The 52,986-nt window shown below is 71.1% G+C and carries 38 protein-coding genes, 1 other RNA gene and 2 pseudogenes (1 of these 41 only partly in view); 20 read left to right on the top strand and 21 right to left on the bottom strand.

All coding sequences use genetic code 11. The features are described from left to right. Window positions 1-280: pseudogene (locus AB0K60_RS01685) on the top strand (hypothetical protein); the annotation flags it as partial. Further along, complete coding sequence (locus AB0K60_RS01680; protein WP_364047412.1) at window positions 280-528, top strand: hypothetical protein; 249 nt, start codon at window positions 280-282, stop codon at window positions 526-528. The pseudogene AB0K60_RS01685 and the gene AB0K60_RS01680, both read left to right, overlap by 1 nt. A 200-nt stretch (window positions 529-728) precedes the next feature. On the opposite strand, the gene AB0K60_RS01675 is transcribed toward AB0K60_RS01680, so the two are convergent. The 6 genes from AB0K60_RS01675 to AB0K60_RS01650 all read right to left on the bottom strand — a co-directional run bounded on the left by AB0K60_RS01675 (window position 729) and on the right by AB0K60_RS01650 (window position 10,347). Continuing rightward, window positions 729-2,591 (bottom strand): hypothetical protein, encoded by a 1,863-nt coding sequence (locus AB0K60_RS01675; RefSeq protein ID WP_364047410.1) that lies wholly within the window; start codon window positions 2,589-2,591, stop codon window positions 729-731. 240 nt (window positions 2,592-2,831) lie between these two features. Continuing rightward, entirely contained in the window at window positions 2,832-3,680 is an 849-nt protein-coding gene (locus AB0K60_RS01670) for a protein phosphatase 2C domain-containing protein (RefSeq protein WP_364047408.1), read from the bottom strand. A gap of 3 nt (window positions 3,681-3,683) precedes the next feature. Further along, a complete protein-coding gene (locus AB0K60_RS01665; RefSeq protein ID WP_364047406.1) occupies window positions 3,684-4,352 on the bottom strand; it encodes a VWA domain-containing protein in 669 nt (222 codons plus the stop codon). A 196-nt stretch (window positions 4,353-4,548) separates the two neighbouring features. After that, complete coding sequence (locus AB0K60_RS01660) at window positions 4,549-5,502, bottom strand: hypothetical protein (protein WP_364047404.1); 954 nt, start codon at window positions 5,500-5,502, stop codon at window positions 4,549-4,551. Window positions 5,503-5,530: 28 nt separating this feature from the next. Further along, window positions 5,531-8,383: a hypothetical protein gene (locus AB0K60_RS01655; protein WP_364047402.1), complete on the bottom strand. Its 2,853-nt coding sequence runs from the start codon at window positions 8,381-8,383 to the stop codon at window positions 5,531-5,533. 74 nt (window positions 8,384-8,457) lie between these two features. Beyond that, window positions 8,458-10,347: a hypothetical protein gene (locus tag AB0K60_RS01650; RefSeq protein ID WP_364047400.1), complete on the bottom strand. Its 1,890-nt coding sequence runs from the start codon at window positions 10,345-10,347 to the stop codon at window positions 8,458-8,460. A 390-nt stretch (window positions 10,348-10,737) separates the two neighbouring features. Here AB0K60_RS01650 and AB0K60_RS01645 point away from each other — a divergent pair, with 390 nt between their 5' ends. Next, window positions 10,738-12,582 carry a glycoside hydrolase family 15 protein gene (locus AB0K60_RS01645; RefSeq protein WP_364047398.1) on the top strand — a complete coding sequence of 615 codons (1,845 nt, stop codon included), beginning with the start codon at window positions 10,738-10,740 and terminating at the stop codon, window positions 12,580-12,582. A gap of 392 nt (window positions 12,583-12,974) precedes the next feature. On the opposite strand, the gene AB0K60_RS01640 is transcribed toward AB0K60_RS01645, so the two are convergent. Beyond that, a complete protein-coding gene (locus AB0K60_RS01640; RefSeq protein WP_364047396.1) occupies window positions 12,975-13,412 on the bottom strand; it encodes an EVE domain-containing protein in 438 nt (145 codons plus the stop codon). Between the two features lie 498 nt (window positions 13,413-13,910). Between AB0K60_RS01640 and AB0K60_RS01635 the strand changes: the two are divergent. From AB0K60_RS01635 to AB0K60_RS01625, 3 genes and pseudogenes are all read left to right on the top strand, one after another. Next, window positions 13,911-14,542: pseudogene (locus tag AB0K60_RS01635) on the top strand (transposase family protein). Between the two features lie 355 nt (window positions 14,543-14,897). Then, entirely contained in the window at window positions 14,898-15,683 is a 786-nt protein-coding gene (locus AB0K60_RS01630; RefSeq protein ID WP_364047394.1) for a TIGR04255 family protein, read from the top strand. Then, window positions 15,664-16,314 (top strand): hypothetical protein, encoded by a 651-nt coding sequence (locus AB0K60_RS01625; RefSeq protein WP_364047392.1) that lies wholly within the window; start codon window positions 15,664-15,666, stop codon window positions 16,312-16,314. Before AB0K60_RS01630 ends, AB0K60_RS01625 begins: the two co-directional genes overlap by 20 nt. Window positions 16,315-16,927: 613 nt before the next feature. On the opposite strand, the gene rnpB is transcribed toward AB0K60_RS01625, so the two are convergent. The 7 genes from rnpB to AB0K60_RS01590 all read right to left on the bottom strand — a co-directional run bounded on the left by rnpB (window position 16,928) and on the right by AB0K60_RS01590 (window position 27,801). Continuing rightward, window positions 16,928-17,326: RNase P RNA component class A (gene rnpB / locus AB0K60_RS01620), an RNA gene on the bottom strand. Between the two features lie 267 nt (window positions 17,327-17,593). Further along, window positions 17,594-17,872: a hypothetical protein gene (locus AB0K60_RS01615; protein WP_364047390.1), complete on the bottom strand. Its 279-nt coding sequence runs from the start codon at window positions 17,870-17,872 to the stop codon at window positions 17,594-17,596. A 105-nt stretch (window positions 17,873-17,977) separates the two neighbouring features. Then, window positions 17,978-18,499, bottom strand: coding sequence for a S1 RNA-binding domain-containing protein (locus AB0K60_RS01610; protein ID WP_364047388.1), 522 nt, complete (start codon window positions 18,497-18,499; stop codon window positions 17,978-17,980). A gap of 227 nt (window positions 18,500-18,726) precedes the next feature. Then, window positions 18,727-24,354 carry a biotin carboxylase N-terminal domain-containing protein gene (locus tag AB0K60_RS01605; protein WP_364047386.1) on the bottom strand — a complete coding sequence of 1,876 codons (5,628 nt, stop codon included), beginning with the start codon at window positions 24,352-24,354 and terminating at the stop codon, window positions 18,727-18,729. A 343-nt stretch (window positions 24,355-24,697) separates the two neighbouring features. Next, a complete protein-coding gene (locus AB0K60_RS01600; protein ID WP_364047384.1) occupies window positions 24,698-26,149 on the bottom strand; it encodes a bifunctional RNase H/acid phosphatase in 1,452 nt (483 codons plus the stop codon). Then, window positions 26,149-26,889: a C4-type zinc ribbon domain-containing protein gene (locus tag AB0K60_RS01595; RefSeq protein WP_364047382.1), complete on the bottom strand. Its 741-nt coding sequence runs from the start codon at window positions 26,887-26,889 to the stop codon at window positions 26,149-26,151. The genes AB0K60_RS01600 and AB0K60_RS01595 overlap by 1 nt, the downstream gene beginning before the upstream one ends. Before the next feature lie 48 nt (window positions 26,890-26,937). Further along, a complete protein-coding gene (locus AB0K60_RS01590) occupies window positions 26,938-27,801 on the bottom strand; it encodes a Nif3-like dinuclear metal center hexameric protein (protein ID WP_364047380.1) in 864 nt (287 codons plus the stop codon). A 201-nt stretch (window positions 27,802-28,002) separates the two neighbouring features. Here AB0K60_RS01590 and AB0K60_RS01585 point away from each other — a divergent pair, with 201 nt between their 5' ends. Both AB0K60_RS01585 and AB0K60_RS01580 read left to right on the top strand, forming a co-directional pair. Next, entirely contained in the window at window positions 28,003-29,046 is a 1,044-nt protein-coding gene (locus AB0K60_RS01585; protein ID WP_364047378.1) for a membrane dipeptidase, read from the top strand. Window positions 29,047-29,122: 76 nt separating this feature from the next. Next, window positions 29,123-30,619 (top strand): ATP-binding protein, encoded by a 1,497-nt coding sequence (locus AB0K60_RS01580; RefSeq protein ID WP_364047376.1) that lies wholly within the window; start codon window positions 29,123-29,125, stop codon window positions 30,617-30,619. A gap of 128 nt (window positions 30,620-30,747) precedes the next feature. Here the strand turns inward: AB0K60_RS01580 and AB0K60_RS01575 are convergent, their stop codons facing one another. Then, window positions 30,748-31,683 (bottom strand): DMT family transporter, encoded by a 936-nt coding sequence (locus AB0K60_RS01575; protein ID WP_364047374.1) that lies wholly within the window; start codon window positions 31,681-31,683, stop codon window positions 30,748-30,750. Between the two features lie 492 nt (window positions 31,684-32,175). On the opposite strand from AB0K60_RS01575, the gene AB0K60_RS01570 reads away from it, so the two are divergent. The 9 genes from AB0K60_RS01570 to AB0K60_RS01530 all read left to right on the top strand — a co-directional run bounded on the left by AB0K60_RS01570 (window position 32,176) and on the right by AB0K60_RS01530 (window position 44,814). After that, window positions 32,176-33,192: a LacI family DNA-binding transcriptional regulator gene (locus tag AB0K60_RS01570; RefSeq protein ID WP_364047372.1), complete on the top strand. Its 1,017-nt coding sequence runs from the start codon at window positions 32,176-32,178 to the stop codon at window positions 33,190-33,192. A 204-nt stretch (window positions 33,193-33,396) separates the two neighbouring features. Continuing rightward, window positions 33,397-34,506, top strand: coding sequence for a LacI family DNA-binding transcriptional regulator (locus tag AB0K60_RS01565; RefSeq protein ID WP_364047370.1), 1,110 nt, complete (start codon window positions 33,397-33,399; stop codon window positions 34,504-34,506). Further along, window positions 34,503-35,765 (top strand): sugar ABC transporter substrate-binding protein, encoded by a 1,263-nt coding sequence (locus AB0K60_RS01560; RefSeq protein WP_364047368.1) that lies wholly within the window; start codon window positions 34,503-34,505, stop codon window positions 35,763-35,765. Before AB0K60_RS01565 ends, AB0K60_RS01560 begins: the two co-directional genes overlap by 4 nt. A gap of 1 nt (window position 35,766) precedes the next feature. Continuing rightward, complete coding sequence (locus tag AB0K60_RS01555; protein WP_364047367.1) at window positions 35,767-36,735, top strand: sugar ABC transporter permease; 969 nt, start codon at window positions 35,767-35,769, stop codon at window positions 36,733-36,735. Beyond that, window positions 36,732-37,607, top strand: a complete 876-nt coding sequence (locus AB0K60_RS01550) for a carbohydrate ABC transporter permease (RefSeq protein ID WP_364047365.1) — start codon at window positions 36,732-36,734, stop codon at window positions 37,605-37,607. The genes AB0K60_RS01555 and AB0K60_RS01550 overlap by 4 nt, the downstream gene beginning before the upstream one ends. 43 nt (window positions 37,608-37,650) lie before the next feature. Then, entirely contained in the window at window positions 37,651-39,204 is a 1,554-nt protein-coding gene (locus AB0K60_RS01545) for a glucoamylase family protein (RefSeq protein ID WP_364047363.1), read from the top strand. A gap of 152 nt (window positions 39,205-39,356) precedes the next feature. Beyond that, window positions 39,357-41,171, top strand: coding sequence for a glycosyl hydrolase (locus AB0K60_RS01540; RefSeq protein WP_364047361.1), 1,815 nt, complete (start codon window positions 39,357-39,359; stop codon window positions 41,169-41,171). Between the two features lie 92 nt (window positions 41,172-41,263). After that, window positions 41,264-43,855 (top strand): alpha/beta fold hydrolase, encoded by a 2,592-nt coding sequence (locus tag AB0K60_RS01535; protein ID WP_364047359.1) that lies wholly within the window; start codon window positions 41,264-41,266, stop codon window positions 43,853-43,855. After that, a complete protein-coding gene (locus tag AB0K60_RS01530; RefSeq protein ID WP_364047357.1) occupies window positions 43,852-44,814 on the top strand; it encodes an ABC transporter permease in 963 nt (320 codons plus the stop codon). The genes AB0K60_RS01535 and AB0K60_RS01530 overlap by 4 nt, the downstream gene beginning before the upstream one ends. A 163-nt stretch (window positions 44,815-44,977) precedes the next feature. Here AB0K60_RS01530 and AB0K60_RS01525 read toward each other — a convergent pair whose 3' ends face one another. After that, window positions 44,978-45,109 (bottom strand): hypothetical protein, encoded by a 132-nt coding sequence (locus AB0K60_RS01525; protein WP_364047355.1) that lies wholly within the window; start codon window positions 45,107-45,109, stop codon window positions 44,978-44,980. A 193-nt stretch (window positions 45,110-45,302) separates the two neighbouring features. Between AB0K60_RS01525 and AB0K60_RS01520 the strand changes: the two genes are divergently transcribed. Further along, window positions 45,303-47,432, top strand: a complete 2,130-nt coding sequence (locus AB0K60_RS01520) for an ATPase (RefSeq protein ID WP_364047353.1) — start codon at window positions 45,303-45,305, stop codon at window positions 47,430-47,432. Between the two features lie 47 nt (window positions 47,433-47,479). Here AB0K60_RS01520 and AB0K60_RS01515 read toward each other — a convergent pair whose 3' ends face one another. After that, on the bottom strand, window positions 47,480-48,451 hold the full coding sequence (locus AB0K60_RS01515) for a hypothetical protein (protein ID WP_364047351.1): 972 nt from the start codon (window positions 48,449-48,451) through the stop codon (window positions 47,480-47,482). A 3-nt stretch (window positions 48,452-48,454) separates the two neighbouring features. Next, entirely contained in the window at window positions 48,455-48,622 is a 168-nt protein-coding gene (locus AB0K60_RS01510; RefSeq protein WP_364047349.1) for a hypothetical protein, read from the bottom strand. 170 nt (window positions 48,623-48,792) lie between these two features. Here AB0K60_RS01510 and AB0K60_RS01505 point away from each other — a divergent pair, with 170 nt between their 5' ends. After that, window positions 48,793-49,710: a PAC2 family protein gene (locus AB0K60_RS01505; protein WP_364047347.1), complete on the top strand. Its 918-nt coding sequence runs from the start codon at window positions 48,793-48,795 to the stop codon at window positions 49,708-49,710. A gap of 181 nt (window positions 49,711-49,891) precedes the next feature. Here the strand turns inward: AB0K60_RS01505 and AB0K60_RS01500 are convergent, their stop codons facing one another. After that, window positions 49,892-50,704 carry a tyrosine-protein phosphatase gene (locus tag AB0K60_RS01500; protein WP_364047345.1) on the bottom strand — a complete coding sequence of 271 codons (813 nt, stop codon included), beginning with the start codon at window positions 50,702-50,704 and terminating at the stop codon, window positions 49,892-49,894. A 61-nt stretch (window positions 50,705-50,765) separates the two neighbouring features. Here AB0K60_RS01500 and AB0K60_RS01495 point away from each other — a divergent pair, with 61 nt between their 5' ends. Continuing rightward, window positions 50,766-51,965, top strand: a complete 1,200-nt coding sequence (locus AB0K60_RS01495) for a hypothetical protein (protein ID WP_364047343.1) — start codon at window positions 50,766-50,768, stop codon at window positions 51,963-51,965. Window positions 51,966-51,999: 34 nt separating this feature from the next. Here AB0K60_RS01495 and AB0K60_RS01490 read toward each other — a convergent pair whose 3' ends face one another. Continuing rightward, complete coding sequence (locus tag AB0K60_RS01490) at window positions 52,000-52,854, bottom strand: glucose 1-dehydrogenase (protein WP_364047341.1); 855 nt, start codon at window positions 52,852-52,854, stop codon at window positions 52,000-52,002. 26 nt (window positions 52,855-52,880) lie between these two features. Further along, window positions 52,881-52,986, bottom strand: partial view of an NAD(P)/FAD-dependent oxidoreductase gene (locus AB0K60_RS01485; RefSeq protein ID WP_364047339.1) — the 3' end only. Its footprint extends 1,367 nt past the window's final position; the window shows 106 of its 1,473 coding nt (coding positions 1,368-1,473); its start codon lies off the right edge, out of view; its stop codon occupies window positions 52,881-52,883.

The following is a 52,986-nucleotide window of genomic DNA, read 5'->3' as shown; positions in this document are numbered from 1 at the left end:
ACCGCACGCTGCACACCTGGCTCCGGCAGGCCGCCACCGTCGCCACCATCAACGACCTGCTCGACTGATGGAGTACCGCAGCGCCTTCGCCCGACGCTGCTACGCCGAAGGTGCAGCCAAAGGCCTGGCAGATGCGATCATCGAGGTGCTGGAGGTACGTGGCCTGACGGTGCCAGAGGAGGTTCGCGCACGCATCCTCTCCTGCCACGACCACCGCACGCTGCACACCTGGCTCCGGCAGGCCGCCACCGTCGCCACCATCAACGACCTGCTCGACTGATGGAGTACCGCAGCGCCTTCGCCCGACGCTACTACGCCGAGGGCTTTGCCACGGGGTTTGCCGAAGGCTTCGCCGAAGGCCTGGTCAAAGGCCTGACCGAAGCGATCATCGAGGTGCTGGAGGTACGTGGCCTGACAGTGCCTGAGGAGGTTAGCGAGCGCATTCTCTCCTGCCACGACCACCGCACGCTGCACACCTGGCTCCGGCGAGCTGTCACTGTCGCCACCATCAACGACCTGCTCGAGTGATCGTCTTCTGGTCATCCTCATCAAATCCGGGAGAACGGTCACGAGAGCGCTTGAGATTGTGAAGGGAGGCATGACCGCGGTTTCGGCTCGGGATTCCCGGCGATTCACCAGTCCCGGGAACGGCCGCGGGCGTTGGCGGAGGGCCTCGGGGAGCCGCCGCCGAGGCACGGCCTGTGCGCGGGGTCGGTGCCACCGCAGCGTCAGAGGAGGGCGTCTTCCAGTGCCTGGCGAAGGCGGAGCGTCGTCCTCGCGGCGGGGGCGGCGAGTGACTCCTCCGTCAGCCGCCGGACCAGCGGGGTGAACCAGGGCAGGCCGTCGGCCGGGACCGAACGCGCGTCGTAGCGGACTTCGGGGGACGCCAGGCGGGCGACCAGCAGCGCGATCCGGCGGCGGTCGCGTTCCACGGGGGTGCCCTCGACGTCCCAGTCCGGCTGGTGCAGAAGGAGCGGATTGGGGTCATCGACGGAGGTGACGCCGTCGATGTCGATGAGCTGGCCGCGGCCTCGGCCGTCCTGGACGCCGTACACGAAATTCTTCCAGCAGGTGTCGCCGTGGGCGAGGCCGAGGTCGTGCAGCAGCTCGTGGGCGCGGATGACGTCGAGCAGGAGTTGCCCGCGCTGGAGGGGGGTGACGACCTGGCAGCCGCTGTGCGCGGGGTCGTCGGCGTGCAGGTGGTCGCCGGTCTGGGCGCCGCCTCGGGTGAGCAGGAACGGCGGGGTGAGGGTGCGGTAGAGGACGCCGACGGCCCGGCCCTGATCGGCGACGATCGCGTGGGGCCACAGGGTGAGGCGGTCGAGCAGGGCGCGTTCGGCGAGGGAGAGGCCGTTGGCGCGGGACAGCAGCTCGCGGTAGGCGTCGAGGGGGCGGACGGGGTTGCGTTCGACCATCGCGCCCGGGGCGGTGAAGCGTTTGAAGACGACCTGCTCGTCCGAGCCGGGGACGGTCGCGTACAGGACGTGCTGGGTGCCTCGGCGCAGCGGCTTGCCCAGGGTGAGGGTGGACAGAAGCAGCGTGGGCAGCGGACGGGGCGGCGCGGTCGGCGGTTCGGTGAACGCTGCGCGGGGTGACGTGACCGGCCGGTCGGCTGGGGCCGTCGGGTGCTTCAGATGCTTCAGAGGTTTCGTCGGCCCGTGGGCCTGTACGGCGGGCTCGGGTGGCGACTCGGGAGGGACGGTGGGCCGCCTGAACGGTCTCGTGGGCCCGTCCGGCCGTGCGGCGTGCTCGTTCATCGTCCGTGCGGCTGGATCGTCCGGCTGTCCGGTCGGCTCGGGTGGCGGCATCGACGAATCCGGGTTCCCGGTGGTCTGGGGCCGCTTCCGGCCGGGCGGTGTCAGCGGCTGCGACGGCGCGGCCTGGCCGTCGGCGTTCCGGGCCTCGGCAGCGGGGCGGCGGGCGGGCCGTACGAGGGTCACGAGGATCCGGCGGAGGAGCGGAGACAGCGTGATCAGCAGGGCCGAGGCGGTCGTGGGCGGGGACACCTCCCCCACCACCTGCGAAGACAGAACGCCCGTCGCCCCGAGACGAACCGTGAGGTAGATGGCCAGGCCCGCCACGACCTGGTACGCCACCTGGGCGACCGCGCGGTCGAACGCCGCCTCGTCCCCCGCCCGGTCGAGCGCCCACCACAGGGCCAGCCCGCACAGCGCCATCGCCGCCGCGGCGCCGAGGAAGACCGCGTCGTGGTCGCCGAAGGGCAGCGCGGACGCGTTGACCTTCCAGTGCAGCACGGCGAACTGCGCCGCGATCCAGGTCAGGGCCAGAACCGTCCAGCCCGCCGCCCCGCGCAGCCGCGCCCGCCGCGCCTCCCCCCGGCGTTCGAGCATGTCGTCCCGCAGCTCGGTACGCTCCCGCTCGGTCAGCGGTACGGCACGCCGCCCCCGCAGTCGGCGTCGCGCCTCGATCGCGGCCCGCCGCTTCCGCCGCGCCTCCGCGAGGTTCCGCTCCACCCACCGGCGCGGCAGCTCGGCGACCAACTGCCCGGCGACGACGACGGCGATCAGCCACCAGCCGGGGCTCAGCCCCTCCAGGCCGGCCAGACCGGGCAGCGCCTGCACGGACGCCATCACCGGCTCCACGGCCCGTGCCGCCGGTCGCGACTCGCCACCGCCACCGGAGTTCCCGGCGGCGCGACACCCTGGCCGATCGGCGACAAGGGCGCGTCCCCCGCCCTCCACGCCCGGCTTTGCCTCCGCCAGGGAGCTTCCGGGAACGTTCCCGCTCTCGTGACGCAACCGCCATGCCACCCACGCGGCCTGGTCGCCGGGTTCCATGACCCGCCCCGGCCGCGGCGACGCGACGTTCCGTCAGGCATTTCTGATCTCGTAGTGCCCCAGCCATGCCACGGCCGCGGCGCGGTCGTCGTCGCGGTCGTCGCGGCGTACGCTCAGGGAGCGCAGGAAGTCCAGCGGGGTGGGCGGGGCGGCCCACATGTCGGCCAGGAACGGCGCGGCCCGTTCCTGCGCGCCGCCCGCGGCCAGGCCGTCGGTGGTGAGGGCGAGGACCTCGCCGTCCGCCATGATCAGGCTGCGGGACTCGAACAGGTGGCGGTGCCCCGGCAGGGCGGGGGTGCCCCGGCTGCGGTCCCGGGTGCCGAACAGCGGCTGCAGTTCGCCGGGACGTACGAGCCAGGCGTCGGAGTCGCCGACGCGCCCGACGGCGACCCGGACGATCCCGCCGGGGGGCACGACCGCCGGGACCGCCGCCAGCGTCACCGTGGTCCGGTAGGCGGGGTGCAGCGAGCCACCCTGCGAGCCCTGCCGGTGCAGGGACGCGTCCAGATCCCCGAAGGCGAGCTGGATGAGCGTCTCCAGGTCGCGGCTCCGGTCCTCGTCCCAGTGCGCCCGGAACGCCTGGATGGCGAGCGCGGTCGCGGCGCGGGCGGCGCGTCCCGCGCGGGCCTCCACGCCGACGCCGTCGGCGACGGCCAGCAGGCAGACCGTCTGCCCGGGGTCGGCCCACACGGTCACCGAGTCGTTGCAGTTGTCGCGGGGGCGGCGGCGTTCGGCGGCCACCCAGCCCGCCCGGACGGTGACGTTGCCGGCCTGCCCGCCGTCGTAGCCCATGAGCGGCGGGATCGGAATCGTGTCGCCCTGGTAGAGGCCGGGCTCCTGCAGGGGGCGGCTCATGATGTCGATCGAGGGAATGTCGGTCATGTCTCAGATCTCGCTGAAGGGCAGTACTCGGCTTCCGGGCGGAGGCACGGTGAGCGGCTCGCCGTACGCGACGCTGGAGGTGACCGAGCCGAAGATCAGCTCGGCGAAACGCTCGATGGCCTGGGCGGGCGTGTCGTTCTGCCCGGCCAGGTACGCCGCCGTGGGGTCGGAGGCGATCGACGCCAGCGCCTGCGCGTCGACCTTGCCGAAGCCGAACGGGATGAGCCGCACCCGGCCGACCGGCCCCGCCGCCTCCAGCAGCGCCTTGTGCTCGGCCCGCCAGCCTTTCGCGGTGTCGCGGCCGGCGTTGGTATGGCCGTCGGTGAGCATGAAGACCATGGGGGGCTGCGGCGCGTCCAGGCCGGGCAGGTCGGTCCTGATCGCCCGCGCGGTCGTCTCGAAGGCGGCGGCGAACGAGGTGCCGCCGCTCGCCCGCAGCGTGGGCGGCACGGTCGACGAGGTCAGCCGGGTCAGCGGCAGCTCCACCTCCGCCTCCTCGGAGAAGGAGATCACGCCGAGCCTGGCCCGCTTCTGCACGGTCGGGTCACGCGACAGCTCGTCGATCAGCTCGGCGATGACGGCGTTCACCGCCTCAATCGCGGTGACGTCCCCAACCGAGGCCGCCATCGACGCCGAGCGATCGGCCAGCACATAGATGGGAAACACGCTCATCACAATCCCCCAGCCCGGTACGCCACAGCATCTCGCAGGAACGGCCCCGCCGCCCTGCCAGGCACCCGCCCAACGCCAACCTCCACAACACCCCCCGCACCGGGCAACGCCGTCCCGCGCGGCGTACCCCCGCCTCTACGACGGGGCAGCCGCATCATGCGCAGCGCCCTACCGGGCACCCGCCGAACCTCGACCCTCACGACACACCCCCCGCGCCGAACAACACCGCGCCGCGCCATGTGCGGTCGCCTCTGCGGCGGGGTAGCCGGACCACCTGCAGCACCTTGCCGGGCACCGGGTGGCCGTCGAGTACGGCGCTGCGCTGCATGTCGACGATTTCGGCGAAGGCGTCGTCGCGGCGGAGGAGGTCGGCGTCGACGTTTTCGCCCAGGGCCTTGAGCGCGGCGTCGGCGTGTGCGCGGGCGGCGTCGATCAGGGATGTCCACACGCTGCCCGGTTCGGCCTCGGGCACGTGCAGGGACGCGATGGCCTCGTGCGCGTTCACCACCCATTCGCCCTGGTCGTGGCCTGGGTGGCCGAGTTCGTCGATTCTGGCCAGCAGGCGCAGGCGGGCGGCCCATCCGGGCGATCGGTCGGTACGGCCCTGGCCCACCTCGATCACCTCCGCCAGCGTTCCCGCCAGCGCGGCGGCGGCCGGGAGGAGGCGTTCCAGGGCGTCCTGCGGGGGCAGGCCGGGGGGCGGGGGGATCATGCGCAGCCCGGGGACCGGGGTGCCGCCGACGAGCAGCGACGGGACGTCGAACTCCAGGGGGCCCGCTGTCTCGGGCGAGGGCTCTTGCTGGATCGAGCCCGCCCGGATCCATTCGGCGAGGAGCCGGGAGGCTGTGCGGCGGGATCGGGGGGCGGCGACGGCGAGGGCGCCGATCAGCCGGGGCAGTGCGCCGTCGCGGCGGGCGCGGAAGTCCTTTGGGTGCACCGGACGTCCCAGGATCACGGTCAGGTCGGCCGCGAGCTGGCCGATCAGCTCGTCCGATGGGGTCTGCGCCGTCTGCGCCGCGTGGCTTGCGGTGGTCTGCATGCCGATGTCCTCAAAGGTCTCCGCGGCGGCCTGGCCGCCGATGCCCGCGCCGGTCTGCCCGGCCTCTCCGGTCCGCCCGGTTTGCTCGGTCCGCCCGTCCGTTCGCCTCATGGTCCGCCCCGCCGTTCGCGCGGTGGTCTCAGTGAACTCCACTGAACGGGTCCTTCGTCTTGTCGTAGCGGGTGCCGGAGCTGAGCCGCTGCGTGAAGACGCTGCCCACCGGCGCCTCCAGCAGGTCCATGTGGTCCCGGACCGTGAGGCGCTCGGGACGGCGGTCGTGCAGGCGCAGACCGCCCTGGGCGTCGATGGACAGCCACCGGGCGGTCGCGGGGACGTCGAGCAGCAGGTCGAAGTCCGGGCCCTGCTCGTCCTTGGGGTGACGCCAGTAGAGCCGGCGGGCCGCGACCGGCTCGACGAGCCCGGTGGGCGGGATCGGCGTGCCCGCCTGCAGAATCGGCGTGGCGGCCTGGACGCCGATGCCGGGCTGGTAGACGTCGGCGTACAGGGAGAAGGCGAGCACGGGGGCGTTCAGGTCGGGGTCCTCGCGTACCAGGCCGGGGAGGTTCGCGGGCAGCTCCCGCGTCGGCCCCTCCAGCCTCCAGCCGGGCGTGCCCTTGCACAGCAGCAGGGTGACGCGCTCGTCCTCGTCGATCTCGAACCGGATGTGCACGCCCGCCTCCCGCAGCGCGGCGGCCTGCTCGCGGCTGACCCGGGTCGAGGCGGCCCACTGGGTCTCGGGGTCGGAGTCGGCCTGCCGGCCGCCCAGGAGCGACACGTCGTACCGGTGAATCTCAATCTTCGCCGACAGCGGGAAGGGGGCGCTTTCGGCGTACGCGTGGCCGGTGCCGTCGGGGTCGAGCCGCAGCCCGCGCCGGAACACCGGCTCGCCGCGGACGGTCTTGGTGTCGTGCCGGAAGTGGAAGTCGGCCGCGAGGTTGATGCGCAGGTTGGAGGCGTCGACGTCGAAGTACGACCGGCCGAGGAGAAGCTGCTCGCGCACGAGCTCGTCGTCGGGGGAGACGGCGAAGTCGGCGACGGCGTTGAGGTACATGCCGCCGAGCGCGGTGCCGGTCTTGCAGTAGGCGGGGTCGAACACCACCTCGAACGTGGCGTCCAGCCCCTCCTCCTCGAACCTGGCCCGCAGCGACTCCTCGATCCGGCGGCGCAGGTAGCCCGACTGCAGCGAGCCGCCGGAGAACAGCACGTGGTCCACGGACTGCCGGGTCACGGCGGAGCCGTCGGACGCCCTGCGCGGGTTCACCGTCTGCAGACCGCCGTGCGCGATGCCCGCCGCGAGCGCGGCGATCTGGTGGACGGAGCCGTCCATGATCTTGGCCAGCTCGCCCCCGGTGATGACGGTCTCGGCGTGCTGCCCGCCCAGCGCCTGCGACGGGATGAGCACCTCGGGCCGCCGTCCGCCGCCGGTCCCCGGCCCGTCGTCGGCGGCGACGCGGACCAGGACGTCCCTGGGCTCCTCCTTGCGCAGGCCCACGTGCTTGACCTCCTCGGCCGCCCGCCACAGGGTGTCGAACGCGGCCCGGCGGATCTGCTCCTCCTGGCCGTCGAGGCCCTCGAACTTGGTGGCCGAGTCCGGTACGCCCAGCTTCCGCTTGAGCTCCAGGAAGATGTTGAGGGTGAGCAGGTCGCCGCCCAGGTGCATGCGCCCGCCGGAGGCGAGCACCTCCGGCAGCAGGCGGTAGAAGCGGCCGGGGGCGTCGCCGAGCTCGGGCGGGGTGGCGTCCACGACGGCGGCCTTCACCAGGGCGCAGTCGGTGGTGCCGCCGCCGACGTCGATGACGAGCAGGTTCTCGTGCCACTGCAGGGCCTTGGACCACAGCTCGGGGTCCTCCCAGGCGCGCGGGCCCTCCGGGCAGCGGGCGTGCAGCTTGAACGCCTCCACGCCGAGCCGGGTGTCGGCGCCGAACCTGCGCAGCAGGAAGAATCCGGCGGCGGCGGCCGACTCGTCGACCGTCATCTCCACCTGGGGGGCGAGTTTGCGTACCGCCTTGAGGAGCTCCTCGCGGCGGTCGGGGGGCAGCTTGGTCGGGTAGGTGATGTTGACGCGGCTGATGCGCTCCCCAGGGCCGAGGCCGAGCTCCTTGCGGACGAGCTCGATGAATCGCTCGTACATGCGGCTGAACACTTCTTTGCCCGACATGCCGGATCCGGGGATCTCGTCGTCGAGCTGCACCAGGTGGCGTTTGACTCCGCGCAGCCGTACCTGCTGGTCGCCGACGCTCTCGTCGGCGAACTCGACTCTGCCGCCGCTGATCGTCAGGTCGCTGCTGCGGATCCGGGTCGCCTGCAGGTGGTTCACCTCCAGCGGCGGGACGTTCAGCACCTCGCGCCAGGCCAGCGCGGTGTCCTCCGGGCGGCGGGCCGTACGGCGGTCGAGTTCGAGACCCGGGTCGGCGTCGGGGTCGAGCTTGACGCGGGTGAGGGCGACGGCCTGGGCGAGGCCCTCGGCCGGGAGCCTGCCGCGGTCGAGGAAGACGGCGCGGTTGTTGGCGATGGCGCACACCGCCCGGCTGGTGCCGAAGTCGAACGTCGCGGAGATGAGATCGCGCTCGTCCGCGTCGCCCGGGGACGTCGCGGACGTTGTCATGGTCCCGGTCACGGTCCCGGTCGTCGTCCCGGTCATGGGCTCGGTCATGGTGGTGTCCTTGATCTGCGACGGCTGGAGTCGGAAGGCGCTGCGCGCCAGCGGGGGCGGTACCGACACCGCGGGCTGGGGGCGGCGGAAGTACACCACCACGGTCGGTTGGACGAGGTCCTGCGACCACGGGGTGAGCGCGAGGTCGAGGGCCGCGGCCGAGCCGTCCCTGGGCGGGTTGACCGGGGTGGTGGCGACGGCGCGGGCGGCGTCGAGCAGGTCGATCCGTTCGATCAGCCCCGGGACCGTCCCCGCGGCGAGGCGAAGACGGCCGGGGAACAGTTCCAGGCCGGGGCGGTCGTCGCCGGGCTTGGCGGTGGGCACTGCGCCGGTGGGCATCGCGTTGGTGGGTACTGCGTCATCGGGCATCGCGTTGGTGGGCACTGCGTCGTTGGGCACTGTGGGCACGGGCGTCAGTCGCGGTCGGCTCTCGCGCCGGCGAGCTTGAGCAGGTCAGAGCGGATGTCGTCCAGGAGCCCGGCCATCTCCGAGTCGTCGGCCTCGGTCTTGAAGTCCTTGAAGTGCTCGATGAGGTCGTTGCGCGCCCGTACGGCGGTGTCCTCGAACAGCGCGAGCAGCAGGCGTTCCAGCAGCTTGGCCAGCTCGTCCCGGATCCTGGCCACCTTGCGGAAGGTGAGCCACCCGGTGGACATGGCCTCGTCGAAGTCGAGCACGAGCCGCCTCAGGAGCTGCCGGGCCAGCCTGTCGAACTGCTCCACCGCCGGCCCGGCCGCCGCCGGGAGCTCCTCGTCCGGCCGCCACACGGGCTCGCCGAGGCCCGGCCGCACGTACTCGCCGTACCAGTCGGACAGCGCCTCGTCGAGCTGATCCTTGGTCTCCTCGGCGGCCTCGCCGGCCAACTCGGCGAAGCTCACCGTCTCCAGGATCGCCCCGACCTCCTCGGCCGGGCCGAGCCACTGGTCCTGCCGGGGCTGGAACGTCTGGCGCACCGAGCGCCACGCCGCCGCGCCGTACACCTGGTCGACGGAGATCTGGGCGGCGATCTCGCGCAGCGCGGCGATCGGCGCGGGATCGTCGGTCGCCCGCTCCCGCTGCTTGGCGGCGAGCGCCTCCAGCTCACCGGGGTCGGGCAGCTCGCGCAGCGCCTGGTCGACCAGCTCAAGCCCGAGGTCGAGCAGCCGGTCGAGCTCCTCCTCGTCCAGACGGCCGGGGTCGTCGTTGGCGAGCTCGGCGATGACGCGCTGCAGGCGGGCCACCCCGCCGTCGTCGAGCGCCGCGAACACCGCCTCCCGGAACGGCCCGGCCTCCCCGCCCTGCCGCTGCGCCTCGCGCCACTTGTCCCGCTTGAGCTCGGCGGAGTGCCAGACGCCGACGTTCGCGGGGTCGAACCGGGCCCAGGACTCCTGGTCGCCCGCCGCCCACGGGCCGCTGATCGCGACGAGGCGGGCCGGGCGTCCGCTCGTGCCGAGGTCGCGCAGGACGCTGGCGATCACGCCCTCGTGCGTCTCCAGCTCGTTGGCATTGAGCGGGTTGTCGATGTGGTCGAGCTTGGTGGCCACCAGCACCGGGTACGCGCCCGGCGGGACCTCGGGCACCGCGAGCCTGCCGCCGCTGGCGACGGAGACGGCAAGCAGGGCGATGTGCGCGCGGTCCTGCATCTCCGCGATGATGACGTCCTCAAGCGCGCTGCCCTGCCGCCGGCCGGGAGTGTCGACCACGACGACGGTGCGATTGCCGGCCCAGCGCAGGTTCCACACCTCCGGCGGGACCGGCAGCTCGACGATCACGCGGGCGACCAGCTCGGTCCCGGTGCCCGGGTCGTCGAAGGCGAGCGCGCCGCCCTTGGCCCGGTAGTCGTCGAGCGTGTACGGCGTGCCGTACCCGAACATCCGGCCCGCCTCGATCATCGCGACCACGTGCCGCTGGTTCGGATGGCTGAGCGAGGCCAGTTCCGCCAGCGTACGGGGGTCGTCCTGGGGAAGGCCGAGCAGGGCGCGGGCCCGGCGGCGGGCCCCCTCCTCGGTCAGCGTGAGCACCCGGACCGCGGGCGGCTCGCCGGAGCCCGTCCCCTGCACAAGCCGCATCTCGGTGGCGGCCACGGTCACCGCGCCCGGCCCGACGCGCAGCGCGTCCGAGCCGAGCAGCAGGCGCAGCATCGTGGACTTCATCGAGGCGGCCTGCCCGAGCGCGACGATGCGTACCTCGCCCGCGCGCACCCGGACCATCTGCTCCAAGACGTCTCGCAACCGGGCCACGTTGTCCTGGAGCACCGGCGTCTGGCCGCTGAAGTCGAATCTCTCCAGGTCCCGGACCACCCGGGCGATCGGATCGCGTTTCTTCACGCGCCCCACACGGCACCTCGTTTCCCGCGCGCGCAAAGCGCGCAAGCCCACCCCAAACGTGTCATCCTCGCTGCGCGGGCGCTTCACTCACCCAAGGTCGCACCCAACTTCAACCTAATGAATTCAGCAGGAAACGCGCGGCGATCAACCAAGAAGTGTCACGGATTTACGCGAACGCCGTCAGCCGCGCCGAGACACCACCGCCGACCGAGCCCGCCCGCCGCGCTCCGACGACGACAACAGTCGGCGTCCTCGCCGGTAGTCCGCCCAATAACCGCCCGACGGCTCCCGCCGCCCGTCGGAGCGAGGCGCGACGCGGCCTTGACCGCGGGATGACCTCCCCCTGTCCACCCCCTCCTACGTTGAGAGGTGTCGGGAAAAGAGGACACCATGACCATCGAGGACGCCGTCCCGGGCGGCGCGCCCACACGCGCCTCCCGCTATCTGCCGATCTCCGAGCACGGGCTCATCGGCGACCTGCGCACCGCCGCGCTGGTCGGCACGGACGGCACGATCGACTGGTACTGCTGTCCCCGCTTCGACTCCCCCAGCGTGTTCGCCGCGATCCTCGACGCCGACCGGGGCGGCGCGTTCGAGCTCGCCGCCGACGTGCCCTCGCGTACCAAACAGTTCTACTTCCCCGACACCAATGTGCTGATCACCCGGTTCTTCTCCGAGCAGGGCGTCGGCGAGATCCAGGACTTCATGCCGATCCCCGACGACCCCCGGGAGTCCGCCCGGCACCGGCTGATCCGGCGCGTCATCTGCGTGCGCGGCACGCTGCCGTTCCTGGCCCGCGTCGCGCCACGCTTCGACTACGCCAGGCAGCCGCACGTGCTGCGCCAGGAGGGCGATCGCGTCTTCTTCGAGTCCCCTTCGCTCGCCCTGACGCTCACCACCAGCGTGCCGGTCGAACGCGACGGCGGCGACGTACGGGCGCGATTCAAGCTGCAGGAGGGCGAGTCCGCCGTCTTCGCCCTCGACCGCGTCGGCGACGAGGTCCCGCCGCGCGCGTGCCCGCTCGCCGAGGCCGAGCGCGAGTTCACCTCCACCGTCCGCTTCTGGCGGCACTGGCTGTCCCGCTCGCGTTACCGGGGACGCTGGCGCGAGATGGTCCACCGCTCCGCGCTGACGCTGAAGCTGCTCACCTACGCGCCGACCGGCGGCCCGGTGGCCGCGCCGACCACCAGCCTGCCCGAGCTCGTCGGCGGGGGCCGCAACTGGGACTACCGCTACGTGTGGGTCCGCGACGCCGCCTTCACCGTGTACGCGCTGCTGCGGCTCGGCTTCACCGAGGAGGCCGCCGAGTTCATGGGCTTCCTCGCCCGCCACGTCAGCCGCCCCGCGGGCACCGCGTCCGACCCACTGCAGATCATGTACGGCATCGACGGCCGCTGCGAACTCCCCGAAACCGAACTAGGCCACCTGGAGGGCTACCAGAGCTCGGCCCCCGTACGCACCGGCAACGCCGCCGCCGGCCAGCTCCAGCTCGACATCTACGGCGCCCTCATCGACTCCATCTACCTCTACGACAAATGGGGCGAGCCAATCTCCAGCGACCGCTGGGACGAGGTGTGCGCCCTGGTCGACTGGGTCTGCGCCAACTGGGACCGCCCCGACGAGGGCATCTGGGAGACCCGGGGCTGCCGCAAGCACTTCGTCTACTCCCGCCTGATGTGCTGGGTCGCCATCGAACGCGCCATCCGCATGGCCAACCGCCGCGGCCTCCCCGCCGACCTCCGCCACTGGCGCGTCACCCGCGACGCCATCTACCGCCAGATCATGGCCCGCGGCTGGTCCCCCGCCATGAACGCCTTCGTCCAGCACTTCGACGCCGACGTCCTCGACGCCTCCCTGCTCATGATGCCCCTGGCCAAGTTCGTCTCCCCCACCGACCCCAAGTGGCTCTCCACCCTCGACGCCCTGGCCCGCCACCTCGTCTCCGACTCCCTGGTCTACCGCTACGACACCGACGCCAGCCCCGACGGCCTCCGCGGCGCCGAAGGCACCTTCTCCATCTGCTCCTTCTGGTACGTCGAGGCCCTCACCCGAGCCGGCCGCCTCGACGACGCCCGCCTCGCCTTCGAAAAGATGCTCACCTACGCCAACCACCTCGGCCTCTACGCCGAAGAAATCGGCCACACCGGCGAACAACTCGGCAACTTCCCCCAGGCCTTCACCCACCTCTCCCTCATCAGCGCCGCCTTCAACCTCGACCGCGCCCTCGACCACTAAGCCCAACCGGATGGGCTGCCCACAGAGCGGCGTGGTAGCCGACAAAGTCCTTCCCACCGCCGGCCACGCCCACTTCGCCCCCCACTACGGCTTCGGCCCGAGTGTGTGCGGTCGAAACTCACGAACAACGCTGCATCGCAACACGACCGCGGTCACGCCCGACGAGCAAGCGCGGTCAGCTCCCACAAACAGAACCAGAAGGCGGACGAGTCGGCCCGTAGGCCGGGTTCCATTGCGGGACGTCCGTCACCTGCAGCAGTCGGGGTAACCCGGGGCTCAGCCTCGGCGAACGCTGTCGCCCTTTGCCGTTGTCTTCCTGGCTTGCCGACGCCATGTGCCCTTCGATGCGTCCTCGTCGCTAACAGCGCCGAGGACACCTTCAATCGTGAAGGTCATAGGTACGACATCAAGGCGCTCCAGTGAGCTTCCGAGAGAGGATGCGGATTCGATGCGCCAGGTACCTTCCGGAACGCCATCCCCTCGAACCTCATGTCGTCACGGAGTGTCTTGAACGGGATCTCGCAATCGTGCCAACTATCAACCATCAGCGGGACGAACCAAGCTCTCTCAGGTTCCTCCGCCCAGTACTCCGCCGACGGGGCGTCCTTGAACTCAGCTTCTCCCGTAATGTGTCCCACAGCAGTGATGCCACCACGGCCTGAACGCCATAGCGCGAACTTATCTCCCTCGCGCACCTCTCGCCGGAATCGGCGGATGCGCCAGTCCCGCAGTTCACCGCCGCTCCGCCTCAACTCGTCGAGGTGGAAAGTACGGGGGTTCCAGGTCAGCAGCCAGTAGCGCACTGTTTCCCCTCGATGCTGGGTGATCATCGAAATGCTCTGCCGATAGCATGCACCAATCTACATAGGCGCGCCATGCAGATTTCTGGCTTCGTGTGGCACGCAGCGCCGACGGTGGCCGGGCGCAACTCGATGTGCCGCCCCAGATCATCGCGGTCGGCGCAGGCCAGACGGGGACCGAGCTGCTCCAGGCTGGGTCTTGGACGGCGCCGCACAATCGGCTTTCAAGGTCTGATCGATCAAATGGGCGATGCTGTGGCGGGCCGGGGCGCTGCGCGGCACGCAATCTCTGAGGTCTCCAGATGGCTGGGGCACGAGTCCATCACGACGACCGTTGACCTTTACAGCCACCTCGTGCCGGCGGCGACCCAGCGGGCACGTATGGCGATGGATGGGGCGTTTTTCACTGAGGCTTATCCAACTTGATCGCGCAGGTCAGGGCGGACACGCGGGAGTCGAGTTGAGATGACAGAGGGCTCCCGGTAAGACAGCAATCGACCAAGATCAACGCCTCAACCAGGAGCCCTGGTGCTGTCTTACCGTGCCGCGATCCCCCTGTCCAACCGCCCTTTGACCCGCCTGGCCGAACCGCTGCGCGCCGGCCGCGCCGAACGCCGCAGCCGGTGGCGCCGCCCGGACGCGGGCCGGCAGGCACTGCCGGTCCTGGCCCACCTGCGCAACGGCGACACCTACACTCGCCTGGCCGCCGGGTTCGCCATCGGCACCACCACCGCCTGGCGCTACGTACACGAAGCCGTCGAACCGCTCGCGGCACTCGCCGACGAGCGCAAGACGGCGATCACCAAAGCCTCCCGCCCGCCCTACGTGATCGTCGACGGCACGCTCATCCCAATCGACCGCCTGGCCGACGACAAGCCCTTCAGGGATACTCGCCTACGCCGATAAGGGCCATCAAGGGGGCCGGTGGCATGATCCGCACGCCGTTCAGGTGGCATCGGCACCGCCCGTACCTGTCGCACAACCAGAAGATCGTCGATCAGGCGCACGCTCGTATCCGAGCGGTCGGCGAACGTGCGGTCGCAACCTCGAAAACCTGGAAGGTGCCGGCCAAGCTGCGCTGCTGCCCTCGTCGCGCCACCGCGCTGGTTCAGGCCATCTTCGTCCTGCAGACCATTGCGGAAAACCGCTACGCCGGATGAAATCATTGAATCGCGGGCTGTTCCCGACGTCAGCGGTGAGGGGCCTCGCCCGGGAGATGATCGGTGGGAGGGCGGACGAGTCGGCCTGTGGGACGTTCAAATCCCACCTCCGACAGCTCGCCCGGGGGACGGATGATGGTCAAGCCGTCTCCGTCGCCCCCACTGCTCCATCCTTAGGCCGTTTCCCGCGCCACCTCGTTAGGTCTTTCTGTGCCATTTGTCGCATTTTGCCAACGAATAGGTGGACGCGTTGTCCGGTCACGACGCACAACTTGCGGCTAACCCTACGCAACCAGGGGCGACTCTGCCATAGACTGTCAGGGAAGCCCTGAACTCGACACCAAGGATTATGCTCATGACCGGCCGATCGATTGACTTGCCCAATAAGCCGCTTGTTGAGGCCATCCTCGAGATTCGATGGGCTCTCGACCAAAACAAGGATCCCGCCCATCCTCTATACGCCGGAGTCCTCGCAGGTCGACTTTCGGAGGCATTTCCATATCAAGAAAACCTTCCCGCCGCACAGATTCCTGATGAGATTACGCCGCATATTGTGAAGTTCCGGTTCCGGGCCGCCCCGGATTCTTGGCCCCTAATTCAAGCCGGACCAGGGATTGCGACGCTGAATTTGGTCGGATCTTATCAGTGGGAAGCATTCCGGAGCCTAGCCAACTATCTGTGGGATAAACTCCACGACTCCTACGCCCCCTTCAATTCGGGAAATCCTCCTCGCATCACGCAACTTCAACTGCGTTACATCAATGCAGTCCCCATCTCAGGGCTCGACTTGCCGACATTCCTCAAGGATAAGTTGCATGTCTCGTTCGCGGTTCCTGCCGAGATCGCCAGCAAGCACACCAATGGACCCGCCAGTGAAGTCTTGCTGAATGTCGCATACCCTCTGAATTTCGAGGGCACGACGGGCCTCATACAGTTGCAGTCCGGCAAACAAAATGATGTGGACTCCATCGTCTTCAACCTCATCGCAATCACCAACCTTTCCAGCCCTGCCACCTTCGACAAGTTCGCAACCTGGATTGAATATGTGCACGGCGTTCTTGAAGAATGGTTCTTCACTCTGATCGACGGCGAACTTCTTACCGAGTTCAGGGGGGAAGCAATTGCGAACGAGCATAGCTAGCGGCAGTTCCTCCGGAATCACTCCTCATATCCCCCTCCTCGACATTCAGGAGAACGTGGCAAGCGCCGAAGGGGGCGAGTACGAAAACTGCAACAACTTTTTGAGTCGCCTCGCAGGCGCTATTCCCGCTTCCCTGGCCTCAGTTCTGATAGGCGTGGCTCCAACTCCCACCCATCAGATCGAACTACCTAAGCCGGTAATCAATTCGGCATATGGCTCAATATCGCCTACAGATAACTGGGAACGCACCAAATACACACCCGGAAGCGATCTGGTTGAGACGCTTCAAGAGCTACTCGATCGGCTGGACGAGATAGGCGGCCTCGCTGCGGGCTGGATGAACGGTGCCGGCGAACCAGTGGCTAAGCCACCCTCCGATTTCATCCGGAAGGGCGCCGCGCGACTGGCCTCCCTCGGGCAGCCACGCGTGCGCATCTACCCAACCGAGGAAGGGGGGTTGCAGCTTGAAAGAGACGTGCCAGGCAGGAGCATCAGTGTGGAGATCTCGGAAGACCTCTCGGCTTTCGCGATCTCATATGATGTCACAACTGGGGCGTCCACAGAAGTAGATCTCCCTCAAATATCCCTCGAAGAACTCATTCAACTATTGCGTGGCAAATTTGGTGAGTGAATCCCCCACATCAGACCTACACGACGACGAGTTCGTCCTAGACAACCCTGACGAGATGCTCTGGCGTCAAATTCACCCCTCATGGCTAGATAACGGCGTTCCGTCGAGCCTCGGATTTCGGCCAGGATCAAGCGATGAAGGTCAACTCTCGACGCGCAGGTCATCCCTGATGACCGCGGAAGAAGCATTTATCGATCATGGAAAGCTAGGGCTCAGTACGGCTGGCACGTGGGCCTTGAGTGTGCAGGACGTTTCCGACGCTGGGCTACGCGCTGTTGACGACCCGGCACTCCCCGATTCACCCAGAGCGCATGCTTATGTCGATTTCCGCAGCATTTCCACGAAACAGGCGAAACGGATTGCCACAGTTCTTAGCGCAGCCGCGAGGAATCGTGGTCGGATACATCCCCCCGAGGGATAGAGATCGTGCATCAGGCAGAGCGATGAGAAATGTGACGCTCGCCCATTGATCACCACTCGCGTCCTTTGCGACCGAACCGGTTGGGGGTCAACCAGGTCGAGGGCGTGAGCGTCGTCAAAGGCGCGCACGTGCCCTGATTGCGCCCTGATCATGGACGACGCCAGGCTTGTGCCTGGTCAGGCGGGGATGTGGCGGACGAGTCGGCCTGTAGGCCGGGTTCTGTGGATCCGCTGGTGCGGAACCGGCGGCCATCCATCTAGGGCCGTCGTTGCCGGCGGCCTCAAGCGGTCTACCCGCGCGGCTCGGGCGGGCCGCCCTCGAACGTCGCGCGCGGGACCCCTGGGGGTCCCTTCTTGACCTTGCTCCGGGTGGGGTTTACCTAGCCGCCCGCGTCACCGCGGGCGCTGGTGGTCTCTTACACCACCCTTTCACCCTCACCCCCGGTCCAGGGACCGGGGGCGGTCTGCTTTCTGTGGCACTTTCCCGCGGGTCACCCCGGGTCGGTGTTACCGACCACCCTGCCCTGTGGAGCCCGGACCTTCCTCGGCGGGACCTCGGGTGAGGTCCCGACGCGGCCGCCCGGCCGGCTCGTCCGCCGTCACTCCAGCCTATCCGGTTTCGCGTGATCTTTCGTCAGGGTGGCGATCACCGGGCGGAGGCGCCTGCCACCTCGCCGCCGAGCCTTCGCCCCTGGCATCGCGAATCGCCGGCGGGTCACGCCGGCCACGGAAGTGACACCGTCTGTCAACGGACACGCCGTTTTCCATGGCCGCTAGCACCGTCACACACCGTTCGAACGCTCATCGCCGCGCCGGGCCGTCCCCATGGACGGGAGGCGGGGCACCCGGGGCTTCATTGTCAGGAGACATCCTTGATCTCCAAATCGTTGCAGGATTGGAGAGCCTTGGCCACCACCGGGTCTGTCTTGTCCAATTTCAGTGGCTTGTCCAGCGGCGGCAGATCCTTCACACCATGCTGGTCCAGACATTTCCCGTACGCGGTGTCCCGGTAGGTGAACCGCCGTTCTTTCGACAGCAGGTGTGTCGGCTTGGCCAGAGGGGAGTCGCTGATCTCTTTCACGGAGATGATGCGCTCCCGCTTCGGTTCCTCGCCGGCGCACCCGCCCGCGAGCAGCACTCCTACCTGCCGTGGCGCCCGACGAGTGCGGGCAGCCGCGGCCCCGGCAACGAGCGCCGGGTGGCGATTTTTCGAGGTTCGAGCACATGACCGCCGGGTCGCCGACTATGGATTGAGCAGCCCGACCCTGCGTTTGCCGTAATTGATGGTGGCGATTCGCACGGAGACCTCGTCCCCGACCTCGGGCATCCGGTCGCGGTCACCGGTCCCACCCCTTGTCAATTCGGACGTGGGAAGCAGCCCCTCTACGCCTTCCCCGACTCTCACGAAGACACCGATCGGGGTCACCTTGCTCACTTGGCCCCGGACCGTGTTGTCAAGCTGCGTGCGGGCGAAGTCCTTGAACGGATCAGGCTGCAGGCTCTTGAGCGACAGCCAAATCTGAGCGCGGGCCAGGTCTATATCAAGAACCGTGACGGTGACCTCCTGTCCGACACGTACGATGTCAGCAGGGTGATCTATATGGCCCCAGGACAACTGCGGGACGGTTATCAGACCTTCCACCATTCCGAGATCGACGAACGCGCCGAAATTCTCCACGTGGAAGATTCGCCCCCTGACCACCTGCCCGACCTCCAGGCCGGTCAGGAAGTCTCTCTTGGCGTCCGCATCCGGCTCTTCGTTCACGATGTTCCTTGTTCCCACTCTTCCTGCGGAAGCCAAAATGGGCGCCCGGTTCGATTCACAGTCGTCAGGACGCAGTGTCGTGATCAAAGGCGCCGGCCATGGCGGAACGGCGGCCGTCCGGGACGTGGCGTGGATTCCGAGCGCCGCGGCGGACCCCCCGAGTCCGCCGCGGCAGGCACTCGCCCCATGAGGCCGACCGTCGTCCGGGCGCAGGGGGCGAGGTCATGTCATCGGGTGGCCATGCCGCGGTCGATGGCCTCGATGATGCGGGGGCGCAGTTCGGCGGCGCGGATGATGGCGTCCACCGAGCCGACCTCGACGGCGCGCTGGATGTTGTGGACGCGGTCGAACTCGGCGGCGACCTCGCCCAGTTTTTCGGCGCGTACGGCGGAGCGGACCTCGGCCAGGCGGGCGTTGAGGGCGGCGCGTTCGGCGCCGTCGGCGGCGGAGATGCGGGTTTGCAGGTCGGTGACGCGGGGGTCGGTGGCGGTGCGGTGGTTGACCTCGCCGGAGAAGACGACGGCGGCGGCGGGGGCGCCGCCGAGGACCGAGGCGAAGGAGCCTTCCAGGGCGAGGACGGTCATGTTTGGGTTGAGGGCCTTGGAGAAGACGACGAAGGCGCCGCCGTGGTAGCGGGAGATGACGCAGAAGACGATCGGGCCGTCGAAGTTGACGATCGCGCGGCCGATCTCGGCGCCGTACTCGAGTTGCAGTTTGCGCATGGACTCTGGGGAGCCGTCGAAGCCGGACAGGTTGGCCAGGACGACCAGGGGGCGGTTGCCGGAGGCGGCGTTGATGGCGCGGGCGGTCTTCTTGGAGGAGGCGGGGAAGAGGGTGCCCGCCGTGTAGGTGTCGGGGCCGTCGGTGGGCGGGAAGCCGCGGCGGGGCACCGAGCGGGACTCGATGCCGATGAGGCAGACGGGCCAGCCGCCGATGTGCACGTCCTGGACGGCGGCGGTCTCCGCGTCGGCCATGCCCGCCCAGCGTTCCAGCGCCGGGTGGTCCTGGTCGGACACGGCGCGCATGACCGTGCGGATGTCGAACGGCTTCTTGCGGTCGGGGTTGTGCTCGGCGGAGAAGATCTCGCCGACGGTGGTGAAGTCGCTGCCCGCGAGCGCGTGCGGGAACGAGGAGATGTCGCGGTCGAACGGGTCGGCGGTGTGGGCGCGGCGCGGCGTGGTCTCGCCGGGGGCGATGTAGGTGTGGTCGTAGTGCGCCATCAGCACGTCGCGGGCGGCCTGCAGGGTGGGGGCCCAGTACTGCGCCTGGCCGTTGGGGCCCATGACGCGGTCGTAGCCGCCGATGCCGAAGTTGTCCTCGGCGGACACGCCGCCGGAGAAGTCCAGCGACTGCTTGCCGGTGAGCACCATCGCCGAGTCCGGCGTCATCACCAGGATGCCCTTGGTGTGCATGAGCATCGTCGCCTCGGCGTTCCAGTACGGCTGCGCCCCCACGGTGATTCCGGCGACCACGACGTTGATCTCGCCGCCGGCCTGCGTGAACTCGACGATGCGCTTGAGGGCGGCGGCGACCCAGTCCATGTTCTCGGTGCCCGAGGTCATCGAGATCCGCGCGCCCGCCGACAGGGCGAACCACTCCAGCGGGACGCGCATCCGCTCGGCGAGGTCGAGGGCGGCGATCACCCGGGAGCACTCCGGCTCCGACAGCGCGCCCAGGGACTTGGTCGGGTCGCCGAGTAGGACGACGCGGGTGACGCCCTCGGGGTATCGCTCGGTCGGCGTCGTGACCACGCCCGCCACGATCGCGGCGGTGTTCCGCCCCTTCGGCCGGTCGACCGGCACGAGCGCGCCGTGCTCGTCGAGGTCGTGCTCGATGAAGTCGCCGAGCATGCCCGTCAGCTCGTACGGGTAGACGTTGCCGCGCCGGGCCGCGCGCAGCACCTTCTGGCGGTAGTCGTCGAGGGGCCGCACCGGTTCCGTCGAGGGGCGCTCGACGTGCAGGCGTACGCCGTGGCCCGTGTCGAGGGTGATGCGGACGGCGACCTCGCGCAGTTCGCCGGCGGCGTTGCGCTGGCGGGCCACGCACAGGACCTCCTCCAGCCCCGCGCCCACGGCGGTGGGGGCGATGCGCTGGGCCAGCGCGTTCAGCTCGTCGTAGGAGATCTCGGTGGCCGGCCAGACGTACAGGATGATCCGGTTGGTGTCGAAGCGCTTGTTCTGGGGGCGTTGCGCCTGGATGTTGCGGATCGCGTCGAGGCCCGCGGTGATCGCGTCCTCCACGGCGGGCAGCGCGATCAGTCGGCCGTCGGTCTCGCGCAGCGGGGTCAGGTCGCGGACCTGGCCCATCGCGATGAGCCGCTCGTCGGCGGGGTTGCTCTTCGCGACCGCCTTGAACAGGTAGATCTCCTCGTCGGCGGAGGGCAGGCGGGTGAGGTCGAACTCGCGCCACCGGTGCAGTTGCAGGCGGCGTGCGATCTGCGGGTGCAGTCCGCGGATCAGCCGGTCCTCGGCGAAGCCCGCCCCGTCGGGTCGGAAGGTGAAGTCGGGTCGGAAGGTGAAGTCGGGTCGGAAGGTGAAGTCGGGTCGGAAGGTGAAGTGGTGGTGCATCACCGCGCCCTTGGTGCCGGCGACGATGATGGTGATCCGGCTCAGGGCCGCCGGGAGGGTGTGCCCGGCGAGCAGGCCCTTCAGCCGTACGGCCATGGCGTCGACGTCGGGCTGGTCCTCCCAGGTGACGTAGAGGTCCGCGACGAGCTCGTGGGCGGGGGCCTCGGCGGGCGCGGCGGCGTCCGGCCCGTCCGGCCCGTCCGGGCGGTCCGACAGGGCGGCCTCGGTGAGGGCGGCGATGGCGTCCGGCCCGGCGGCATCCGGGCCGTCCGGCAGGGCGGCCTCCGTGAGGGCGGCGATGGCGTCCGGCAGGGCGGCGATGTCGACGGCGGTGGCCAGTACGCGGGTCAGGCCGTCGGAGCCGGCGCGCTCGGCCATGATGAACCGGCAGCCGCCGGTCTCGCGGACGGCGACCTCCGACAGGCCGCGGTTGCCGTAGTAGCGGCGGGTCAGCACCTCAAGGAGCGGCGCGTGGTCGCGTCCCGGGCGGCCGATGCGCTGGCCGATGAGCCGGACCAGCGGCTCGGCGCAGGCCACCATGGCCTGGATGCGCTCGGCGCGGTCCGGCACCTGCGGGTTCTGGTCCAGGTAGCGCAGGTGGGCGCGCACGGCCGCGTACACGTTGGCGCGGTTGCGGCGCAGCAGCGGCTGGGCGAACCAGCGGAACACCACGCCGCGCGCCAGGTCCGACACCGTGGGGAAGCGCACCTGCGTGGCCTCGATCAGGTGCTCCAGGGTGAGCCCGGCGCGCTCGCCGAGCGGCTCCAGCGGCGGCGCGCCCGCGATCCACCGGCGCAGCAGCTCGGACACGATCGCGACGTCGGCGCTCATCCGCTGCTGCGCCAGGAAGATGCGGAAGACCGCGGCCTCCAGCTCCGGCGTACGGTCGAAACCGGTGACGCCGTAGTGGGCCAGGGCCTTGGCGAGCCGGGCCCGGAAGCTCTCGGGGAGGCCGGCGCGCTCCACGTCGAGGCTGCGCAGGTAGCCGTGGAAGAGCTCGCGCGGGCTGTGCACCGGGTTGTCGGGCTCGGCGGCGAGGGCGTCGTCGGGCTTGTTGCGGGTCAGCTCGCACAGGTCCGCGAACGCGGTGAGCAGGTCCGGCTCGCCTTCGAGCACCTCCCCGCCGAGCTCGGCGCGTGCGTCGAGGAAGTCGGAAAGCACCCGCTTTTGGTCGTACGGGTCGGCGTCGAAGCCGAGCAGGAGGCTGCGCAGGTCCTGCAGGCCGCGCTCGGCGCGTTCGGCCGCGGACGGCGCGGGGGGCTCGGGGGGCAGGTCGATCTCGACGACGCCCGCGTCCTCACCCTGGGTCTCGCCGCCGAGCGGCTCCAGGCGCATCAGCGGCGCGCCGGTCTCCACCTGCCCGCCCACCGACACCGGGCATTCGCGGACGCGGGCGCGGAACGGCGCGCGCAGCACCGTCTCCATCTTCATGCTCTCCAGCACCAGGATCGGCGCGCCCGCCTCGACCTCGTCGCCCACGGCCACGGGCGTGGCCACGACCAGCGCGGGGGCCGGGGAGCGGACGACGCCGCCCTCGTCGCGGCTGATCCGGTGGGTGACGCCGTCGACCTCGACCAGGTGGATCGGCCCGTGCACGGCCGACACCAGGCGGAACCTGCGGCCGTTCACCACGATCCGGCCGCTGTGCGCGTCGAACCGGTCGAGCTCGACGTCCGCCGGGTGTACGGCTCCGCCGCCCGAGATGCCGACGCGGAACCGCCGGTGCCCGATCCTGGCCACGGTCACCCGGTAGCCGACGCCGCGCAGCTTGAGGTCGAGCGGGCGGCCCGGGTCGTGCCGCACCTGGGGGCGTCCGCCGTACGCGGTGGACAGCAGCCTGCGCCTGCTGAGCTCCTCCTCCTCGCGGTAGGCCTCGATCGCGGCGGCGGCGAGGGCGATCGCGGAGTGCCGGTGGCTGACCAGGCGGCCCTGGGCGCGGACGCGGTCGATCCAGCCGGTGTCGGCGGTGGCGTCGATGACCTCGGGCTGGTCGAGCAGGGTGAGGACGAAGCCCTTGTTGGTCGCGCCGCCCTCGATGATCACCGTGGTGTCGGCGAGGGCGCGGCGCAGCCGACCGAGCGCCTGCTCGCGGTCCCGCCCCCAGGCGATGATCTTGGCGATCATCGAGTCGAAGTCGGCCGGGATGGTGTCGCCCTCGGCGACGCCGGTGTCCACGCGGACGCCGGGGCCGGTGGGCAGCACCAAGCGGGCGACGCGGCCGGGGGACGGCGCGAAGTCGCGGTCGGGGTCCTCGGCGTTGAGCCGGGCCTCCACGGCGTGGCCGGTCTCGACCGGGCGCTCGCCCTCCAGCCTGCCCCCGGCGGCCACGTGCAGCTGCAGCCGTACCAGATCGACGCCGGTGGTGAGCTCGGTGATCGGGTGCTCGACCTGCAGCCGGGTGTTGACCTCAAGGAAGGCGAACAGCCGCTCGGCGGGGTGGTAGAGGAACTCGACGGTGCAGGCGCCGCGGTACCCGACCGCCACGGCCAGCCGCTCGGCCGACGTTTTCAGCTCGGCGGCCTGCTCGTCCGACAGCACCGGGGACGCGGACTCCTCGATGATCTTCTGGTTGCGCCGCTGCACCGAGCAGTCGCGGACGCCCAGCGCCCACGCGGTGCCCTGACCGTCCGCGATCACCTGCACCTCGACGTGCCGCGCGCCGGTGACCAGGCGTTCGAGGAACACCACGCCGGAGCCGAACGCGCGCTGCGCCTCCTGACGGGTGCGCTCGTAGACGGCGGCCAGCTCCTCGCGCGAGGAGATCATGCGGATGCCGCGCCCGCCGCCGCCCGCGCTCGCCTTGAGCATCAGCGGGTAGCCGACCTCGTCGCCCGCGCGCAGCGCCTCCTCCAGCGTGGCGACCTCGCCGCGGCTCCACGGCGCGACCGGGACGCCGACCTCCTCGGCGATCAGCTTGGCGCCGATCTTGTCGCCGAGCCGGCGCATCGCCTCCGCGCTCGGCCCGACGAACGTGACGCCGATCTTCTCGCACAGCTCGGCGAACGCCGGGTCCTCGGCGACGAACCCCCAGCCCACCCACGCGGCGTCCGCGCCGGTCTCGGTGAGGGCGCGCTCCAGCACGGCGTGGTCGAGGTACGGCCGGGCCGACGCGGGACCCAGCGGATAAACGATGTCGGCCTCACGGACGAAGCTCGCGTCGCGATCCGCGTCGGTGTAGAGGGCGACCGTCTCGATCCTCGCCCCCGTCTCCCCCGAAAGGTCCCGGACGGCGTGGATGAGCCGCATCGCGGCCTCTCCTCGGTTGACGATGGCGACACGACTGAACACCGATCGAATCTCCCCAGTTAGCTGTTGGCACGCGCGACAAGCGACGTCGATGGCGACGTTGATTCCGCGGCGTCGCATCCACCTGATCTCTACCCTGATCGATCGCCGCCGGGGACGGCAATGTCGGCATCACGCGTGGCCGGGCCGCCTGGTTGTAGGGCATCCACAAAAGGCGCATCGCGGCCCGGCCGCGCGACGGCGTCCGGGAGCGGTCGCGGGGCGCGGTCGCCGACGCCCGCCGAACCGGCGGCGGCCCGCGTCTCGGGACATGTTTCCGCAGGTCCACGCGCCGCCGGCGGCCCGCAGGGGGCGAGACCCTGGCGGCCGTCGACGGGTGGGGCGATCAGCGGAGGTGGGAGGTGTCGTTGACGGATCGCACCACTGCGGGGCCGTCGGCGTAGTAGTCGACCGTGGACAGGCAGGCGATGTCGAGGTGCATGCGGTAGAGGGCCGCGGGCGGGGCCAGGAGCGCCAGACGCAGGATGGTCTTGATCGGGGTGACGTGGGAGACCGTCAGGATCGTCCTGCCGGGGTACTTGGCGATCAGGCGACTGACGGCGGCTTCGACCCGCTCGGCGGTCTGCTGGAAGCTCTCGCCGCCGGGGGGCGCGACCGACGGGTCGGCCAGCCAGGCGGTGAGGTGGTCGGGCCACCGGCGCTGGATCTCGGCGAAGGTGTGGCCCTCCCAGGAGCCGAAGTCGGTCTCGCGCAGGCCCTCCTCGACGACGACCTCCCGGCCGGTCCGGGCGGCGACGGCCTCGGCGGTCTGCAGGGCGCGCTTCAGCGGCGAGGTGACGATGACGTCGATCCGGTACGGCTCGCGCGACAGCCGTACGGCGGCGGCCTCGGCCTGGGCGACGCCCTTCGCGGTGAGAACCGGATCGCCGGTGCCGGAGAAGCGCTTGTCGACCGAGAGCGGCGTCTCGCCGTGCCGCAGGAGCAGCAGGCTCGTGGCGGTCCTGGTCGGACGGGGCATCCAGCCGGTGCCCGACCCCGGGCGTGTGGCGGTCGCCATGCCGCTGGGAGCGACACCCGTGGAAGCGGCGCCAGTGGAAGCGGAGTCCGCCGTCGTCCCCGCCACGCCCCGCCCGGCATGGGCCTCCCCGCCACGACCGGTGCCCTTGCTCGGCTCGGCGACATCCCGTCCACGACCGGTGGCGGCGTCCGGCCCACGACCGGCGGCCGTGCCCGACCCACGACCCCCGGCGTCCGGCCGACTAACGGCACGGCGTGCCCCGGAAGGTCCCTCCGTAGGCGCCCCGGTGGCTCCGGGCTCGTCGGCGAAGCCGGTGGGAGTACCCCGCAAATCCCTGACGGCCGCCTCCGGGCCCGAAGGTGACGGCTGGGCGGGGTTGCGTGCCTGCCAGGTTTCGCCGCGGGCGGCCGCGTCCATCGCCTCGTTGGCGAGGCGGTCGGCGTGGGCGTTCTCGGCGCGGGGCACCCAGCGCCAGGTTACGCGGTGGCGGCGGGCGAGGGCGGCGGCCTGGGTGGCGAGGGGGCGGATGTTCTCGTGCTTGACCTTCCAGCGCCCGGCCATCTGCTCGATGACGAGCTTGGAGTCCATGCGCACCTCGACCGTCGCGCCGTCGCCGGCGATCTCGGTCAGCGCGGTCAGCCCGGCGATGAGCCCTCGGTACTCGGCGACGTTGTTGGTGGCGGTGCCGATCGCCTCGGCGGCCTCGGCGAGGACGCCGCCGGCAGCGTCCTTGACGACCGCGCCGTACCCGGCCGGGCCGGGGTTGCCCCGGGCGCCGCCGTCGGCCTCGATGACGTACCGGCTCGCCGGGCGGGACATCACAGGCCGGACTCCGGCGTGCGGACGAGGATGCGGCGGCACTCCTCGCAGCGCACCACCTCGTCGGGGGCGGCGGCGCGGATGGCGTTGAGGTCGGCGATCGACAGGCTCACCTTGCAGCCCTGGCAGCGGCCGTGCTGCAGCATGGCCGCGCCGACGTCGTACTGCTCGCGCAGCTTCTCGTACAGGCCGAGCAGATCGGCGGGGATGTCCGCGGCGACGCCCGCCCGCTTGCCCCGCACCTCCGCCAGCTCCTTGTCGATCTCGGCGAGGGCGGCGTCGCGGCGCTCGGCGATCGCGGCGACGGCGGCGGCGAGGGAGTCGCGCTCGGCGGCGAGCTTGGTCACCTGGGCGTCGGCGGCCTCGCGCCGCTCCATGATCTCCAGGACGACCTCCTCCAGGTCGTCCTGCCGCCGCTTGAGGGAGGCGATCTCGGACTGGAGGTTGGCGAGGTCCTTGGGCGAGGAGACCTGGCCGGAGTCGAGGCGCTTCTGGTCGCGGTCGGCGCGGGCGCGCACCGATTCGACGTCGCTCTCGGCCTTGGCCTGCTCCCGGGCGAGGTCACCCGCCTCCGTCTCGGCGGCGATCACCTGGGTGGCGAGCCGGGCGAGCCGGGCGCTCGTCTCCTCGTGTTCGGCCAGCTCCGGCAGGGTGCGGCGGCGGTGGGTCAGCCGGTGGATGACGGTGTCCAGCTCGGCCAGGTCGAGCAGGCGCTTCTGTGCTTCCGGTGCCGCTTTCACTACTGGACCATCCCCATATGCGACATGTACGGCGTGGCGGTGCGACGGCTACCGCAGCGGGTCCAGCCCACTGGGTCCCTGTGCGACGGCCGTCCACGCGTCGGTGACCTTATCCGAGACGCGCGTCTCTACCGTAGTGCCCTTCGTGCCCAGCTTGGACGTCAGCCGATGCGCCGCGTCCGCCAGCCACGGCCACTCGGTCGCCCAGTGCGCCGCGTCGATCAGCGCGGGGCCGTCGCCGTTCGCGGCGGCCTCCATGAACTCGCTCGCCGGGTGGTGCCGCAGATCGGCGGTGAGGAACACGTCCACCCGGGCCGCCAGGGCCGTACCGAGCAGCGAGTCCCCCGCGCCGCCGCAGACGGCGATCGTCCGCACCATGCGGCCGGGGTCGCCCGCCACCCGCAGCGGCCCGGCCGTCGGCGGCAGGCCCTTGGCGGCCAGCTCGGCGAACTCGCGCAGCGGCATGCGCTCGGGCAGCTCGCCGATGCGGCCCAGGCCCCGCCGGTTGTCGCCGGGCAGCGGCTGCAGCGGACGCAGCGGCCCGATTAGGCCCACCGCCCAGGCCAGCGCGTCGGAGACGCCGGGGTCGGCGACGTCGGCGTTGGTGTGCGCGGTGAACAGGGCGATGTCGTTCTTGATCAGCCGGTGCACGACGCGGCCCTTGAACGTGGTGGCCGCCACGCTGGTGGTGCCGCGCAGGTAGAGGGGATGGTGGGCGACGATCAGATCCGCGCCCCACTCGACCGCCTCGTCCACGACCGCCGCCACCGGATCCACGGCGAACAGGACGCGCCGCACCACCTGCGCCGGGTCGCCGCACACCAGCCCCACCGCGTCCCAGGACTCGGCCAGGGCGGGGTCGTACATGGATTCGAGCTCCGCCGTCACTACGGCAAGGGTTGATCCGGCCACCAGCGCAGACTATCGCTCGGAGGGTTCTCTCCCCGTCAACCGTCTTCCCGGATCGATAAATCTCGTCCACGACCCCCGGCCAACCTCAAACGCGTTCCAAGTCCTCCTCACAACAGCCTGAGCTGACGACCCGCTGGTGAGGACACGGCCGAACCGTGCTCCGGCCGCGTGAGACGCCGGGCACGCGGTAGCGTGGCGCGCATGGTGGATGATCTGCACGTCGAGGCCGTCGTGGCCGACACGCACAACGACCTGCTGATGACGGTATCGGCGCGGCCTCCGGCGCAGTGGGCGTCCTTCTTCGCGGAGCGGTGGCTGCCGCAGCTGCGCGAGGGGGGCGTGGACCTGCAGGTGCTGCCGGTCTTCATCGACGACGAGTTCCGGCCGGAGGGGGCGCTGCGGCAGACGCTGCGCATGATCGAGTGCGCCCACGTGATCGCCGAGGGCAACGCCCAGGATGTACGGCTGTGCCTGGACGGCGACCAGATCGACGAGACGCTGGCGAGCGGCCGGATCGCGCTCGTGCTCGCGCTGGAGAGCATGCCGGGCGTCGATGCCGACGTGGAGCTGATCTCGACGCTGTTCCGGCTGGGCGTGCGGGTGGGCTCGATCGCGCACTGGGGCCGCACTCCGCTCGCCGACGGCAGCGGCGAGGACGCCACCGGCAGCCGGCTCACCGCCGCCGGCGAGGAGGCCGTGCGGCTCATGGAACGGCTCGGCATGATCTTCGACGTGTCGCACCTGGGCGCCTCGGGGGTCGCGCACGTGCTGGAGATCGCCACCCGGCCGGTCATGGCCACCCACTCCTCGGCCCGCGCGCTGCGCGACCACCACCGCAACCTCACCGACGACCAGTTGCGCGCGATCGCCGCGACCGGCGGGGTGATCTGCGTGAACTTCCTCGCGGGCTTCCTCACCGAGGACACCGGCCGCATCGCCCTCGACCACCTGCTCGACCACATCGAGCACATCGCCTCGGTGGCCGGCATCGACCACGTGGGCCTCGGGCCGGACTTCATCCACGAGGTGTACAGCGAGCTGACCCCGCCGTGGTGCGAGGACCCGGGCACCATGGCCGGCTTCGACGTGATGGCGGCGATCCCCGGCCTGACCGGGCCGCGCGGACTCCCCCAGGTGACCCGGGGCCTGCTCGACCGCGGCATGGACAAGCAGGACGTCGTCAAGGTGCTCGGCGGCAACGTGGCCCGCCTGTTCCACGCCGAACTGGGACGCCCTGGTTTGTGATCACGCGTTTCGTGAAACGCCTCTAATGCACGACATCCCCCGGTTGTGATCATGGTCGTACCTGGGGGATGCCGTCATGGTGGACAAGTGGCGGGGCTGGTCGTTGCGAACCCGCCTGACCGTGCTCGACGCCGCCGCGGTCGCGGTCACCGCGCTGATCATGCTGGCCATCACGCTCGGGGTGCTCGCCATGCGCATCCACAACCACATGACCGAGGACGTGGAGGGGGCGGCGCGCCGGGTGCAGGAGAGCATCCAGGCGGGCTTCCTGGGGCGGCCGGTGCCGTCCGGGCTCGTCGAGCTCATCCAGGTGCTGGACCAGCGGGGCCGGGTGATCTCCTCCAGCTCCTACCTCGTCGGCCACCCGCCGATGGCCTCCTTCCTGCCGTCGGCCCCGGGCGAGTCCGAGCACCGGCGGCTGTGCGACCTCCCGGTCGCGCCGGGCCGCTGCCTGCGCGTCCTCGCCCGGTACGTCGACGCGCCGCCCCGGGTCACGATGCCGGACGGCAGTACGCTGCCGGGCGGGCGGTGGCTGATCTACGTCGCGCTCCCGGCGCGCTCCCTCGTCGACCCCTTCACGGCGGTGCTCGCCGGGGCGGCGCTGGTGATGGTCGCGCTCAACGCCTTCCTCACGTACCGGGTGATCGGCCGGACGCTGGCCCCGGTCCGGCGGATCAGCGCCGAGCTGGCCGAGATCACGGCCACGGACCTGGGCCGCCGGGTGACCGTCCCGCCGTCGCACGGCGAGATCGAGGAACTGGGCTCCACCGTCAACCAGACCCTCGACCTGTTGGAGGGGCTGGTGGAGCAGCAGCGCCGGTTCGCCTCCGACGCCTCGCACGACCTGCGCAGCCCGCTCACCGCGATCCGCGCCCAGGTGGAGGAGGCCCGGCTCGCCCCGGAGGACACCGACTGGCCGGCCGTCACCACGGCGATCCTCGCGGGCGTGGACCGGCTGCAGGCCATCATCGACGATCTGCTCATGATCGCCCGGCTCGACGCCGGCGCCCGGCAGGCCCGCGACCTGGTCGATCTCGCCGCGCTCGTGCGCGCCGAGCTGGAGCGCCGCCCGCGCACGCCGGAGGTGCGCGAGCGCCTGGAGCCCGGCGTGGTGGTGATCGGCGACATGCTCCGGCTGGCGCGGGTGCTCGCCAACCTGCTCGACAACGCCGAGCGGCACGCCCGCTCGGCCATCACGATCATCGTACGGCGGGAATCGGGGACGGCCGTACTCGAGGTGATCGACGACGGCACGGGCATCCCGCCCAAGGACCGCGAGGTGGTGTTCCAGCGGTTCGCCCGGCTGGACGCGGCGCGGAGCAGGGACGCGGGCGGCACCGGGCTTGGCCTGCCCATCGCCCGCCAGATCGCCGAGGCGCACAACGGCACGCTGACCATCGAGGACGGCCCGATCGAGGACGGCCCGATCGAGGACGGCCCGATCGAGGACGGCCCGATCGAGGACGGCCCGATCGAGGACGGCCCGATCGAGGACGGCCGGGTGGGAGCCAGGTTCGTGCTGCGGCTCCCGCTGCCGGAGGTCGGCGATCCGGCAGAGGGTCGATCTCGGTGAGTTGCTCGGCGGCGAGCAGCCCGCCACCGACTCGTCGTCGTCCGCCTCGCCCCAGCCGATCGCCTGGCCCTTCGGCGTGTACAGCGTGCCGCCGACGGCCCAGGTGCCTCGCGGGGGAAGCGCTGATGTCACGTCCTGCCGGTAGGGGGGTACGCGGTTCTGGGCGCGGCCTTGCCCCTTGGCGGGGGCTCCAGATCGAATCCCGTGGGGAGGACGAGCAGCACGGCCACCGCGATCAGGCCGCCGCCGAGGAAGACGCGCCAGGTGAGCGGGTCGCCGTACAGGACGACGGCGAAGCCGGTGACCCACAGCGGCTGGGCGGCGAGGATGACGGCGGCGGGCACCGGGCGTACGTGCTGCTGGCCGAAGGAGCGGGCCAGGAAGCCGAGGGCGCAGGCGATCAGGGCCAGGTGCAGCAGCAGGCCCCAGTCGGCTGCGGTGCCGGGCAGCGTGATGCCGCCGGGCAGCGCCATCACGCCGGTGATCACGGCGATGGTGCCGAGCTGGATGACCGCCACGGCGTACGCGTCGCGGCGGCGGGTGCCGAGCACGAGGGTGTGCACCGCGTACATGACGGCGGCCATGAGCGTCAGCAGCAGGGCGGGCAGCGAGATCTCCTCGCCCTCGGCCTCGCGCAGCAGGGTGAACACGACCAGCGCGGCGAGCGCGAGACCGGCGGCGAGCCACACTCGCAGGCCGATCCGCGCGTGCAGAAAGATCACCCCGAGCAGCGGGGTGATCACCACGTAGGAGCCGACCGCGAAGCCGGAGACCGCGCTCGGCAGCTCGTGCAACGCGACGGCCTGGGCGGTCTGGCCCGAGCCGAACAGCAGGCCGGCCAGGACGCCGGTGAGCCAGGTGCGCTCGGACAGCCCGGTCAGACAGCGGGGCCGGACCATGATCAGGGCGAGCGTCGCGATGGCGTAGCGCTCGGCGAGCAGGTCGGCGACCGGCATGCGGATGATCAGATCCTTCATCAGCGGAAACGCCGACCCCCAGGCGGCACTGACGAAGAGGAGGAGAACGACCCCGAGGATGGGGCGGGGGGCAGGTAGCGCTGCCATATCCGAAGGGTCGCATTCACGAACAGCGACCGGCCGCTGACGAAGCGCGAGCGGGGTGGTCCTCTACCACCGGGGATGACAACAGGCCCCGTCCAGGTTGGCTCCGGCCACTCCCCGGATCCGCCGTAGTGCGTGATTTTCGTACAGGACAGCGGGGTTGATGGGCTTGTGCGGTCCCGCGCGCTCCAAGACGGGACCGCACAAGCCTGATGCCCGGCCCCGTCCGGCCGGGCGTCCGCCGCCCCGGCGAGCCCTGGGCAGGAGGGCTCAGCGAGGCGAAGCCTCGACAAACGGGACGTCGAAACTTTCGTTAACATCCCGAATGTTTTCGTGACCTGGAGGCTACGCAAACCCGGTCGCGTCGTCAATAGGGATCTCACCATTGCCTGAATGACATCGATGACACGCGGTCAACCGATGGAGGGTCGGCGGCGGGGCGATGACGGGGGGCAGCGCGCCGGCCTGCCGAAACTTTCGGATACACTCTTGGCCATGCAGTCGAAAAGGCGAGTGACCATCGCGCTGATCGCCGAGGAGGCCGGGGTGTCGATCCCGACGGTGTCCAAGGTGATCAACGGCAGGCCCGAGGTGGCGCCCGATACCCGGCAGCGCGTCGAGCGTCTGTTGCACAAGCACGGATACCAGCGGCGCACCGGGCAGGGCGACGGGCCGGTCGGGTTGATCGACCTGGTCTTCGCCGAGATCGAGAGCCCGTGGGCGATGGAGCTGGTACGGGGGGCCGAGGAGGCCGCCCACGAGGCCGACGCCAACGTGGTCATCTCGGTCCTGCACACCAAGGCCGGGCCGGGGCGCGACTGGGTGGACCGGATCGCGGCTCGCCGTACGGACGGGGTGATCATCATAGGGTCGCGGCTGTCGGCCCGGCAGAGTGGGCAGCTCACCGCCCGATCCATCCCCTTCGTCACCGTGGACCCCGAGGGCGAGCCCGCGCCGGGCGTGCCCTCGGTCGGCGCCACCAACTGGAACGGCGGGCTGTCGGCCACCCGCCACCTGCTTGAGCTCGGCCACCGGAGGGTTGGCATGATCGGCGGGCCCGCCGACATGCTGTGCAGCCGGGCCCGCATCGACGGGTACAAGGCCGCGCTCGACACCGCGGGCATCCCCGTGGACCCCGAGCTCATCCGGTACGGCGACTTCCTGGTCCACTCCGGACACGATTACGGGCACGCGCTGCTCGACCTCGACGACCCGCCGACCGCCATCTTCGCCGGGAGCGACCTGCAGGCCTTCGGCGTGTTCGAGGCCGCCCGGCAGCGCGGCCTGCGGGTGCCGGACGATTTGAGCGTGGTCGGCTTCGACGACCTGCCGCTCGCCCAGTCGGCCTGGCCGCCGCTGACCACCGTGCGCCAGCCCCTGCAGGAGATGGCCGCCCTCGCCACCCGCATGGTGCTCACCATCGGCCGCGGCGGCACCCCGGAGCCGTCCCGCGTCGAGCTCGCCACCGACCTCATGATCCGCGAGAGCACGGCGCCGCCCAAGTCCTCCTGACGCCGCACGCAGACCGCCGGCCCGCGAACACGCCGCGAGGCATCGCCGTCGCGCAGCACCGCGCCGCAAGCCGACGGCTCGTCGGCGGAGGGCATGAGGCCGGGCTTCGTTTCCGAAAGTTTCGGAAGGACCGTTCCGGGCAACGGCTCACATTCTCAAAATCGAGGTGTTGATGTAAGCGCTTACATGTGTCAGCGTGGCGGCATGAAAGCGCTTACACCTGGTCAAGGGGTGACGATCTATCACGTCGCCGAGCGGGCGGGCGTGTCGATCGCCACCGTCTCCCGGGTGCTGCGCGGGAACGTGCCGGTGTCGGCGGAGACCGCCCGGCGGGTCCGGGAGGCGATCGCCGAGCTGCGGTACACGCCGAGCCGGCTCGGGCGAGGGCTCGCCGAGCGGCAGCACGCGGCCAACGGGATCGTCTTCCCCGAGCTGTCGGGGCCGTACTACGCCGAGGTGGTGCTCGGGTACGAGTCGGTCGTGGCCGAGCTCGGGCGCTCGGTGCTGATCTTGTCCAGTCACGGCCGCAGCGACGCGCCCGGCATGGTACGCGAGCTGGCCGGGCGGGTGGACGGTCTCGTGCTCTGCACCCGGACCGTGGACGACGAGGTCATCGTGGAGATCGCCGCCTCGGGCGTACCGGTCGTGCTGATCGCTCGTACCCCTGTCGTCGCCCGCGCCGGGTCGGCGAGCCGGACAGGGGCGATGACCCCGGCAGGAGCGGAAGACCCCGCAGCGACGGCGGACCCGGCAGAGGCGGACCCGGCAGAGGCGGACCCGGCGGGGGTGGCGGACCCGGCACGGTTGATAGACACGATCAACGCCGAGAACCGGGCGAGCGCCCGTGACCTCGCCCGGCACCTGCTCGGCCACGGGTACCGGCGCTTCCTGTTCCTGGGCGACACAACGGCGTCGTTCGACTTCGCCGAGCGCTGGATGGGCGTACGCGAGGTGCTCGGCGACGTGCCGCGCGTGCCGTGCGCCTTCGACGAGGAGGGCGGGCGGGCCGCGGCCGACGTGGTGCGGGCCCACGCGCCCGACGCCGTCATCTGCGGCAACGACGAGATCGCGCTCGGGCTGGCCGAGGCCACCGGGGGCAGCGTGCCGATCACCGGCTGGGACGACGTGATGGCCGCGCGCTACGCCGGTCTCACCACCGTGCGCCAGCCCATGCGGGAGCTCGGCGCCCGCGCGGCGCGGCTGCTCGACGAACGCATCACCGGCGCGCGCTCGCGGCCGCGCCACGAGGTACTACCCACGCGGCTCGTCATCCGTTCGAGCTGCGGCCCGCATCCCGAGGAGGGCTCACGATGAGACGTGCGAGGACCGTGACGGCGACGCTGGCCGTACTGGCGTTGGCCGGATCGCTGGCCGCCTGCGGGCGGGACGGCGGCGAGCGGGGGCAGGAGCGGGCCGGGCAGGTGAGCGCCGGGCCCGCCACCGGGACGATCACCGTCTGGGCGATGGGCACCGAGGGCGAGAAGCTCCCGGCGCTCGCCAAGGACTTCGAGGCGGCGAACCCGGGCGTGAAGGTGAACGTGACCGCGGTGCCGTGGGACGGCGCGCACGACAAGATCGCATCGGCGATCGCCGGGCGGGCCACGCCGGACGTGGGCATGATCGGCAGCACGTGGATGGGCGAGTTCGCCAAGACCGGGGCCCTCGACCCCACACCCACGAATTTCGACAAGTCCGCGTATTTCCCCGGGGCGTGGGACTCCACCGTCGTGGACGGCACCTCGTACGGCGTGCCCTGGTACGTCGAAACCCGCCTGCTGTACTACCGCACCGACCTGGCCGAGAAGGCCGGGGTGCGGGAGCCCGCGAACTGGGCGGAGCTCAAGGCGTTCGTCAAGGCGCTGCAGGAGAAGGGCGGCGCGAAGTACGGCATCACCCTCATGCCGCCGGGCGGGACCGGCGCGTGGCAGACGTTCCTGCCGTTCGCCTGGCAGCAGGGCGCCTCGCTCACCGGCTCCGGCGGCGCGTTCACGCTGGACACCCCGCAGATGACCAAGGCCATGGACTACTTCACCTCCTTCTTCCGCGAGGGCCTTTCGGCTCCGGCGCTGCAGCCCGGCGAAATGGAGAACGGGTTCATCGACGGCCGGATCGGCGCGTTCTTCTCCGGTCCATGGCACATCGGGGTGCTGCGCGAGCAGTCCAAGGGCGAGATCGACGGCAAGTTCGCGGTGGCGCGGATGCCGAAGGAAATCGCCGGGACGTCGTTCGTCGGCGGCGGCAACCTCGCGGTGTTCAAGGAGAGCGCGAACCGGGACTCGGCGTGGAAGTTCGTGGAGTACCTGACCCGGCCCGAGGTGCAGGCCAAGTGGTACACGACGACCAACGACCTGCCGTCGGTGCGCAGCGCGTGGAACGGCATCGACGACCCGATGCTGAAGGTCTTCGGCGACCAGCTCGGCGACGCCAAGTCGCCTCCGGCGATCCCCACCTGGGAGCAGGTCGCCTCGGTGATCGACGACCAGTTGGAGAAGGCGACCGCGGGCGGGGCCGACACCGCGGCGGTGCTCAAGGAGATGCAGCAGAAGGCCGCCGGCATCGGCACCGGGGCGTGAGATGACGCGGACGGACGTGCGGCCCCCGCCGGCGCGGCCCCCGGGGACCCCTGCGACCCCGGCGACCCCGGCGGCGGTACGGCGGGGGCCGGGCGTGCGCACCCGGCGAGGGCTGGCCGCGTGGGGGTTCGCCCTGCCGTTCCTGGCGCTGTTCGCGGTGTTCATGGTGGGGCCGGTGCTGGCCTCGCTGGGCATGAGCCTCACCGACATCCGCGTGTCCGACGTACGCGACCCGCTGGGGGTCGAGCTCATCGGGCTGTCGAACTACGCCCGGCTGCTGCAGGACGACGTGTTCCTCCATGCCGCGCTGAACACGCTGATCTTCGTCGCGATCGGGGTGCCGCTGACGATCGTGTGCGGGCTCGCCGTCGCGGTGCTGCTCAACCGGGGCGTGGACCGGCTGCGCACGTTCTTCCGCGCCGGGTTCTACCTGCCGGTCGTCACCAGCATCGTGGCGGTGGCCGTGGTGTGGCGGCTGTTCCTGCAGCCGGAGACCGGGCCGGTCAACGCGCTGCTGCGGCTGGCCGGGGTGGAGGGGCCGCGCTGGCTCACCGATCCGGCCTGGGCGCTGCCGTCGCTGATCGTCATGGCGACCTGGCGGAACATGGGCTACCTGATGGTGATCTTCCTCGCCGGGCTGCAGGCGATCCCCCGCGAGCTGTACGAGGCGGCCGAGGTGGACGGCGCGGGGGCGTGGGCCAGGTTCCGGCGGATCACGCTGCCGATGCTGCGGCCCACCATGCTGTTCTGCGCGGTGATCACCGGTATCGGATACCTGCAGTTCTTCGAGGAGCCGCTGGTGATGACGCGGGGCGGGCCGCTCAACTCGACGTTGTCGGTGTCGTACTACATCTACAACCAGTTCGGCTTCGGCAACTACGGCTACGCGACCGCGATGAGCTATGTGCTGTTCGTCGCCATCGTGGTGCTCACCGTAGTGCAGTTCCGGCTGCTGAGGCCCCGGACATGAGCGCGACCGTGAGCCCGAACGTGAGCCCGAACATGAGGGCGCGGGAGGCCCGGCAGACGGGCGTACGCGCCTGGGCGGTCTACGGCGCGCTGGGGATCGCGCTCGCGGTGGTGGTGAGCCCGCTGGCGTGGATGCTGCTGGGATCGGTGAAGTCCGACGCGGAGATCCGGCGCATCCCGCCGACGTGGCTGCCCGAGCAGGTGACCCTGGAGAACTACGAGGAGCTGTTCACGCGGCTGGACTTCCCGCAGTACTTCGCCAACTCGGTGCTCGTGACCGGCACGATCACGCTCGGGAACCTGCTGTTCTGCTCGATGCTCGGCTACGCCCTCGCCAAGATCGACTTCGCGGGGCGGCGGGCGCTGTTCGCGCTCGTCGTCGGCACGCTCATGGTGCCCGGGATGGTGACCTTCATCCCGCTGTTCGTACTGATCAGCAACCTGGGGCTGGTGGACTCCTACGCCGGGATGATCCTGCCCTACCTCGCCGGGCCGTTCGGGGTGTTCCTCATGCGGCAGTTCATCTCCGGCCTGCCCGACGAGGTGTTCGACGCGGCGCGCGTGGACGGCGCGGGCGAGGCCCGCATCTTCGCGCGCATCGCGCTGCCGCTGTCCCGGCCCGCGCTGGCGACGCTGGCCATCCTCACCTTCCTCGCCCAGTGGAACAGCTTCCTGTGGCCGCTGGTCGTCGCGCAGACCGAGTCGCGGTACACGCTGCCGGTCGCGCTCGCGCTCTACTCCATCGGCCAGAACCAGATCCGATACGGCCTGCTGCTCGCGGGGGCCGTGATCGTCGTGATCCCGGTGATGGTCGTATTCCTCGCCCTGCAGCGGTTCTTCGTCCAGGGCATCGCCATGACCGGCCTCAAATGACCCGACCGCCCGACTCCTCCAGAGCCAAAAGACGGGACGCAGAATGAGACGCCTTGCCAGACGCTCGACCCGACGACTGCTCGCCATCGCCGTGACCGCCGCGCTCCTGTCCGTCTCCGCCGGTACGGCCGAGGCCGTCGCCGGCGGCCCCGGCACGGAACGCCAGGACGACGCCGTGCTCCTGCAGTACGCCAGGGACACCTGGCGGTCCATGACCGCCTCGGTGGAGCCCGGCACCCACCTGATCGCCGACAACATCGACGGCACGCTGCGCACCCGCAGCCGCTACACCTCCCCCACCAACATCGGCGCGTACCTGTGGAGCACGGTGGCCGCCCGCGACCTCGGCATCATCCGCGACGCCGAGGCCCGCCGGCGCATCGGCAAGACGCTGGACGCGCTCGCGAGGCTGAAGCGGCACGAGTACTCGGGCATGTTCTACAACTGGTACGACCCGGTCACCGGCGAGGTGCTGCGCACCTGGCCGGAGAACGGCGACCCGGTGCACCCGTTCCTGTCCACCGTGGACAACGGCTGGCTGGCGGCGGCCCTGATGGTGGTGCGCCAGGCCATGCCGTCGCTGCGCGACCGGGCGCAGGCGCTGCTCGAACCGATGGACTTCGGCTTCTACTACAACGCCGAGTCCCGCGGCCCGGACATCAAGGCCGGGGCGATGCGCGGCGGCTTCTGGGACGAGGAGCCGCCCGGCTGCTCGGTGCGGGGCAACTACCGGGGCCGGGGGCCGGACGTCTTCTACACCTGCCACCACTACGACACGCTCAACAGCGAGACGAGAATCGCCGGATATGTCGCGATGGCCCGTGGGCAGGTGCCGCGCGAGCACTACTTCGCGCTGTGGCGCACCCTCCCCGACACGTGCGACTTCGGCTGGGCCGAGATGAAGCCCACCGGGCCGACGCGTACCTATCTCGGCATCCCGGTCTTCGAGGGCGTGTACGACTACCACGGGTTCAAGGTCGTGCCGACCTGGGGCGGCGACATGTTCGAGGCGCTCATGCCGGACCTGTTCGTGCCCGAGGCGTCGTGGGGGCCGCGCAGCTGGCGGATCAACCACCCCCGATACGTGCGGGCGCAGATCCACCACGGCCTTGAGGACGCCAAGTACGGCTACTGGGGCTTCTCCCCCGCCAGCAACCCGGCCGGCGGCTACCGCGAGTACGGCGTGGACGCGCTCGGCCAGGACACCGACGGCTACACCTCCGACCAGGAGCGCACGAGCGTCGACTACGGCTTCGGCGACTGCCGACCGGCGAAGCCCGAGCCCGCCTCGTACGGCGACGGCGTGGTGACCCCACACGCCTCCTTCCTCGCCCTGCCGTACGCCAAGCAGGCGGCGATGGACAACCTCGCCAAACTGCGCACCGACTTCGACGGCTACGGGCCGGGCGGCTTCTACGACTCGATCGCGGTGCGCTCCAAGACCGTGGCCAAGCGCTACCTCGCCCTCGACCAGGGAATGATCATGGGCGCGCTCGGCAACGTGCTGGCGCGCGGGGCGCTGCACCGCTACTTCACGCACGGCGAGGCGGAACGCGTGCTCAAGCCGCTGCTCGCCGTCGAGCGGTTCGGGTTCTGAGGGGGCGGCGTGCGGTCCGCCCTGCCACCGGGCCCGCGCCCGGCCCTCCGCGCACACGGGGGCCCGGACGCCGTCCCGATCATCACGCCGCCCGCCGGCTCGGGCGTCGCGGCGAAGACCGACTCCAATCGATCGAGGAGAAAGGCGGCACTGTGAACTCGGGGGACGCGAGAACGGACTTCGAACAGCGAATCGGCAGGCGGTCCGGCACCGTCGCCGCCGAGCGGCTTCCCCGGCTCCCGGCCCCGGGCGGCCTGCGCGCCCGGCCGGGACGCGGCCAGGTGACGCTCGACTGGGAGCCCGTGGACGGGGCCGTCGGCTACCTGGTGCACCGGTCGTCGGGGCCGGGCAAGCCGTACGAGCCGGTCGATCACCTGGGGCGGGACGTGCTCAGCGTGCCGCACCCGCCGTACGCCGACACCACCGGGACGCCGGGCGAGACCGCCTGGTACGCGGTGGCGGCCGTCGCCGACGTGGAGACCGTGGGCGAGCTGTCCGAGCCGGTCCAGGCCGCCGCCGCGCCGGACGGCCCGGCGGCCGTGCGCGTGGAGGTGGACGCGGCCCGGATCACTCGTCCGCTGCCCCGCCCGTGGCGGCCGATGATCGGCTCGGAGCATCTGAGCCACCTGCTGTCGGCCGACCTCACCGGCGGCCGGCGGATCGGCGAGGAGCTCACCGAGGCGCTGCGCATCGTCCGCGACGAGCTCGGGGTGCGGACGGTGCGGGCGCACGCGATCCTCTGCGACGACCTCGGCGTCTACCGCGAGGGCAGGCCGTACGACTTCAGCGGCATCGACCGCGTCTACGACAAGGTGCTCGACCTCGGCCTGCGGCCGGTGGTGGAGCTGTCGTTCATGCCGCACGACCTGGCCGCCGACCCGGCCAAGACGGTGTTCGCGTACAACGCGATCATCTCCCCGCCGAAGGACTGGGACCGCTGGGGCGACCTGGTCGGCTCGCTCGCCGCCCACCTGGTGGACCGGTACGGCCTGGCCGAGGTGCGCGACCACTGGTCGTTCGAGGTGTGGAACGAGCCGAACCTGGAGGTGTTCTGGAGCGGCACCCCGCAGGAGTACCTGCGCCTCTACGACGTCTCGGCCCGCGCGATCAAGCAGGTGGATCCCGGCCTGCGGGTCGGCGGCCCCTCGTCGGCCGCCGCGGGCTGGGTACAGGAGTTGCTCGCCGCCGATCCCCCGGCGGTCGACTTCGTCTCCACCCACACCTACGGCAGCCCGCCGCTCGACCTGCGCCCGCTGCTGGCCCGGCACGGGCGCGCGGGCACGCCGATCTGGTGGACCGAGTGGGGCGTCACCCCCGTGCACTTCAACGAGGTGAGCGACGCCGTCTTCGCCGCGGTCTTCCTCGCCCGCGGCATGCGCTCGGCCGCCGGACGCGTCGAGGCCCTGTCGTACTGGGTGGCCTCCGACCACTTCGAGGAACTGGGCCGCCCCCGCGCGCTGCTGCACGGCGGCTTCGGCCTGCTCACCGTCGGCAACCTGCGCAAACCCCGCTTCCACGTGCTCGCCCTGCTGGAGCGGCTCGGCGAGCACGAACTCGCCTGCGACGTCTCCGGCGACGGCGCGGGCGGCCTGGTGGAGGCGTGGGCGGCCCGCGACGACGACGGCCGGGTCACGGTGGCGGTCTGGAACGGCACCCTCGACCAGTCCAAGGCCTCCGGCGAGCCCCTCCTCGACCGCCACGTCACGGTACGGCTCACCGGCCTGGCCGACGGCCCCCACCTCCTGCGCCACCTGCGCGTGGACCAGGACCACTCCAACATCGCGGCCGTCTGGGGCCTGCTGGGCGGCGGCGCGGAGTGGCCCACCGACGAGCAGTGGGAGCACCTGCGCGCGGCCGACCGTCTCGACGAGGCGGAGCCGCCGAGGATCGTCGAGTCCGGCGAGGAGATCGCCTTCGACCTGCCGATGCCCGCGATGTCGTTCCTGGAGCTGACGCCGATGCCGTGACTCCGGTCGCAAACCGCCCCCGGATTCCGGAAGGTGAGGTCCCTGAGACGGCGTCTCAGGGATCTCTCAGCAGCCGGCAGTAGGCTCGGCGCATGAGGCTGCTGGGCAGACGGCCGGTGATCGTGCTGGTCGCGTTGGTGCTCCTCGCCGGGATCGGATGGGCGCTGTGGCCCTCCGACCCGGTGGTGCGGGGCGAGGATCACACCATTACCGTCGTCGACGGACCCGCCGACGATCAGCGGGTCGCGCTCGACACGACGTTCTTCCCACCGGCCGGCGGCGGGCGCGCACCGCTGATCCTGCTCGGCCACGGCTTCGGCGGCAGCAAGCAGAGCGTGCGCGAACAGGCGGTGTACCTGGCCCGGCAGGGGTACGCGGTGCTGACCTGGTCGGCGCGCGGCTTCGGCCGCTCCACCGGCGAGATCGCGCTGAACTCGCCGGACTACGAGGTCAAGGACGTCCGGCAGCTCATCGACTGGGCGGCCAAGCGGCCCGAGGTCCTGCTCGACGCGTCGGGCGACCCGCGCATGGGCATGGCGGGCGGCTCGTACGGCGGCGCGATCGCGCTGATGACCGCGGCGTACGACAACCGGGTGGACGCGCTCGTCCCGCAGATCACCTGGCACGACCTGGCCGACGCGCTGTTCCCCAACGCCACCGGGCAGGGCCCCGAGACCGGCGTGTTCAAGCGCATGTGGGCCGGCCTGTTCTTCAACCGGGGCGGCGGCACCCCGACGCTCGGCGGCCTCGGCGGCGGCACCGCCGCGGGCGCGGCCCCCGGGGCGGGCGCGGGCCGCCCCGAGCCGTCGGGGACGCGGGCCCCCGCACGCCCGCCGACCGAGCAGGAGGTGCGCTGCGGGCGATTCCTCCCGGCGATCTGTGACATGTACCAGCAGGTCGCGACGACGGGAAAGGCGACCGCGACGGCGGTGGAGACGCTGCGGCGCTCCAGCCCGATCTCGGTGCCGGGCCGCATCCGGGTGCCCACGCTGCTCATCCAGGGGCAGCACGACTCGCTGTTCCCGCTGAGCCAGGCCGACGCCAACGCCCGCGCGATCGCCGCGACCGGCGCCCCCGTCCAGGTCACCTGGTACGCCGGGGGCCACGACGGCGGCGATGACGAGGTCGATTGGCTGGACGAGCAGATCACGTCCTGGTTCGACCGCCACCTCAAGCACGACGACGCGGCGCCCGCCGGCGCGGCGTTCACGGTCACCCGCGACGGCGGGCGCGACCCGGGCACCCGCCGCAACGTGCTCGTCCACGCCACCGCGGGCCGCTATTCGGGCCTCGGCGGCACCCGCACGCAGGCGATCCCGCTCACCGGCCCGGAGCAGCCGGTCGCGAGCCCGCCGGGCGGCTCTCCGGCCTCGATCTCGTCGGTGCCGGGCCTCGGCGGCCTGTCCGGCGGCGGCGCGGGCGGGCTGAGCGTGTCGGTGGACATGCCGGGCCAGTTCGCCACGTTCTCCTCGGCCCCGCTCACCCGGCCGCTCACCGTGACCGGCACCCCCACCGCCAGGATCAAGGTGTACGGCGAGGGCGAGGTGACGCTGTTCGCCAAGCTGTACGACGAGACCGCGCCCGCGCAGGCCACGCTGCCCGACGGCCTGGTGGCGCCGATCAAGGTGACCGCGACCGAGGCCGGGACCGACGTGACGGTGACCCTGCCCGCCATCGACCACCGCTTCGACGTCGGCCACCGCGTCCGCCTGGTGATCACCACCACCGACCTGGCGTACGCGAACCCGTCGTCCCCGGCGGTGCACCGGGTCGGGCTCGCCGAGCCCGCGGTGACGATGCCGGTCGCCCCCGGCCTGACCACGCCGCCCACCGGCCCGGACGTGTGGACGTGGGCGCTGCCGCTCGCCGCGCTCGTGATCGCGACCGCGCTGGTGCTCGCGGGCCGTCGCCGCCGCCGCGACTTCCACGACGAGAAACCGGAGCTGCGCGAGGTCCCGCTCGTGATCGACGGCCTGACCAAGCGGTACCGCAACGGCGAGCTCGCGGTGAACGACCTGTCGTTCCGCGTCGAGCCCAACCAGGTGCTCGGCCTGCTCGGGCCGAACGGCGCGGGCAAGACCACGACCCTGCGCATGCTGATGGGCCTGATCCATCCGGACGCGGGCGAGATCCGGATCTTCGGCCACCGGGTCACGCCCGGCGCGCCGGTGCTGTCGCGGCTGGGGTCGTTCGTGGAGGGGCCGGGCTTTTTGCCGCATTTGTCCGGCCGGGCCAACCTGGAGCTGTACTGGCAGGCCACCGGCCGCCCGGCCGCCGACGCCCACCTGGAGGAGGCGCTGGAGATCGCCGGTCTCGGCGCGGCGCTCGACCGCGCGGTGCGCACCTACTCCCAGGGCATGCGGCAGCGCCTCGCCATCGCCCAGGCCATGCTCGGCCTGCCGGACCTGCTCGTGCTCGACGAGCCCACCAACGGCCTGGACCCGCCGCAGATCGCCGAGATGCGCCGCGTGCTCATCCGGTACGCGGCCACCGGCCGTACCGTGATCGTCTCCAGCCACCTGCTCGCCGAGGTGGAGCAGACCTGCGCGCGCGTGGTCGTCATGCACCGCGGGCGTCTGGTGGCGGCCGGACCGGTCGGCGAGCTGCTCGGCGCGGCGGCCTCGAACGGGACGAAGGGGCGGCTTGAGGACGTGTTCCTGGACCTGATCGGGGAGAGGGCATGAACGGGCAGACGCCCTCGGCGGGCATCGGAATCGGTTCCATGAACGGCGTTGTGAACGGCCCAACGAACGACCCCGCGAACGACCCCGCCCCTGCGGGCAGAGTTTCGGCGGACGGCGCCGGCGGCACGGCGGACTACGCCGCGGGGCGCACGCTGCCGCTGCGGGTGGAGATCATCCGGCAGCTTCGGCGGCGGCGCACGACGGTGATGTTCGGCCTGCTGCTCGCGCTGCCGTGGATCCTGGTGATCGCCTTCGAGTTCGGCCCGGCCGGGCGGGGGCAGGGCGGCCTGCGCCTGTCCGACCTCGCCACGGCGAGCGGGCTGAACTTCGCCGCCTTCGCGCTGTCGGCCTCGGCGAGCTTCCTGCTGGTCGTGGCCGTGGCCCTGTTCTGCGGCGACACCGTCGCCAGCGAGGCGAGCTGGTCGTCGCTGCGCTACCTGCTCGCCGCGCCGGTGCCCCGCGACCGCCTGCTGCGGCAGAAGCTGATCGTGGCCCTCGGCTTCTCGGCCGCGGGCGTGATCTGCCTTCCGCTGATGGCGCTGCTGGCGGGCACGATCGCGTTCGGCTGGAACGACATCACGATCCCGGGCACGGGCGAGACGATCCCGGCCCTCACCGTGCTCCCCCGCTTCGGCATCGTGATCGCCTACGCCCTGGTCAGCCAGCTCGTCGTCGCCGCCCTGGCGTTCCTGCTCTCGGTCAGCACCGACTCGCCGCTCGGGGCGGTCGGCGGCGCGGTCGGCCTCGTCATCGTCAGCAACATCATTCAGGCCGTCGACGCCCTCGGCTCCCTGCGCGAGTTCCTCCCCACCTTCTGGAACACCGCCTGGCTGGACGCCCTCGCCCTCGACATGGACTGGAGCGGCATGATCAAGGGCGCCTCGGTCTCGGTGACGTACGCGGCGATCCTCATCGCCTTCGCCTTCCGCCGCTTCCGGCGTAAGGACGTCATCTCCTGATCGGGGTGTGATCACTGAAACGATCAGGAGAAGCGAGGGGCCGGCACCGGTCGAATCGACGGTGCCGGCCCTTTTGACTTCACGACCACGCGGGCATGCCAGGAAGGAGGCCGCTTAACTGGTGATATGCCGATAACTATGCAAAAAGCGTGAAATGCACTTTTCACGCGATCCAGTGTGGCGGACGCTCCTCCAGCAGGCGCGCGATGTCGTCCTCGGTCTCGTCGTCCCAACCGAGGTCGTCATCACTGCTGAGATCCACCGGACGCAGCTCGTCCGGCCCGTTGACTGTCACGCCCCCCAGAATACCGAACGGCGGGCCCGGCTCGCAGGAATGAACCACTCCTCGGGCTAGGAAACCGGCATCAGGGAGATAGCAGAGAATCCACCCGGCTGCCCGGCATAGGACCGCTTTCGGCCGCACGCGAGTACGATGCGATTGCAGGGAGCGACCATGTAAACGCCAGACGCAACCCCCGGGGGCGGTCATGGGAACGCCGACAGGATGGCGGCAGGACGGCAACCTGCCCATGGAGCTGACCGGCTTCGTGGGCCGGGCGCGGCTCCTGGCGACGATCAAGCGCCGACTCGCCGAGCATCGTCTGGTGACGGTGACCGGCATCGGCGGCGTGGGCAAGTCGAGGACGACGTTGCGCGTCGCCCACACCGTACGGCACCTGTACCCCGACGGGGTGTGGTTCGTCGACCTGGCCCGGCTGCGCGATCCGACGATGGTCCCGCAGGCGGTGGCCGCGGCCCTCGGCCTGGCCGACCCCTCCCGCCCCGAGACCGAGATGCTCGCCGACTGGGCCCTCGAACGCCGCGCGCTGCTCGTGCTCGACGCCTGCGAGCACCTCATCGAAGGGTGCGCGGAGCTCACCGAGTCGCTGCTGCGCCGGTGCGGCAGGCTGCGCATGCTGGTGACCAGCCGGCAGTCGCTGGGCGTGCCGGGCGAGCACACCGTGCCCGTGCCGCCGCTGGCGCTGCCCGGCGACGACCCCGCCGAGAGCCCCTACGACAACGAGTCGGTACGGCTGTTCGCCGAACGGGCGTCGGCCGCCGCGCCCGACTTCGTGATCGACGACGACAACATCGAGGTCGTCTCCGAGCTGTGCCGCCGCCTCGACGGCATCCCGCTCGCCATCGAGCTGGCCGCCGTGCGGCTGCGCACGCTGTCGCCGCGGCAGATGCTCGCGCTGCTCACCGACCGGTTCAGCCTGCTCACGGGCGCGAGCCGTACGGCGTTGCCCCGGCACCGCACGCTGCGCGCGGCGATCGGCTGGAGCCACGAGCTGTGCGAGCCGGGCGAGCGCCTGCTCTGGGCCCGGCTATCGCTGTTCGCGGGCGACTTCGACCTCGACGCCGTCCGCAACGTCTGCGCGGGCGAGGGGCTCCCCGGGGACCGGGTGATGGAGCTGGTCGCCGGGCTGGTGGAGAAGTCCATCCTGCTCAGCGTCACCGAGACGGCGGGCGTCCGGTACCGGCTGATCGACACCCTGCGCGAGTACGGCCTGGAGTGGCTGACCGAGCTCGGCGAGGCCGAGGCGACCCGCAAACGGCTGCGCGGCTACTACCTACGGCTGGCCGAGGAGGCCGAGCGGGCCTGGTCCGGCTCGGCACAGGTGGAGTGGTTCCTGCGGCTGCGCCAAGAGCGCGACAACATCCGCGCCGCGCTCGACTACTGCCTCGCCGGGCCGGACCCCGAGGCCGTACGCGACGGACTGCGCATGATCTCGTCGCTGTGGTTCATGTGGGCGGCCTGCGGCTTCGCCCGCGAGGGACGGGTGCTGCTCGACCGCGCCATCGCCGCCGCCAAGCAGCCGAGCCCGGAGAAGTGCAAGGCCCTGTGGGTGCTCTCCTACGTGCTCAGCGCCCAGGGGGACGTGCCCGGCGCGATCGAGGCGGCCGAGCGCTGCAAGACCGAGGCGCTGCTCGTCGGCGACCACAGCGCGGTCATCCTGGCCACCAAGATGCTCGGCACGGCGGCGCTGCTCCAGGGCGACCTGACCAAGGCGCAGGCCTACCTCGGCGTGGCGATCGAGCTGCACCAGGGCCCCAGGGAGCTCAACCCCGGCCTGCTGCCCGCGATCGTCGAGCAGTCCATGGTGCTCAACTACCAGGGCCGCCACGCCGACTCCGAGGAACTGCTGAACGACTGCCGGCGGCTGTGCCTGGAGCGCGGCGAGCTGTGGCTGCGCTCGTACGCGGCCTGGGCCACCGCGCTCACCCAGCGGGCCGCGGGCCGCATCGAGGAGGCCGTGGCCAACGCCAAGGACTCGCTGCGCATCAAGCGCCTGCTGCACGACGTCCTCGGCGTCCTGATCGCCATGAACACGCTCGCCGCCCTCGCGATGGACGAGTCCCGCGCCGAGCGCGCCGCCATCCTCCTCGGCGCGAGCGAGGCGAACTGGCGCCGCTTCGGCGGCCTCCCCCAGCTCGGCGCGCCCATCCTCTCCAACGACCACGACCGCTGCGTCAAGGAGTGCCAGAAGTCCCTGGGCGAGGACGCGTACCAGAGGGCCTTCGACGACGGCGCCCGCATGAACCTCGACGAGGCGATCGCCTTCGCCATCGACGACCTCCCGCCGCACCCCACCGGCCGCCACGCCCGCCTCTGAACGCGGCCCCCACCCTGTCCGCGTCACTGGATCCGTCACGGGAGCCTTTAGGGGAGCGACGTGTAGCGGGAGCTGGTGAGGGAGTAGGTGATGTGGCCGCTCACCCAGTGCTCAAGGCCGCGCACGTAGGTGAGCACGCCGGGCGGGGCCCAGGCGCGTACGGCGGCGTCGAGCTCGACCATGCGGGCGATGGCGCGGTTGTGCATGAGCGCGACCTCGTCAACCGCCTCGCGTACGGAGCGGTCCCGATGCGTCATCAGAACGGTGATCAGGTTGTGCCGGGCGTGATCGTGCCGCCGCTCCTTGGCGTAGGAGAAGATGTCGTTGTCCCACACCACCAGGTCGCTGCAGAGCTGGGTGAGTTCGCGCACCTGCGGATGCAGCCACTGCTCGGGGGTGAGGTGGAAGCGTCCGGCGACGTCGATCAGCGAGAGCACCGGCCCCATCGCCCCCGTACGGCGGCGCATGAAGATGTAGTCCTCGGGAGTGGGGATGACGTCGGCCTCGCGGTTGGCCGCCTCCCACACCTGGGCGAAGACGTAGTCCCGGGTGGCGGTGCACCAGCGATCGACCTGCTCGGGGCGGGCGCTCGCGGCGATGCGGCCCTTGAGTTCGAGCAGCATGCGGGCGAAGGGGGTGCGGACCTGTTCCGGAGGTCGCGGGTCGTCGAGCACGCGCAGCAGATCGGGCAGCGCGCGCACGATGAGGCCGGGGCTGCGGCTGAGGCGCTCGGACTCGCAGAAGCAGTCGTCGAAGGCGAACAGCCAGGTGCACCAGTCCATGACGAGGCGGAGCATGTCCGGATCCGCCCGCGGATAGGCGCGGGCCGCGAGCCGCCCGTACCGTGCACGCCGGTACCGCTCCACCGTCGCGGCGTCGGGAAGCATGCCGGACGCGCAGAGCCAGGCGAAGCTGTCGCGTTCGGCCTCCTCGACGTGCGGATTCAGCTCGCTGGGGAAGGGACAGGGCAGGGCGGGGACAGGCGTCGAAAAGGATTCGTACCCAGACGTGACTGCCATCAGCTAATAATGACCGTTGACCGGCTTCATGGCCAAAACACCACCCGTGGGGTGGCATGCCGGGTCGGTCACCGGGCTGATCATCGGGCTGGCCACCGGGTTGGTCACCGGGTTGGTCACCGGGTTGGTCACCGTGACCGTCAACCGCCCGAACTCCGGATCCGACTGCACTCTTCCATGCTGCCACCGGCCGGACACCGATAGGGTTAAGGAATTCCTCAGGGCCGCCACAGGTTCACCCGGGAGAGACAGGCGGACCCCCCAAGCTCAACCGCTCAAGCCTGACCACTCTAAGCTGCACGACAAAGCAGTTTGCCTGAAGAAGGTAGGAAGGAACCAAGGTGTTCGACCCGACGGATCTTTACCGGCTCGATGGGGATGTTCCCGAGCTGAGCGATCCGGTGCTGCTCTACCACTTCGAGGGTTTTGTAGACGCCGGCGCAACGGGTCGCCTCGCCATGGCCCACCTGCTCAACAAGCTGGAGCACCGGGTCATCGTGACATTCGACCACGACCGCCTGCTCGACTATCGTTCCCGGCGGCCGATCATGATCTTCGATACCGACCGATGGGTGGACTGCGACGAACCCAGGATCGTCCTGCACCTCGTCCACGACCTGGAGGGCACGCCGTTCCTGGTGCTGACCGGCCCGGAGCCGGACCGGGAGTGGGAGCTGTTCGCCAAGGCGGTGCGCTCCGTCGCCGACCGCCTGGGCGTCGCCCGCCTGGTGACGGCGCACGGCATCCCGATGGCCGTCCCGCACACCCGCCCGCTCGGCCTCACCCCGCACGGCAGCAAGCCCGAGCTGCTGAAGGACGTGGCGGGTCCCGGCGTCAGCCCGTTCGGCCGCGTCCAGGTCCCCGCAAGCATCGCCTCCCTCATCGAGTACCGCCTCGGCTTGGCGGGCTACGACGCCGTCGGCTACTCCGTCCATGTCCCCCACTACCTCGCCCAGGCCGAGTACCCGCAGGCCGCCGTCACCGCGCTGGACGCCATCAGCCTCAGCACCGGCCTGATCTTCCCCATGGACGAGCTGCGCGCCGCCGCCGACACCACCACCGCCGAGATCCAGGAGCAGATCGAGGCCTCCGAGGAGCTCTCCACCGCGATCAAGGGACTCGAACAGCAGTACGACGCCTTCACCACGGGCGCCCAGCGCGAGAACCTCATGGCCGAGAACATCCCGATGCCCACCGGCGACGAGCTCGCCGCCCAGTTCGAGCGCTTCCTGGCCGAGCGCGACGAACGCGACACCTGACCCGACCGGCCACCCGCCGCATCTCGTACCCGGCATCACGTACCCGGCCTGCCCCTCCGGTCGCACCCCGGCCGGGCAGGCGCGCGTGCCGCAGCACTCGGGTATGGCCGTCCATCGCACGGCGAGGCGGACGGCGACCGGGATAGTCGACCGGGTTAGGCGACCGGGTTAGGCGACCGGGTCAGTCGAGCAGGCGGGAGCGGAGGGCGCGGTGGTCCTCCTCGGTCCAGCCGTGGGCGGTGAGCCAGCCCGTGGCCCCGCCGAATCGGGTGTCGAGGGATTCGAGGAACCGGGCCATGTACTCGGGTCGCGGCATGTGGGTGTCGGCGGGACGGGAGTCCAGGTCCGCCCGATAGGTGTCGCTGGCGCGCAGGCGGGCCAGGATCTGTTCCAGGCGCTCGCCGGTGGCGACGTAGTCGGCGATGATCGCCTCGCGGGTGACGCCGGCCACCTCCAGGGCGAGCGCCGACAGCACCCCCGTACGGTCCTTGCCCGCGGCGCAGTGCACGATCGCCGCGCCGTCGGGGCGGGCGAGGACCCGCAGGGCGGCGATCACCGAGTCGGGCCGGTCGCGCAGGTAGGCGTAGTAGTAGCCGGTGACCCGCAGCTCGGCGAGGTCCTCCTCGCTGCGCTCACCGCGCCAGGGCAACACGCGCTCCCCGTCGATGGCCGGGCCGGTGTCGGCCTCGACATCGGTGAACCTGCCGCCCTCGGCGAACAGGGTGTGGTGGTGCAGGGTGACCTCGCCGACCCTGGCGAGCGGGCCCGGCCCCTCCAGCTCCACCTCCGGGTAGGAACGGAGATCGACCACATTGCGAAGCTTCAACTCGCCGACGAGGCGCTTGACGTCGTCGCCGGTCAGCCCCTGCAGGTTGTCCGCCCGGAGTATTCGCCCGAATCGCGTTAATTGGCCGTCAACCGTGGGAAGTCCACCCAGATCACGTACGTTGACCGCACCTTGAAGAACTATCCACCGCTGTAGTTCGTTGCTCACTTATATGAGCCTATAGGTCGGTGTATGGCGACAAGTGAACGGCGTGGGACTGGGAGGTCAGGTGCACGCTAACCAACTCCCCCGGCTGGCGCTCGATCCGGCGCTGCCCGAACCGATGGCCCAGCTCATGCGCACCCACCCGCATCTGCTGCGCATGGTCCGCTCGGGATGGAAGCCGCGCCCCTTCTGGCCGATGCGCATGCCCCTGCTCGCCCGTACTGCGGGGCTGCTCATGATCGTCACCAGCCTGCTCATCCTGCCGGTGGTGGCCGTCGACGGAGGCGACGGCGTCAACCTGGACGACATCGCCCGCGCGCTCACCATCGGGCTGATCTTCGCGGGCGGCTTCTTCGCCCTCGGCTCGGCGGCCGAGCTGCTGCCGAGCCTGTCCCAGGTGAAGGTGAACCGCTGCCTGCGCTACGCCTACGAGCACCCGAACAGCTTCGTGCTCCCCGAGGATCTCGACGCCTGGACCGCTCCGCTGTTACGACGCGCCCAGGACGCCGCCGACGCCGTCCTGATGTCGCAGATCAACCGCAGGGGCATGATGGACGGCACGCTCAACTCCATCCGGCTGCGCGACGAGACCTGGCAGATCGCCCGCCGCCTCGCCGAGCTGACCGAGGTCGCCGCCGACTACACCGCGATCGTCGGCAAGGACATCCCGGAGGAGTTCGCCGAGGCCTACCGCCCCTACGACGAGACGCTGCGCACCTCCTACGCCTCCCTCACCGCCCGCGTCGAGGCGCTGGAGGACTACGCCGAGAAGGTACGCCGCGCCGACCGGCATCTTGAGGTCTACCGCAACGTGGAGCGGCTGCGCGAGCACACCCCCCGCTTCGAGAAGCTCCGCGCCGAGCTCGTCGATGACCACCTGGCCCGCCCGGGGACCCGGGAACTCGGCATCGAGATCGACGAGGTCGAACGCCAGCTCCAGGAGAGCATCGAGGACGCCCGCCAGGCCGCGAGCTACCTGCTGGACCCCGTCCCCTCGTCCGCCGTCCCCCCGCCGCGGCCCGCGACCGAGCCCCTGGCGAAGCCCGCCGTCGAGCCCACGGCCGAACCCCACATCGAGCCCCACGTCGAGCCCCACATCGAATCCGCGTCCGGGCCCGACCCCGCCCCGCACAACGGCCACCAGGTGGCCGGCCCCACCACGGGACTCTCCGCCACGCCTCTCGGCGCGCAGAACGGCCGCCCGGCGGTCTCCTCGTCCGAACCCGCACCGGACTCCCCCGTGGCCGCGCCCGGCGAAGAGTGACCGGCGACGCTTACGTCCCGGCCCTATCGGACTCTCAGGACGAAGCGCCGCTGTTCGGAATCACCTGGGCGGCCTCGTCAACGGGCGTCGGATCCCACGCGCCCGCGCCACCCCCGGGCCGTACGGTGTTCACCCAGGCGGAGCCGCCGTCCACCGACAGCACCTCCCCGTTCACGTACGAGGCGTCGTCGCTGAGCAGGAAGGCGACGGCCGCGGCGACCTCGTCGGGGGTCCCGGTGCGCCGCTGCGGCACGGTGGTCCCGCGCCGCAGGATGTCGCCCCCCGCGCCCGCGACGCCGCCCGATCCGCTGAACAGCCCGGTCGGCACCAGGCCCGGCGCGACCGCGTTCACCCGCACGCCCTGCGGCCCGCCGTACATGGCCGCGCCGCGCATGACGCCGAGCACGCCGTGTTTGGACGACTCGTACGGCAGCAGATCGTGGCTGCCGCGCAGGGAGGCGATGGACGCGGTGATCACGATGGCGCCGCCGCTCCCCTGCCGGGCGTACTGCCGGAAAGCACCCCGGACGCCGAGGAACGTGCCGCGCAGGTTGACGGCGACGACGCGATCGAAGTCCGCAAGGGTGATGTCGGGTAGGCGGTCGAAGGTGCCGACGATGCCCGCGTTCAAATGGTGCAGGTCGATGCGGCCGAACCGCTCCACGGCCGCGGCGAGGTAGGCCTCGGTGTCCTCCTCGCTGGACACGTCGGCGCGGACCGCGAGCGCGGGGCCGGGCAGCTTCTCGGCGACGGCCCGCGCGGCGTCCTCGGCGACGTCGACCAGGACGACCGACGCGCCCTCGTGCGACAGCCGGGTGGCGGTGGCCGCGCCGATGCCCGATCCCGCGCCGGTCACCACGGCGACCGCGTTCTCGAATCTCCTGCTCACGGCATTCTCCTCGGACGGCATGGGGGTCATCGGTTGCGGTAGACGAGCGCGAATCGCGGCAGCGTACGGCACATCAGGTAGTAGACGAAGTGGGTACGCGGCCACTGGGTGACGTTCGCCCCGGACGGCGAG

Origin of the sequence: Thermopolyspora sp. NPDC052614, from assembly GCF_040678635.1 — a bacterium.
GTDB lineage: Bacteria > Actinomycetota > Actinomycetes > Streptosporangiales > Streptosporangiaceae > Thermopolyspora.
The sequence above is the reverse complement of the archived record's forward strand: the minus strand, read 5'-3'. Positions and strand labels throughout refer to the sequence as shown.

Excerpts from the sequence above, each read along its gene's own strand:
- AB0K60_RS01535 (WP_364047359.1), top strand. The coding sequence starts at position 41,264 with ATGAGGCTGCTGGGCAGACGGCCGGTGATCGTGCTGGTCGCGTTGGTG.
- AB0K60_RS01530 (WP_364047357.1), top strand. The coding sequence starts at position 43,852 with ATGAACGGGCAGACGCCCTCGGCGGGCATCGGAATCGGTTCCATGAAC.
- AB0K60_RS01630 (WP_364047394.1), top strand. The coding sequence starts at position 14,898 with ATGACCGGCCGATCGATTGACTTGCCCAATAAGCCGCTTGTTGAGGCC.
- AB0K60_RS01580 (WP_364047376.1), top strand. The coding sequence starts at position 29,123 with ATGGTGGACAAGTGGCGGGGCTGGTCGTTGCGAACCCGCCTGACCGTG.
- AB0K60_RS01570 (WP_364047372.1), top strand. The coding sequence starts at position 32,176 with ATGCAGTCGAAAAGGCGAGTGACCATCGCGCTGATCGCCGAGGAGGCC.
- AB0K60_RS01550 (WP_364047365.1), top strand. The coding sequence starts at position 36,732 with ATGAGCGCGACCGTGAGCCCGAACGTGAGCCCGAACATGAGGGCGCGG.
- AB0K60_RS01520 (WP_364047353.1), top strand. The coding sequence starts at position 45,303 with ATGGGAACGCCGACAGGATGGCGGCAGGACGGCAACCTGCCCATGGAG.
- AB0K60_RS01575 (WP_364047374.1), bottom strand. The coding sequence starts at position 31,683 with ATGGCAGCGCTACCTGCCCCCCGCCCCATCCTCGGGGTCGTTCTCCTC.
- AB0K60_RS01560 (WP_364047368.1), top strand. The coding sequence starts at position 34,503 with ATGAGACGTGCGAGGACCGTGACGGCGACGCTGGCCGTACTGGCGTTG.
- AB0K60_RS01645 (WP_364047398.1), top strand. The coding sequence starts at position 10,738 with ATGACCATCGAGGACGCCGTCCCGGGCGGCGCGCCCACACGCGCCTCC.
- AB0K60_RS01660 (WP_364047404.1), bottom strand. The coding sequence starts at position 5,502 with ATGAGGCGAACGGACGGGCGGACCGAGCAAACCGGGCGGACCGGAGAG.
- AB0K60_RS01640 (WP_364047396.1), bottom strand. The coding sequence starts at position 13,412 with ATGATCACCCAGCATCGAGGGGAAACAGTGCGCTACTGGCTGCTGACC.
- AB0K60_RS01585 (WP_364047378.1), top strand. The coding sequence starts at position 28,003 with ATGGTGGATGATCTGCACGTCGAGGCCGTCGTGGCCGACACGCACAAC.
- AB0K60_RS01680 (WP_364047412.1), top strand. The coding sequence starts at position 280 with ATGGAGTACCGCAGCGCCTTCGCCCGACGCTACTACGCCGAGGGCTTT.
- AB0K60_RS01665 (WP_364047406.1), bottom strand. The coding sequence starts at position 4,352 with ATGAGCGTGTTTCCCATCTATGTGCTGGCCGATCGCTCGGCGTCGATG.
- AB0K60_RS01675 (WP_364047410.1), bottom strand. The coding sequence starts at position 2,591 with ATGGCGTCCGTGCAGGCGCTGCCCGGTCTGGCCGGCCTGGAGGGGCTG.
- AB0K60_RS01670 (WP_364047408.1), bottom strand. The coding sequence starts at position 3,680 with ATGACCGACATTCCCTCGATCGACATCATGAGCCGCCCCCTGCAGGAG.
- AB0K60_RS01555 (WP_364047367.1), top strand. The coding sequence starts at position 35,767 with ATGACGCGGACGGACGTGCGGCCCCCGCCGGCGCGGCCCCCGGGGACC.
- AB0K60_RS01600 (WP_364047384.1), bottom strand. The coding sequence starts at position 26,149 with ATGTCCCGCCCGGCGAGCCGGTACGTCATCGAGGCCGACGGCGGCGCC.
- AB0K60_RS01515 (WP_364047351.1), bottom strand. The coding sequence starts at position 48,451 with ATGGCAGTCACGTCTGGGTACGAATCCTTTTCGACGCCTGTCCCCGCC.
- AB0K60_RS01655 (WP_364047402.1), bottom strand. The coding sequence starts at position 8,383 with ATGCCCACCGGCGCAGTGCCCACCGCCAAGCCCGGCGACGACCGCCCC.
- AB0K60_RS01565 (WP_364047370.1), top strand. The coding sequence starts at position 33,397 with ATGAAAGCGCTTACACCTGGTCAAGGGGTGACGATCTATCACGTCGCC.
- AB0K60_RS01545 (WP_364047363.1), top strand. The coding sequence starts at position 37,651 with ATGAGACGCCTTGCCAGACGCTCGACCCGACGACTGCTCGCCATCGCC.